Annotated in this window: 34 protein-coding genes and 2 tRNA genes (1 of these 36 cut by a window edge); 19 read left to right on the forward strand and 17 right to left on the reverse strand. The window is 72.4% G+C overall.

The window, feature by feature from the left end; translation table 11 throughout:
- Positions 1-296, reverse strand: the 5' portion of a protein-coding gene (gene groES / locus ABD652_RS07320; RefSeq protein WP_010524466.1) for a co-chaperone GroES. 1 nt of this gene lie to the left of the window's left edge; 296 of the gene's 297 nt are visible here — the first part of the coding sequence; it begins with the start codon at positions 294-296; only part of the stop codon is in view: it crosses the left edge, with 2 bases visible at positions 1-2.
- Positions 297-775: 479 nt separating this feature from the next.
- Here groES and guaB point away from each other — a divergent pair, with 479 nt between their 5' ends.
- The 3 genes from guaB (at position 776) to ABD652_RS07335 (ending at position 4,356) form a co-directional block, all read left to right on the forward strand.
- The gene (gene guaB / locus ABD652_RS07325; protein ID WP_153142970.1) at positions 776-2,293 is read left to right on the forward strand and encodes an IMP dehydrogenase; all 1,518 of its coding nucleotides are present in this window, start codon (positions 776-778) and stop codon (positions 2,291-2,293) included.
- Positions 2,294-2,367: 74 nt separating this feature from the next.
- Entirely contained in the window at positions 2,368-3,120 is a 753-nt protein-coding gene (locus ABD652_RS07330) for a TenA family protein (RefSeq protein WP_344719774.1), read from the forward strand.
- A gap of 90 nt (positions 3,121-3,210) precedes the next feature.
- Positions 3,211-4,356, forward strand: coding sequence for a GuaB3 family IMP dehydrogenase-related protein (locus ABD652_RS07335; RefSeq protein ID WP_153142972.1), 1,146 nt, complete (start codon positions 3,211-3,213; stop codon positions 4,354-4,356).
- Positions 4,357-4,462: 106 nt separating this feature from the next.
- On the opposite strand, the gene ABD652_RS07340 is transcribed toward ABD652_RS07335, so the two are convergent.
- Positions 4,463-7,411, reverse strand: coding sequence for an ExeM/NucH family extracellular endonuclease (locus ABD652_RS07340; RefSeq protein ID WP_344719777.1), 2,949 nt, complete (start codon positions 7,409-7,411; stop codon positions 4,463-4,465).
- A gap of 210 nt (positions 7,412-7,621) precedes the next feature.
- On the opposite strand from ABD652_RS07340, the gene ABD652_RS07345 reads away from it, so the two are divergent.
- Positions 7,622-8,371, forward strand: coding sequence for an SRPBCC domain-containing protein (locus ABD652_RS07345; protein WP_344719779.1), 750 nt, complete (start codon positions 7,622-7,624; stop codon positions 8,369-8,371).
- Positions 8,372-8,468: 97 nt separating this feature from the next.
- On the opposite strand, the gene ABD652_RS07350 is transcribed toward ABD652_RS07345, so the two are convergent.
- From ABD652_RS07350 to ABD652_RS07370, 4 genes are all read right to left on the reverse strand, one after another.
- The gene (locus tag ABD652_RS07350) at positions 8,469-8,684 is read right to left on the reverse strand and encodes a helix-turn-helix transcriptional regulator (RefSeq protein ID WP_344719781.1); all 216 of its coding nucleotides are present in this window, start codon (positions 8,682-8,684) and stop codon (positions 8,469-8,471) included.
- Between the two features lie 300 nt (positions 8,685-8,984).
- Positions 8,985-9,069 (reverse strand) — tRNA-Ser (locus ABD652_RS07360).
- Positions 9,070-9,135: 66 nt separating this feature from the next.
- The gene (locus ABD652_RS07365; protein ID WP_344719785.1) at positions 9,136-9,681 is read right to left on the reverse strand and encodes an adenine phosphoribosyltransferase; all 546 of its coding nucleotides are present in this window, start codon (positions 9,679-9,681) and stop codon (positions 9,136-9,138) included.
- Between the two features lie 79 nt (positions 9,682-9,760).
- Positions 9,761-10,264: a DoxX family protein gene (locus tag ABD652_RS07370; protein WP_344719787.1), complete on the reverse strand. Its 504-nt coding sequence runs from the start codon at positions 10,262-10,264 to the stop codon at positions 9,761-9,763.
- Positions 10,265-10,353: 89 nt separating this feature from the next.
- Here ABD652_RS07370 and ABD652_RS07375 point away from each other — a divergent pair, with 89 nt between their 5' ends.
- Positions 10,354-11,280: a sigma-70 family RNA polymerase sigma factor gene (locus ABD652_RS07375; protein WP_344719789.1), complete on the forward strand. Its 927-nt coding sequence runs from the start codon at positions 10,354-10,356 to the stop codon at positions 11,278-11,280.
- A 61-nt stretch (positions 11,281-11,341) separates the two neighbouring features.
- On the opposite strand, the gene tadA is transcribed toward ABD652_RS07375, so the two are convergent.
- Entirely contained in the window at positions 11,342-11,872 is a 531-nt protein-coding gene (gene tadA, locus ABD652_RS07380; protein WP_344719791.1) for a tRNA adenosine(34) deaminase TadA, read from the reverse strand.
- Positions 11,873-11,914: 42 nt separating this feature from the next.
- Between tadA and upp the strand changes: the two genes are divergently transcribed.
- The 3 genes from upp (at position 11,915) to ABD652_RS07395 (ending at position 14,408) form a co-directional block, all read left to right on the forward strand.
- Complete coding sequence (gene upp, locus ABD652_RS07385; protein ID WP_153142976.1) at positions 11,915-12,550, forward strand: uracil phosphoribosyltransferase; 636 nt, start codon at positions 11,915-11,917, stop codon at positions 12,548-12,550.
- Positions 12,551-12,994: 444 nt separating this feature from the next.
- Positions 12,995-13,849, forward strand: coding sequence for a winged helix-turn-helix domain-containing protein (locus ABD652_RS07390; RefSeq protein ID WP_344719795.1), 855 nt, complete (start codon positions 12,995-12,997; stop codon positions 13,847-13,849).
- Between the two features lie 52 nt (positions 13,850-13,901).
- Positions 13,902-14,408: a SixA phosphatase family protein gene (locus ABD652_RS07395; protein ID WP_344719797.1), complete on the forward strand. Its 507-nt coding sequence runs from the start codon at positions 13,902-13,904 to the stop codon at positions 14,406-14,408.
- A gap of 123 nt (positions 14,409-14,531) precedes the next feature.
- Here the strand turns inward: ABD652_RS07395 and ABD652_RS07400 are convergent, their stop codons facing one another.
- The 6 genes from ABD652_RS07400 to ABD652_RS07425 form a co-directional block, all read right to left on the reverse strand.
- Positions 14,532-14,804: an HPr family phosphocarrier protein gene (locus ABD652_RS07400; RefSeq protein ID WP_153142979.1), complete on the reverse strand. Its 273-nt coding sequence runs from the start codon at positions 14,802-14,804 to the stop codon at positions 14,532-14,534.
- Positions 14,805-14,917: 113 nt separating this feature from the next.
- Complete coding sequence (locus ABD652_RS07405; protein WP_344719800.1) at positions 14,918-17,002, reverse strand: PTS fructose transporter subunit IIABC; 2,085 nt, start codon at positions 17,000-17,002, stop codon at positions 14,918-14,920.
- Between the two features lie 79 nt (positions 17,003-17,081).
- Positions 17,082-18,104, reverse strand: coding sequence for a 1-phosphofructokinase family hexose kinase (locus ABD652_RS07410; protein WP_344719801.1), 1,023 nt, complete (start codon positions 18,102-18,104; stop codon positions 17,082-17,084).
- A complete protein-coding gene (locus ABD652_RS07415) occupies positions 18,101-18,904 on the reverse strand; it encodes a DeoR/GlpR family DNA-binding transcription regulator (protein ID WP_344719803.1) in 804 nt (267 codons plus the stop codon). The genes ABD652_RS07410 and ABD652_RS07415 overlap by 4 nt, the downstream gene beginning before the upstream one ends.
- Before the next feature lie 258 nt (positions 18,905-19,162).
- Positions 19,163-21,382 (reverse strand): DUF2207 domain-containing protein, encoded by a 2,220-nt coding sequence (locus tag ABD652_RS07420; RefSeq protein ID WP_344719804.1) that lies wholly within the window; start codon positions 21,380-21,382, stop codon positions 19,163-19,165.
- 1,003 nt (positions 21,383-22,385) lie between these two features.
- Positions 22,386-22,459: transfer RNA gene (locus tag ABD652_RS07425), tRNA-Arg, on the reverse strand.
- A 307-nt stretch (positions 22,460-22,766) separates the two neighbouring features.
- On the opposite strand from ABD652_RS07425, the gene ABD652_RS07430 reads away from it, so the two are divergent.
- The 8 genes from ABD652_RS07430 to ABD652_RS07465 all read left to right on the forward strand — a co-directional run bounded on the left by ABD652_RS07430 (position 22,767) and on the right by ABD652_RS07465 (position 33,339).
- On the forward strand, positions 22,767-23,804 hold the full coding sequence (locus ABD652_RS07430) for an iron-siderophore ABC transporter substrate-binding protein (RefSeq protein WP_344719806.1): 1,038 nt from the start codon (positions 22,767-22,769) through the stop codon (positions 23,802-23,804).
- A 145-nt stretch (positions 23,805-23,949) separates the two neighbouring features.
- Entirely contained in the window at positions 23,950-24,894 is a 945-nt protein-coding gene (locus ABD652_RS07435) for a FecCD family ABC transporter permease (protein WP_344719807.1), read from the forward strand.
- Positions 24,891-26,066 (forward strand): FecCD family ABC transporter permease, encoded by a 1,176-nt coding sequence (locus ABD652_RS07440; protein ID WP_344719809.1) that lies wholly within the window; start codon positions 24,891-24,893, stop codon positions 26,064-26,066. Before ABD652_RS07435 ends, ABD652_RS07440 begins: the two co-directional genes overlap by 4 nt.
- On the forward strand, positions 26,059-26,919 hold the full coding sequence (locus ABD652_RS07445; RefSeq protein WP_344719811.1) for an ABC transporter ATP-binding protein: 861 nt from the start codon (positions 26,059-26,061) through the stop codon (positions 26,917-26,919). Before ABD652_RS07440 ends, ABD652_RS07445 begins: the two co-directional genes overlap by 8 nt.
- 311 nt (positions 26,920-27,230) lie before the next feature.
- Entirely contained in the window at positions 27,231-29,060 is a 1,830-nt protein-coding gene (locus tag ABD652_RS07450; protein ID WP_344719813.1) for a phosphoenolpyruvate carboxykinase (GTP), read from the forward strand.
- Between the two features lie 134 nt (positions 29,061-29,194).
- Positions 29,195-30,073 carry an ABC transporter ATP-binding protein gene (locus ABD652_RS07455; RefSeq protein WP_344719815.1) on the forward strand — a complete coding sequence of 293 codons (879 nt, stop codon included), beginning with the start codon at positions 29,195-29,197 and terminating at the stop codon, positions 30,071-30,073.
- A gap of 69 nt (positions 30,074-30,142) precedes the next feature.
- A complete protein-coding gene (locus tag ABD652_RS07460; RefSeq protein WP_344719817.1) occupies positions 30,143-31,192 on the forward strand; it encodes an ABC transporter substrate-binding protein in 1,050 nt (349 codons plus the stop codon).
- On the forward strand, positions 31,189-33,339 hold the full coding sequence (locus ABD652_RS07465) for an iron ABC transporter permease (protein WP_344719819.1): 2,151 nt from the start codon (positions 31,189-31,191) through the stop codon (positions 33,337-33,339). The genes ABD652_RS07460 and ABD652_RS07465 overlap by 4 nt, the downstream gene beginning before the upstream one ends.
- Before the next feature lie 33 nt (positions 33,340-33,372).
- Here ABD652_RS07465 and ABD652_RS07470 read toward each other — a convergent pair whose 3' ends face one another.
- Positions 33,373-34,914 carry an OFA family MFS transporter gene (locus ABD652_RS07470; protein WP_344719821.1) on the reverse strand — a complete coding sequence of 514 codons (1,542 nt, stop codon included), beginning with the start codon at positions 34,912-34,914 and terminating at the stop codon, positions 33,373-33,375.
- A 220-nt stretch (positions 34,915-35,134) separates the two neighbouring features.
- On the opposite strand from ABD652_RS07470, the gene ABD652_RS07475 reads away from it, so the two are divergent.
- On the forward strand, positions 35,135-35,866 hold the full coding sequence (locus ABD652_RS07475) for an AIM24 family protein (RefSeq protein ID WP_344719823.1): 732 nt from the start codon (positions 35,135-35,137) through the stop codon (positions 35,864-35,866).
- Here the strand turns inward: ABD652_RS07475 and ABD652_RS07480 are convergent, their stop codons facing one another.
- Positions 35,867-37,282: a phosphomannomutase/phosphoglucomutase gene (locus tag ABD652_RS07480; protein ID WP_344719825.1), complete on the reverse strand. Its 1,416-nt coding sequence runs from the start codon at positions 37,280-37,282 to the stop codon at positions 35,867-35,869.
- A gap of 126 nt (positions 37,283-37,408) precedes the next feature.
- On the opposite strand from ABD652_RS07480, the gene ABD652_RS07485 reads away from it, so the two are divergent.
- Together ABD652_RS07485 and ABD652_RS07490 are read left to right on the forward strand one after the other, a co-directional pair.
- Complete coding sequence (locus tag ABD652_RS07485) at positions 37,409-38,623, forward strand: MFS transporter (protein ID WP_344719827.1); 1,215 nt, start codon at positions 37,409-37,411, stop codon at positions 38,621-38,623.
- An 89-nt stretch (positions 38,624-38,712) separates the two neighbouring features.
- Entirely contained in the window at positions 38,713-39,762 is a 1,050-nt protein-coding gene (locus tag ABD652_RS07490; RefSeq protein WP_344719829.1) for a hypothetical protein, read from the forward strand.
- Positions 39,763-39,843: 81 nt separating this feature from the next.
- On the opposite strand, the gene ABD652_RS07495 is transcribed toward ABD652_RS07490, so the two are convergent.
- Entirely contained in the window at positions 39,844-40,746 is a 903-nt protein-coding gene (locus tag ABD652_RS07495; protein WP_344719831.1) for a hypothetical protein, read from the reverse strand.
- Between the two features lie 94 nt (positions 40,747-40,840).
- Entirely contained in the window at positions 40,841-41,131 is a 291-nt protein-coding gene (locus tag ABD652_RS07500; RefSeq protein WP_344719833.1) for a YrhK family protein, read from the reverse strand.
- Positions 41,132-41,339: the final 208 nt, after the last annotated feature.

The following is a 41,339-nucleotide window of genomic DNA, read 5'->3' on the forward strand; positions in this document are numbered from 1 at the left end:
CACTTCTCGACGACGGCCAGGACGTCGCGCGAGTTCAGCACGAGGAACTCGTCGCCGCCGGTCTTGACCTCGGTGCCGCCGAACTTCGAGTAGATGACGACGTCGCCCTCGTTGACGTCGACGGGCACACGGTTGCCCTTGTCGTCGACGCGGCCCGGGCCGACGGCCACGACCTGGCCCTCCTGGGGCTTCTCCTGGGCGGTGTCCGGGATCACCAGGCCGGAAGCGGTGGTCTGCTCAGCTTCCAGGGGGCGGACAACAATGCGATCCTCGAGGGGCTTGATGGAGACTGACACGTCAGTACTCTCCTTTGCGTGAAGTCGATCTCGGTTGCGGTCGGGCCCTGCCCTCCCAGGTGACGCCGGGAAGTGACGGGCTCGGAGGTGTGTTGCGCGCCTTGGGAGTGACCAACCGTCGTCGCGGTGCCGGATGGTGCCCCGTCAGGCTCGTCGCCCCGGGTGACGGCCCGGCGCGACGGGCACCCCGCGGTGGTGGGTGCCACGATAGACTTTAGGACGGCTTTAGCACTCGGTCAAGCAGAGTGCTAAAGCCGGCGACGGCGGGCGGAGGCCGCTCCTCGCGCCGGTCCGTGCCGGGGCGGCCAGCTCGGCGCGGGGCTCCGTGCGTGGCCCGGCGTGCGACCCGGCGCGCAGCCCCGCCCGAGGCCGCACGGGCGGTCGACCGGCACCGACCGGCACAGTGTGCGGCGGGCGTCCCCGCGGCAGTAGAATCGGGGTCGGCCCGGATCCCGCCAGACTCCCTCTGAGAGGCACCAGTGACTGAGACTCCCGCTGACTCCCACGACCCCTTCGCCCTCGTGGGGCTGACCTACGACGACGTCCTCCTGCTCCCCGGCGAGACCGACGTCATCCCCTCCGAGGCGGACACCGCCACGCGGCTCTCCCGCGGCATCGAGATCAGCGCTCCGGTGGTCTCGGCGGCGATGGACACCGTCACCGAGGCGCCGATGGCCATCGCGATGGCCCGCCAGGGCGGCATCGGGATCCTGCACCGCAACCTCTCCATCGAGGACCAGGTCCGGCAGGTCGACAAGGTCAAGCGCTCCGAGTCGGGGATGATCTCCGACCCGGTGACCATCACCCCGGACGCGACGCTGAAGGACCTCGACGACCTCTGCGCCCACTACCGCGTCTCCGGACTGCCGGTGGTCGACGCGGAGAAGACGCTGCTGGGCATCATCACCAACCGCGACATCCGCTTCGTCCCGGCCGAGGACTACCTGACCACGAAGGTCTACGAGAAGATGACCGCCCAGCCGCTGATCACCGCGCGCGACGGCATCGCCTCCGAGGAGGTCATCCGACTCTTCTCCGAGCACCGCGTGGAGAAGCTGCCGCTGGTCGACGACGCCGGCCGGCTGACCGGGCTGATCACCGTCAAGGACTTCGACAAGGCCGACAAGTACCCGCAGGCCACCAAGGATGCCGAGGGCCGGCTGCGCGTGGGCGCGGCCGTGGGCTTCTTCGGCGAGGGCTTCGACCGCGCGATGAGCCTGGTCGAGGCCGGCGTGGACACGCTGGTCGTGGACACCGCCAACGGCCACACCCGCGGTGTGCTGGACATGATCGCCAAGCTCAAGGCCGAGCCGGCCGCCGCCGGCGTCGACGTCATCGGCGGCCAGGCCGCCACCCGTCGCGGCGCCCAGGCGCTGGTCGACGCCGGGGCGGACGCGATCAAGGTCGGCGTCGGGCCGGGCTCGATCTGCACCACCCGCGTGGTCGCCGGCGTCGGCGTCCCGCAGATCACCGCGATCCACGAGTCGGCCAAGGCGGCCCGCCCGGCCGGCGTGCCGCTGATCGCCGACGGCGGGCTGCAGCACCCCGGCGACATCGGCAAGGCGCTGGTCGCCGGCGCCGACTCGGTGATGCTCGGCTCGCTGCTGGCCGGCGCCGCGGAGTCCCCGGGCGACCTGGTCTTCTCCAACGGCAAGCAGTTCAAGGCTTACCGCGGCATGGGGTCGATGGGCGCGATGCAGACCCGCGGGAAGAACACCTCCTACTCCAAGGACCGCTACTTCCAGGCCGACGTCCCCGAGGACGAGGAGCTCATCCCCGAGGGCGTCGAGGGGCGCGTGCCCTACCGCGGCCCGCTCTCGGCGGTGCTGCACCAGCTGGTCGGCGGGCTCCGCCAGACGATGTTCTACGTCGGCGCGCACACCGTCGACGAGCTCAAGGCGCACAGCAGCTTCGTGCGGATCACCCCCGCCGGACTCAAGGAGTCCCACCCGCACGACATCTCCATGACGGTCGAGGCGCCGAACTACCAGCGCTGAGTCCGCCGGCGGCGCGCCAGCGGCGGTCGCGCCGCCGACGAGACGGGCCCGCGCAGGACGAGAGGAGGGTCGTGATGGCCGCATCCCAGCCGACGCCGGCGCCGGCGTCGTACGTGGACGCGCCCGCTCTGAGGGTGGGCGCGCACTGCCGCACCGCCTGGCGTCAGGCGCGCGAGGCGCTGGTCGACATCGCCGGCCTCGAGTTCCTCGCCGAGCTGGCCGACGGCACCCTGCCGACGGCGACCTTCGTGCACTACATCCAGCAGGACGCGGCGTATCTGGCCGGCTACGGCCGGGCGATGACGCTGCTGGCCGCCGGCGCCCGGGACCGCGACCAGATGCGCTTCTGGGCGCGGGCGACCTCGGAGACCATCGCCGAGGAGCAGGCCATGCAGGCCCAGCTGATGGAGTCGCGGCAGTTCGCCTCGATCGCCGCGGAGCTGGCCGGCGACGACGGCGAGGTCGTGCCCTCGCCGACGACGCTGGGCTACACCTCCTGGCTCGTGGCCACCGCCGCCGTCGACGAGCACGAGGTGGCCGTCGCCGCCGTGCTGCCCTGCTTCTGGGTCTACGCCGAGGTCGGCCGGCACCTGGTGGAGACGATCGGCGAGGGCATGGCCGAGCATCCCTACCGGCGCTGGGTGGAGACCTACTCCGACCCGGAGTACGACGCCGCCGTCGAAGAGGCCTGCGGCATCTTCGAGGCGCTCTACGAGGAGGCCGACGAGCCGCTGCGGGCGCGGATGCTGGCGGCCTTCCGCCGCGGATGCGTCTATGAGCACCACTTCTGGGACGCCGCCCGCCGGCGGGAGGACTGGAGCCGCTGAGGCGACGCGCGCCGTCGCCGGCGGGCCCGGCACGGGCCCGCGACGAGACCACGATGCCGCCCGTCCGGGTCGGCGAGGAGGAACAGAGACGTGACCAACGAGATCCCGATCGGCCTGGCGAAGTCGGGCGTCCGCGGCTGGGCGCTGGACGACGTCGCCGTGGTGCCCAACCGCCGCACGCGCAGCCCCCAGGAGGTGAGCCTCGACTGGCAGATCGACGCCTATGACTTCGACATGCCGGTCATCGGAGCGCCGATGGACTCGGTGATGTCGCCGGCGACCGCCATCGCGCTGGGGCGGCTCGGCGGCCTGGGCGTGCTGAACCTCGAGGGGCTGTGGACCCGCTACGAGGACCCGGAGCCGGTGCTGGCCGAGATCGCCGAGCTGGAGGCCCAGGAGGTCTCGCCGGCGAACACCGAGCGGCTGCAGCGGCTGTACTCCGAGCCGATCAAGGCCGAGCTGATCACCGCCCGACTGGCGGAGATCCGCGAGGCCGGGGTGGTGGTCTCCGGCTCGCTGACCCCGCAGCGGACCCAGGAGTTCTACCAGACGGTCGTCGAGGCCGGCGTGGACATGTTCGTCATCCGCGGCACCACGGTCTCGGCCGAGCACGTCTCGCAGAACGGCGACCCGCTGAACCTCAAGGAGTTCATCTACGAGCTCGACGTGCCGGTGATCGTCGGCGGCGCCGCCGGCTACACCCCGGCGCTGCACCTGATGCGCACCGGTGCGGCCGGCGTGCTGGTCGGCTTCGGCGGGGGATCGTCGACGACGACCCGCCGGGCGATGGGCATCCGCGTGCCGATGGCCACCGCCATCAGCGACATCGCCGCCGCCCGCCGCGACTACCTCGACGAGTCCGGCGGCCGCTATGTCCACGTCATCGCCGACGGCGGACTGGGCACCTCCGGTGACATCGTCAAGGCCCTGGGCATGGGCGCCGACGCGGTCATGCTCGGCACCACCCTGGCCCGGGCGGAGGAGGCCCCCGGCCGCGGCTGGCACTGGGGCCCGGAGGCGGTGCACCCGGACTTCCCGCGCGGGCACCGCACCCACGTGGGCACCGTCGGTCCGCTGGAGGAGGTCCTGTGGGGCCCGAGCCACCACACCGACGGCTCGTCGAATCTGATGGGCGGGCTGCGCCGGGCGATGGCCGCCACCGGCTACTCGGACCTGAAGTCCTTCCAGCGCGTCGACGCGATCGTCTCCCCGCCGAGCCAGCAGCAGAGCCGCTGAGCCGCTCCGGCATGAGAAGAGCCCGTCGGCTCCTCCGCAGCTGCCTGCGGGGGAGCCGACGGGCTCTTCTCATGAGACCGGGACGGTCGGCGGGCGGGAAGGCCCCTCAGCCACGAGCCTCGGGGTCAGTTCCCGCGGCCGTTGCCATCGTTCCCCGTGTGCCGTTCCCGTGGCCGTTGTTGCCGTTCCCGTTGCCGTTGTTCTGGCCCGGCCCGTTGCCCGGGTGGTCATCCCGGTTGTGGCCCTTGCCCTCGGGAGGACCCTGACCCGGGCCCGGGTTCCCGGAGTCGTCGCCGGAGCCGTCCTCGCCGGAACCGCCATCTGAGCCGCCGTCGGAGCCCAGGGCGATGTCGACGATGACCGGATCGTGGTCGGAGGCCCGCCACTGGCCCGGGGCGTAGAGATCGGTGGCGCTGCCGTTGTAGCGGCTGTACTCCGCCGCGATCGGCTCGACCGAGTTGATGTTCCAGATGTCGGTCTGCACCACCGAGTCCGCCGCGGCCTCCGTGCCGAGGACGTGGTCCAGTGAACCGACCTGGCCGTCGTAGGCGTAGGTGTCGCCGGCGTCGGCGGCGAGGTTGCTGAAGCCGCCGTCGGCGAGCACCTGCAGCGGGTCCTCCTGGGTGTAGGAGTTGAAGTCGCCCATCAGGAAGACCCGCTCGGTGCCGGTGTCGGCGGCCAGCGCGTCGGCGAAGGCGTCCAGAGCCCCGGCCTGCTCCTGGCGGGCGGCGTTCCACGCGCCCTGGCCGTCGCCGGTCTCGGCGTTCGGGCCGTCGTCGGGCGCCGAGCCCTTGGACTTGAGGTGGTTGACGATCGCGAAGAAGCGGTCGTCCTCGCCGCCGTCGACCGGCTGGAACTGCTGCGCCAGCGGCTCGCGGGCGTTGGAGAAGATCGACCCGACGTCGAGGGCCGACAGCTCGTCGGTCATGATGTCGTCGATGCCCTCGTCGAAGAGGATCCGCGAGTCGCCCACCGGCTCGACGGCGTCGACGCGGTGGATGAAGCCGTTGCGGATCACGTCCTCGTCCCCGACCGCCGGGGTCTCCTCAGGGCTGGCCACAGCGGCCCACTCCGCGGAGCCGGCGTCGGCGTTGAGCGCCTCGACCAGGTTCTGCATGGCCAGGTCGCGGTCGGCGTCGTCGGTGAAGTGCGCGGAGTTCTCGATCTCCTGCAGCGCGACGACGTCGGCGTCCAGCGCGTTGATCGCCGAGACGATCTTGGTCTGCTGCCGCTCGAAGGACTCCTGCGAGTAGGCGCCGCGGGCGGTGCACCAGTCCGTGGTGGTCGGCTCGCCGTCGCGGTCGCTGTAATAGTCGCAGCCCTGTTCGTCCTCACCGAGGTGGACGAAGTAGTTCAGCACGTTGAAGCTGGCCAGCCGCACGTCGCCTTCAGGCGCGGCGGGCTGCTGCTCCCCGGCGCGGGTGTCCTCGATCGACGCCGGCTGGACCTGCTCGGCGGTCTCGCCGGTGAGATGCCCGGTGGGCTGCAGCCGCCACTCGTCGTAGCGGTGGTCGACGATCACCGGCTGCTCCCACTGCACCTCGGCGCCGATGCGCACCGGGTCCTCGGCGGTGATGTAGGGCAGCTCCTGATCCCAGCCGGGGGAGCGGCTGAGATTCGTCGAGGAGCCGTCGTCCAGGTAGAAGAGCCGCTCGGCGTTCTCGGCGGCCAGTGCCTGGGCCTGTTCGCCGGGGGCGACGACGTCGGTCGGCGTGGACAGGGGCTCGGAGCCGGCGACGACGCCGAGCTCGCCGTACTGGTTCAGCGTGTAGTTGTCGGTGACCGTGTAGCTGCCCTGCGGGTCGATGAGCATCCCCGCCAGGCTCTGCCGCTCGGCCTCGGTCTCCGGGAACTCGACGACGGCGGGCTTGATCGCCTCGGCCGGCTCGTCGAGCTGGGCCAGCGCGTGCTCCGGGGTCTGGTCGGACCCGGCGTAGAGGGAGAGCTGGACCTGGCCGGAGTAGGTCGTCACGTCGGCGGTGAGCTCGACGTGGTCGCCGACGGAGACCTCGCCGACCTGCCACGGGGAGTAGACGAAGACCGCGTCCGAGGCGGTGTGCTCGTCGAGGTCGACGTCGCCGCCGGTGCCCGGGGTCTGGACGACGAAGCCGTCGAAGCCGCCGGTCGGGTAGGCGGCGGTGACCACGCCGCTGACGGTGACCGGCTGCTCGAGCAGCTCGTTCTCGCTCGCGTCCAGGCTGCGCGGGATCTCGTCGATCGCCAGCTCGACCGGCTCGTTCCGGTCGCCCTCGCCGGAGCCGCCGTCGCCGCCGTTCTCGCCGCCGCCCTCGTGGACGATCTGCTCGCCGGCGCTGTTGGTCGGGGTGATCGTCGACGACAGCGTGAAGTCCGCGGAGTTGTCGTCGGTGTCGACTCCGTCGGTGCGCACCATCGAGCGCACGTCCGAGCTGCCTGAGACCGAGTCGGCGGCCGCGGTCTCGACAGTGTTGGCGTCGCCGTAGCCGAGCAGGTCGACCACGCCCTCGACGTCCTGGACATCGCCCAGCGGCACGTCGATCGGCTGGTCGGAGTCGGAGAGCCAGATGACGCCGTCGCGCATGGCCGTCGCCCCGCCGAGGTGCTCGTCGGGCTGAGGCAGGGCCTGTCCGTCGCCGGCGGAGAGACCGGGGTTGGAGATCAGATAGTGGCCGCCGGGCTCGACGGTGCCGCTGAGGTCGGTGTGCCCCGACGGCGTGAGGCTGTCCTCGCCGCGCGAGGAGGGGCGGTAGTTGATCGACCAGCCGGAGAGGTCCACGGCCGTCTCGCCGGTGTTCTGCAGCTCGATGAAGCGCTGGTCGAAGGCGGCGTCGGTGCCGGCGCCGGTGGTGTAGACCTCGCTGATGACGACGTCGGCGCTCTCCTGCTGAGCGGCGAGCTCGGTCTGTGCGGCCTGCTCGGTCTGGGCGGGCTGCTGCGGGGCGGCCGACGCGGAGACGGGGGCCAGCAGCGCGGCGGTCAGGCCGGCGCCGGCGACGACGGCGGCCAGGCCGCGGCTGCGGGACCGTCGAGGGCCCGGGGCGCCGGCGGCGCCGGTCGGGTCGGAGGGGACATCCATAGGGTGGTTCCTCATCGTCGGTGGTGGAGTGTGTCGACGGTGCGTCGTGATCGGGCGGCGACGTCCGGCCGCGGGGCCGGGGCGCGCCGCCGCCCGATCTCACCATCGTGATGTGAATGACATGCGACGTCGAGGCGAACACGCTGTGCTCAGCCCCGACGTCGGCGCCGAGGCTGGCGTCGAAGGGCGCCGCGGTGCGTGAATGGAGCCATGCAGACGGATGCGCGGGGCGAGGCGATCATCGAGGCCGACGGGCAGCTCGAGGCGGTGACGCGCGAGCTGTCGAGCGAGCGGGGGCCTGGGGGAGCGGGACCCGGCGGGATCGGAGACCCCTCCGATGTCGCGGCGGACGACGGCGAGCTCGCCGTCACACTGCGTCTGGCCCAGGTCCATGCCGTCGGCGTCGAGCAGCTCTGGCAGGCGCTGACCTCGCCGGACCGTCTGGCGCAGTGGCTGCATCCGGTCTCCGGGGAGCTGCGCGAGGGTGGACGCTTCGAGGTCGAGGCTGCGGCGAGCGGCATCGTGGAGGCCTGCCGACCGCCGCGCTCGCCGCAGGACTCCGGGGAGCTGCAGGTGACCTGGGAATTCGGCGAGGACATCTCGCGAGTGACGGTGCGCTGCGAACCGGTCGAGCAGGCGGAGGCGACGGCGGCCGCGCGCCTGGTGCTCGAGCACCACGACCGGTGTCCCGAGACCTTCTGGCGAGAGTACGGCCCCGGCGCCGCCGGCGTCGGCTGGGACCTGACGCTGCTGGGGCTGGCGCATCATCTGCGGGCCGGCCGCAGTCGTCCCGTCGAAGAATCAGCCTGGGTGACCACGCCGGAGGCCCGCGAGTTCATCGCCGGGGCCAGCATCCGCTGGGCGGCGGCCTCCGTGGCCGCCGGCACCGAGGAGGGTCAGGCGCGTGCTGCTGAAGCACGGGCGACGGCCTTCTACACCGAACCGCAGCCGGGGGAGTGACCGGCCGGGCGCGACGAACATCGCAGAGAGGTGCGAGGGGAGCCTGCGACCTCGTGCGCTCGCAGGAGCTCACAGGAGGTGCGTCCGGCGACGACTCTCAGGTCAGGGTGAGCGGCTGGATGGCCTGGAGCTCGTCCTCGTGATCAGCGTGCTCCTTCGACAGGTCGTAGGTGCTCTGGAGGTTCATCCAGAACGCCTCTGAGGTGCCGAAGCAGCGCGCCGGACGAACCGCCGTGTCTGCGCTGATGTCCAGCGGCTCCAGGAACTCGTCGCGGAGGATGACGCCGGGGTGGATGAGGTGGGTGGTGCTCATCAGTCCTCTTGGCGGCAGTCGCAGATCTCACAGTCGATCGGGCCGTGGGCAGTCCACGTGAAGCAGATGCGCCATTGATCGTTGAGTCTGATGCTGTGCTGGCCCTTGCGGTCGCCTCTGAGGGGTTCCACTCGATGCGCGGATCGAGCGTGCCTTTCTTGTCCTTGCCGGTCTCCCAGAGTCGCCGCCATCAGCATCGACGAGTCGGCGGCGAGAAGTCGGCGACGGCACGACAGGGCATCTGCGCCGACAAAGAGAGCCCCTGACCGGAAAACTCCCGGTCAGGGGCTCTTCGCTCGGCGGTGACGGTGGGATTCGAACCCACGGTGCGTTTCCGCACACGACATTTCGAGTGTCGCACCTTCGGCCGCTCGGACACGTCACCTTGAGACCTGACAATGCTACCGGAGGTCCCCCGCGCGGACCAATTCGAGGTCCGCGCCCCGGCTCCTCAGGCGTGGAAGGGCGAATGCACCGGCCCGGCGACCCGCTCGCCGCCCAGTTCGTCGAGGGCCAGCACCACCGAGGCGCCGACGACCTCGCCGCCGAGCTCGGCGATCAGCTTCCGCGAGGCGCCCAGCGTGCCGCCGGTGGCCAGGATGTCGTCGACCAGCAGCACCCGAGCGCCGGAAGGCAGGACCCCGGGCGCCTCGATCGCCGCGCTGCCGTACTCCAGGTGGTATTCGATCGAGGCTGCCGGATTCGGCAGTTTGCCGGCCTTGCGGATCGGCAGCGTGCCCACGCCGGCGGTGGCAACGATGGTGCCGGCCAGCAGGAAGCCGCGCGCCTCGATGCCGGCGACGACGTCGAACGTTCCGGCGAACGGAGCGATCATCGCCTCAGTCACCGCCCCCAGGGCCGCGGCGTCGACCAGCACCGGCGAGATGTCGCGGAAGAGCACGCCGGGCTCGGGGTAGTCCGGGGTCTCGGCGATCAGCGACTCGGCGCGAGTCAGGGCGCGAGACAGGGTGTCGGGAAAGGCGTGGTCGGAGAGCACCGGCCGATGATAGCAAGCGTGGGAGGCGGCGCCCGCGGGTCGCGGGCCGCGGACCGTTCGGCGGCCACGATCCTCCTGGTCATTCCTCCGCCCTCCGCAGCGGGCTCTGCGGGCCGCGGAGGAGGAGGGCCAGGTTGACCACGAGGGCGGCGAACAGTCCGGCGACCACGACGACCGGCGTGAGGCGTGGGAGGCTCGTCGCGCCGGCGAGCAGATCTATCCGGCCGATGAAGACCGCACCGCACAGCAGTCCCCACAGCGCTGGTTCGAGGGCGTCCTCGCCGGCTCGCAGATGGTATCCGGCCGCCATGAAGCACTGTACGGCCAGCGCGAGCCCGGCCGTCGGAGTCAGCCACGGCAGGACGCCGAAGGATTGAGGCAGCACGAGACCGATGCCGCCTGCGATGTGGGCGATCCCCATGAAAGTGAGCATCGGGCGGGACAGGGCGGCGAACCCGGGAACCCGGTCGGCTCCCAGCCGGCCGCTCAGCACCAGGGGGAGGGCGACTGCGGTCGACACGACGAACCAGCACGAGAGGAACCACTGCAGGGTCCAGAGTGTGATGTCAGGGATGGTGTCCATACTCAGCAGGACGATTCCGGTCCGGCGAATGTGACCGGAATCGAGGACGCGCTGTCACACTGACGGTGATCCGATCGTCCTGGAGTGATATGGACATTCCTGCATCCGGCAGAGCGGACCATGTGGCGAGATCGGCCCGCATCTCGGCCTCCTGGCGCGAAGACCGTGCCTATCTCCTGGCCGCGGCCAGGCGCATCCTGGCGGATGCGGACGGGGCGGAGGACGTGGTCGCCGAGGCCTATGCACGCCTCTCCGCACAGGTCGAGGCGGTGCGGGATGCGCGTGGCTGGCTCGTGGTGGTCGTACGCCGCATCGCGCTGGACCGGCTGCGCTCGGCGCACCGTCGGCTGACGACGCCCGTCGATCCGGCCGAATCCGCTCTGGACCTCGCGCCTGCGTCGGCTGCCTCGTCCGACGATCCGGCCGACAGGATCTCCCTCGACGACGAGAACCGCCGTGCGCTCGCGGCGGTGCTGGACTGGCTCACCCCGGGCGAGCGCGCGGCCTTCCTGGTGCACGACGTCTTCGGGCTGCCGTTCGACGACATCGGGACGCTTCTCGGGCGAACGCCGGGCGCCTGCCGCCAGCTCGCATCGCGGGCGCGGCGCTCGATCCGCGACTCGCCGTCTGGGGTCACGGCCGCAGCCCCGCCGCCCGACCCGCAGCTCGACCTCCTGGTCGAGCGCTTCGTCGCGGCGTGCGCCGGCGGCGACGTCGGCGGGCTCGCGGCCCTCCTCCATGAGGATGTGTCGGGGTGGGCGGTGCGCGGCGGAGCTGTGCTCGGGGAGGCTCGCGGAGCCGGCCGCGTGAGCGCGCGGGCGGCCTCCCTCTTCGGCCGGCGATCGCCGTGGAGCATGGTCCCCTTCCCGCTGGAGGATGGCGCCGGGGTGCTCGTCACGCGGAGCGGTTCGCCGGCCGGCATGATCCGCCTGATCGTCGACGCCGGGGTGATCGAAGGGCTGCAGGCGACGCTGCTCGACGACTGGAGCGCCGGTCCCGTCGGCCGGCTCGACTGATGCTGGGTCAGGCAGGGCGGCTGTCCCGGGCCGATGGCCGGTGTATGCGGCGTGGGTGCGCTCAGCGCAGCCGGTCGGCGAAGAAGGAGCGCAGCTGCGCGGCGCACTCGGGCTCGCGCACGCCCGGATGGACCTCGACCCAGTGGTTCAGCCGCGGCTCGCGCAGGATGTCGAAGACCGAGCCGGAGGCGCCGGCCTTCTCGTCCCAGGCGCCGAAGATCACCGTGCGGATCCGCGAGAGCACGATGGCCCCGGCGCACATCGGGCACGGCTCCAGAGTGACCGCCAGGGTGCAGTCGGCCAGCTGCCAGCTGCCCCGGACCGCGGCGGCCTCGCGCAGCGCGTTGATCTCGGCATGGCCGGCCGGGTCGACGTCGCGCTCGCGGGTGTTCGATCCGGTGCCCAGCACGGTGCCGTCGCCGGCGACCACGACGGCTCCCACCGGCACGTCTCCGTCGTCTTCGGCGCGGGCGGCCAGCTCGAGGCACCGGCCGATCAGCGTGCGCTGCGTCGCGGCCGAGCGGGGGTCGAAGGCGTCGGAAGCGCCGGAGTCGGCGTCGTGCCGGGCCTCGGGCGTCTCGGGAGCGGGCATGCGGCCAGCCTACCGAGCTGTGCCTGCTGGTAGTTTGGAATCATGCGCGTACAGGTCGTCGAACACCCGCTGATCGCCCACAAGCTCACCCAGCTGCGTCGGGCGGAGACCAGCTCGAACCACTTCCGCCAGCTCACCCAGGAGCTGGTGATGCTGCTCTCCTACGAGGCCAGCGACTCGATCGCCGTCGAGCCGGTCACCATCACCACCCCGGTCACCGAGACCGAGGGCACGCAGCTGGCGGGTCCGACGCCGCTGGTGGTCCCTGTGCTGCGCGCCGGGCTGGGCATGCTCGAGGGGATGACCTCGATGATCCCGACGGCCGAGGTCGGCTTCCTGGGCATGGCGCGCAATGAAGAGACTCTGGACATCATCACCTATGCCGAGCGGCTGCCCGACGACCTCACCGGCCGCCACGTCTTCGTGCTGGATCCGATGCTGGCGACCGGCGGCACGCTGGCCGAGTCCATCCGCTTCCTGACCGAGCGCAACGCCAAGCAGGTGACCTGCATCTGTCTGCTGGCCGCCCCGGAGGGCATCGAGCGGCTGGAGAAGGAGATCGGCGACCTCGACGTCGAGCTGTACCTTGCCGCCATCGACGAGAAGCTCGACGAGAACGCCTACATCGTCCCCGGCCTCGGCGACGCCGGCGATCGGCTCTACGGCCTGGCCGAATAGCACCGGCCGGCGCCTCCGAGACTCTCCTGGACTCGCTGAGACTGCCCGAGAACGACCCGAGGCCGACTCGGGCTGTCCGGGAGGCGTCCAGCAGGTGTTCAGTCACAGGAGGTACGCCGGGCCTGCTCACCTCCGCGGCGGCCCCGCCCCCGCCGCGGATCCGGCGGGACCGGTGGTCGCGGCGGACCTCCCCATGGTGCTCCTCCGCTGATCTCACAGGGATCTGACCGTGGGGTGAGGTCGTCCGCGCTCCGCGGTCGGGCGTGCTGCGACGAGGGGTCGCATGCGGGGAGTCGTGCGGGACGCAGTGTGATCCTGCACACAGTCACCCCGTATTGTCTCACGATGTGAAAGATCTGCCTCTATATTACTTGCAAATTTCATGTGTGACGGAGAGTCTGGACTGACGAGACCAGCGGCACCAGCCAGGAGAGAGCAGGTCACATGTCCGCCGATTCCAGCCAGGCCCAGAACCCCGGCTACGTCCACGTCTCCGTGCGCAACGCGGCCCGTCGCGCCGAGCGCGCCCGTCGCGTGCGCGGAGGCCAGGACGACAGCGCGGGGCAGTCGACCGGGTCCTCGGCGGCCCGCGGCGGACGCTCGCGGCGTGCCGGTTCCGCCTCCTCGGCCGAGGCCCAGCCCCGCACTGCACCGGTCCCGGTGGTAGCGCAGAACGGCGGCGGCCCGCAGATGGTCCAGCCCGACGTCGTCGCCCGCGGCTTCGTCGTCTACGTCGGCCTCGACGAGGACGCCGCCTCCGCGGCCGGCACCTCGCTGCACCGCATCGCCACCGAGATGCGCGACTACGTCGAGTCCATCGCCGCCGACTCGCAGGTGCACATCGCCATGGCCATGGCCTCGGCGGCCGCCGAGGGCGGTGATCTGGAAGTGGTCCGCCAGGCCCTGGGAGACCCGACAGTGGCCCACCGCGCCGCGGACGCCCCGCTGGCGGCCCCGCAGACGCCGTCGTCGGCCGGAGTGCTCATCGATCTCTCGCGGCGCGAGGTCAAGCTCGACGGCGAGGACCTCAACCTGACCTACAAGGAGTTCGAGCTGCTGAACTACCTGGTCGAGAACGGGTCGCGGACCGTCGGGCGCGAGGAGCTGCTGCACGCGCTGTGGCGCCACGCCGACCCGGACCAGATGCCCAACGAGCGCACCATCGACGTCCACATCCGGCGGCTGCGCTCGAAGCTCGGCCGGCTGGCGAACACTGTGCGCACCGTCCGCGGCCAGGGGTACCGCTTCTACGAGCACCCCGAGGTCACCGTCTGGGCTGCGCCCGAATACTCCATCTGATCTGCCCTGCGACCTGATCTGCCCTGCGACCTCGACCCGAACTGAGGCTCTGATGTCGACTGCCGAGCTGCTGGTGCTCCGCCATGCCCAGGCCGGGCACTCCTTCAGCGAGGAGGACCATGCCCGCACGCTGACCGACCGCGGAGCCGACCAGGCCCGGGCGGTCGGGGCGCGCCTGCTGGATGCGGGCGCCCATCCCGACTGGATCATCTGCTCCGACGCCATGCGCACCCGGCAGACCTGCACCTGGGTCGGCCAGCAGCTGGGGGAGAAGGGGTCGACCGCGTACCACGAGCCGCGGCTGTATCTGGCCTCCTCGCGCGCGATGCTCTCGGTGATCAACGAGACGCCGGAGACGGTGCGCTCGCTGCTGGTGATCGCCCATATGCCCGGCGTGCAGGAGCTCAGCAGCGAGCTGGCCTCGGCAGGCTCCGAGGAGGAGCCGGTGCTGCGGATGGCCGGCAGCTGGCCGACGGCGGGGCTGGCCCGCTTCCGCGTCGACAAGCCCTGGGCCGAGCTCGACGGCCGCGACGCGCGGCTCGTCGAGTTCTGGGACTGAGCCGCAGCCTGCGCGGACCGAGCACAGTCTGAGCGCAGCCCGGCAGACGAAGGGGCCGCCGACCGGATCATCCGATCGGCGGCCCCTGCTGTCGCGCGGCGGGCGCGGGAGATGCGGCGGGACTCAGCCGTCCTGCTCGGTCTCCAGCACCTCGACGAGCGCGTCCAGCGCCTCCTCGGCGCCGTCGCCCTCAGCGGTGAGCACGACCTCGTGACCGTACTCGGCGCCGATGCCCATCAGGCCCAGGATGCTGCTGGCATCGAAGGTCTCCTCCGGGTTGTCGGCCTTGGCGATGGTCACCGGCACCGACTGCGAGCCGGCGGCCTCGGCGAACACGGCCGCGGGGCGGGCGTGCAGGCCGGCCTTCGAGCCGATGGTGGCGGTCCTCTGGGCCATGGGGTCGTCCTCCTGGATCGATGTGACTATGGGGGTCGGTGAGGGGATCCTCAGGGTCGCGACGACGGCGCCGTCGCGGGTCTGCGAACCATCCTATGCGGTTCGCGCCGGTGTCAGGCCGCCACCGGCTCGGCCGCCGTCGTCTCGGCGGGCTCGCTGCGGCGGACCCAGCGCTTCAGCGCCACCACGGTGAGCGCGGTGACCACCGCGCCGATCAGCACCGCGAGGACGAACAGCGGGAACGAGTCGATGGCGAAGAACACGAAGGCGCCGCCGTGGGGAGCCTGCGAGGTGATGCCGAAGCCCATGGTCAGCGCGCCGGTGACGGCGCCGCCGACCATCGACGAGGGCAGCACGCGCAGCGGGTCGGCCGCGGCGAAGGGGATCGCCCCCTCGGAGATGAACGCCGCGCCGAGCAGCACGGCGGTCTTGCCGTTCTCCTGCTCGGCGGCGGTGAAGCGCCGGCGGTCGATGAAGGTCGCCAGCGCCATGCCCAGCGGCGGGACCATGCCCGCGGCCATCACTGTGGCCATGATCATCAGCGGGGCGGGGTTGTCGGCCACCGAGCCGGCGGAGAGGCCGGCGACGGCGAAGGAGTAGGCCACCTTGTTCACCGGGCCGCCGAGGTCGACGCACATCATCAGGCCCAGCACCAGGCCGAGGAGGATGGCCGCGGTGCCGGTCATGCCCGACAGCCAGGACTCCAGACCCGACGTCAGCTGCGCGATCGGCCCGCCGAGGAAGAGGACCATCAGCCCGGAGGAGACGATGGAGGCCAGCAGCGGGATGATCACCACCGGCATCAGTCCGGCCAGCCAGCGCGGCACGGTCAGCGACCGCAGCCAGTGCGCGACGAGGCCGGCGAGCACGCCGCCGACGATGCCGCCGATGAATCCGGCGCCCATGATGCCGGCGACCGAGCCGGCGACGAAGCCGGGGGCGATGCCGGGCCGGTCGGCCATGCCGAAGGCGATGTAGCCGGCCAGCGCCGGCACCAGGAAGGCCATCGAGGCGTTGCCGATGGTGAAGGCCACCGCGCCGAGGTAGGCACCGAGCTGGCCCATGCCGACGAAGTCCTCGGGCAGCTCGTCGCCGGAGGGCAGGTTCCACAGCGCGTTGTTCAGCGCGACGTCCTCGGAGACGTCGGTGATGTTGTAGCCGCCGAGCAGGAAGCCCAGGGCCATCAGCAGACCGCCGGCGGCGACGAACGGGATCATGTAGCTCACGCCCGTCATCAGCACGCGCTGGATCTTCTTGCCGAAGTGCTCGTCCTCCTCGGTGCCGGAGTCCGAGGACTCGGCCTCGGCGGCGCTCACCCGGGCCGCCTGCGGGTCGTCGGCGGCGGCGAGCGCGGCCTCGACCAGCTCGCCGGCGCCGTCGACGGCGCGCTTGACCGGCACGGCCACCACCGGCTTGCCGGCGAAGCGGGCCTTGTCGCGGACGTCGACGTCAGTGGCGAAGATGACCGCCTCCGAACCGGAGACCGCCTCGGCGGGCAGCGCCTCGGCGCCGGCCGAGCCCTGCGTCTCGACCTGCAGCTCGACGCCGCGGTCGGCGGCGGCCTGCTTCAGCGCGTCGGCGGCCATGTAGGTGTGGGCGATGCCGGTCGGGCAGGCGGTGATCGCCACCAGCCGGCGGGTGCCGGAGGAGGCGGTCTCGGAGTCGTGCGCGGAGGAGGTCTCGGCGGCGGTCGGCGCGGCCGATCCCGCCGGCGTCGCCTCTGCGGAGGCCCCCTCGGCCGGAGCCTGGGGCTCGACGGCGGAGCGGACCAGCTCGACGACCTCCTCGGCCGAGGACGCCTCGCGCAGCGCGGTGACGAAGTCGGCCTTGACCAGCGAGCGGGCCAGCGCGGCGAGGATGGTCAGGTGGGCCTTGTCGGCGCCGTCGGGGGCGGCGATGAAGAAGGCCAGATCCGCCGGGCCGTCCTTGGCGCCGAAGTCCACCGGGGACGCCAGCCGCGCGAAGGCCAGTGTGGCCTCCTCGACGGCGGAGGTGCGGCAGTGCGGGATGGCGAAGCCGCCGGGCATGCCGGTCGGGGAGGTCTCCTCGCGGGCGGCCGCGTCGGCGGCCAGCTGCTCGGGGTCCTCGGTCCGGCCGGCGGCGGCGATCTGTGCCGCGAGCGCGTCGATGACCTCGCGCGGCGCAGTGTGGTCGAGAGCGTCGAGGCTCACCAGCTGCGGTGTGATGATGCTGCTCATGACAGGGTTCCTTCGATGGACGGGGGATATGGGGTGGCGAGTGATCGGAGGTGCGCCGCGGCGGGCGCGGGGACGGACCTCAGCGGGGTCGTCGCGGCAGCGGCTGCACGACGACGGCGTCGAGGTCGAGATCGTCCGGCGTCGGCATCACCGAGCCGGGGAGGGCGGCGGCGGCGCGTCCGTGGGCGGCCGCGCGACGCAGGGCGTCCTCGGCGGAGAGCCCCTCGGCCCGTCCGAGCAGCAGACCCGCCAGCGAGGCGTCGCCGGCGCCGACGGTGGACCGGGCGGTCAGCGGCGGGCCGTCGGCATGGAGCACCGCCGCCTGCGGATCGGCGGACACCAGGAGCGCGCCGCGGGAGCCGAGGGTCACCAGCGCGTCGCGCACGCCGTGCGACTGCAGGCGGCGCACCAGGGCGACGGCGGCGGCCGGGTCGGCCTCCAGCTCCTCCTCGGCGAGCCGAGCCTCGGGGCAGTCGGCCGGCGCGCCGTCGCCGTCGCGGTCCTCGGTCAGCACTGAGGCCAGCTCGAGCAGCTCCTCGGCGTTGGGCTTGATCAGCTCCGGGCCGACGGCGACGGCGGCTGCCAGCGCCGGTCCGGAGGAGTCCACCGCGACCTGCGGGGCGTCGTCGCCGAGCTGCTCGCGCAGCGCGGTGATCAGCCGGGCGTGCAGATCCGTCGGGGCGCCGGGCGGCAGCGAGCCGGCGGAGGCGACCTGCTGCGCACCGCGACAGCGGGCGACGGCGAGATCGAGCAGCGCGGCGACCTGGGCGTCGTCCAGGGCCGCTCCGGGCTCGTTGATCTTGGTGGTCACGCCCTGCGGATCGGTGACGGTGACGTTGGTGCGCACCGGGGCGCCGGTCGGCAGGCTCGCGTGGGGGACGTCGACGGCGGCCAGCGCGGCGATCATCGGGTCGGACTCGTCGCCGGGCAGCACTGCGAGGGTCTCGCGGCCGGCCGCGGCCAGCGCGCGCGAGATGTTCACGCCCTTGCCGCCGGGCTCGGAGGTCGCCCGCGCCGCACGCTGCACGGCGCCGGGCGCCAGCGGGGCGTCCAGCTCGACAGTGCGGTCGAGGCTCGGGTTCGGGGTCACGGTGACGATCATCGGGCGATCACCACCTCGACCTCGGCCTCGTCCAGGGCGGCGCGCAGCGCGGCGGGCGGTTCGGCGTCGGTGATCAGCGCATCGAGTGCGGAGAGCTCGGCGACGCGCACCAGGGAGGAGACCTCGTGCTTGGTGGCGTCGGCCAGCAGCACGCTGCGGCGGGCCGAGCGGATCATCGCCGCCTTCACCGCCGCCTCGGCGGCATCCGGGGTGGATAGGCCGAAGGCGGCGTCGAGGCCGTTGGTGCCCAGGAAGGCGACGTCGACCCGGCGGGCGGCCAGCGTGGCCAGCGCCTGGTCGCCGACCACGGCGCCGGTGATCCCGCGGACCTGGCCCCCGAGCACCTCCAGATCCAGATGCGGGCGGTCGGCCAGCGTCTGGGCGATGGGCACTGCATCGGTGATGACAGCTCGTGTCCCGCCCTCAGCGGCGGGCGGCACCGCGGCGTCGTCGGCGAGCAGGTCGGCCAGCGCCTCGGTGGTGGTGCCGGCGTCGAGGACGGCCGAGCCGCTGCTGGGCGGCAGGAAGTCCAGCGCGGCGGTCGCGATCATCCGCTTCTGCTCGGCCCGGCGGGACTGGCGCTCGCGCCAGGGCGTCTCGGCGCGGACGCCGGAGCCGGCCAGCACGGCCCCGCCGTGGATGCGCTCCAGAGAGCCTGCGCGCTCCAGGGCGTCGAGGTCGCGGCGGACGGTCTCCTTGGTGACCTCCAGCTCGTCGGAGATCTCCTGGACCGTCGCCGTCGTCCGGGTGCGCAGACGCGCGAGGATGCGGTCGTGGCGTTCGGGGGCGAGCAGAGCCATGAGTGATCCCTCCGGGCTCGGGGCCGCCGAGACGGCGGCAGATCGAGTGTGATGCGCGGCACGTGCATGCCGATGATGACCGACTGTATCTGTGTTCTTCTGTGTTTGCAACACGTATCAGTGGGTTTGTGTGGGCCTCGGTGGGAACAGGAGGGGCGACAGCCGGCGACACGGACGGTCTGCGGCCGGGCAGGGCGCGGTCGGGCAGGGCGGGGGTGTTGTCCCGACGTCGAAGGCAGACCCGCCCGTCGTGGCCGGTCAGCGGCCCGCGCCGCCTCCGCCGCCGAGACCGCCGCCGGGCATGCCCGCCCCGGCTCCTCCGTCGACGATGCCTCCTGCGGCGCCGGGGCCGGAGGGCACGACCGCCTGGTGGCCGAAGAACTCCGTGGAGCCGGCCAGGGCGACCATCGCCCCCGGATGCAGGGCGGCCGAGCCGGACGGACCGCCGGCCAGGCCCATGGCGCGCGCGGTCTCGGCGGAGGCGCCGTCGTCGAGCTCGTCGAGGGCGGCGGCCCACTGTTCGGCGACGCCCAGGGCCACGGCATAGGCCAGGTGGCGGGAGATGCGTCGGGCGTCGGGGGCGTCGCGCAGCTGCTGAGACGTCGTCTCGGCCAGGTGTCGGCGGAAGCCGCAGGCCTGCTCGGCGTGGGCCCGTCCCAGCGCGGTGCGTCCCACGCTGAGCTTCCGCCCGGCGAACTCCAGGACGAGCCAGAGCGCGATGAGTCCGGCGAGGACGGCGGCGAGTCCGGCCGTCGAGTCCGGGATGAGCGGTGCGTTGTCGGTGAAGCCGTTGGCGGCCACGATGGCGGCGAGGGCGCCGACGACGGTTCCGGCGATCGCGGCGGTGGTGCGTATCGTGCCCCAGCGGGGCCGCGCCCGGCGCGGGTCGACCGTCTCGCGGAAGAAGCGGCGCTCGGCGATCCGTCGGTGCAGCTGCTCGTCCATGCGGTCCACGGCCTCGCTCAGCCCCTCGGGAGAGTCGTCGAGACGCACGGCGGCGGGCTCCGCGGGGGCGTCGTCCTCTCCCGCGCCGTCGCCGAAGAGGCCGTCGAGCAGCGTGGCCTCGAAGTCGGCGAGTGAATCGGGACGGTCGGGCGCGGTGCGGCGCACCAGCCAGGTGCTCGGTTCGGCCCGGGCTTCCCGGGCTGTCGGTGCCGCGTCCTGGTCGTGTTCCCGGGCCTCGTCCGGGGCTTCGTCCGAGTCCTCGTCCGGGTCCCGATCCGGTTCGCCGGCCGATGCCGCGCTCGGTACTTCCTCGGAGGGTCCGGACGGAGTCAGCCCCACGTGGCCGCGCGCGGCCAGGTCCAGCAGCGTCGCCCCGACCGCCCGCGGCGGCAGACGACGCTCTGCCACCACGGCGGCCTCGGCCGGTGCGAGCCGCTCGGGCGGAGCAGGGCGGGCCGGGGAGCTCGGGCGGCGAGGCGCCGGCGTCGTCGCCGTGGTGTCCACGGCGTCCGGTGCGGGCAGGGCCCCCGGAGGCAGCCCCACGAAGGAGTCGTCCCGGTCGCGCCGGATGCGGCGCACCATCCAGATCCCGCCGATCACGGCGACGACGATGAGCAGCGGGGCGGCCGAGGCCCCGACCACCGTCCAGACCGGGTCGGTGATCGTCGCGATCGCGGGCCAGTAGCGGTGCGGATTGCTCCAGTGAGGCGTGATCAGCTGCGGGACGTCGTCCTCGACCGTGTCGGGCGGGTAGGTCGCCTGTACTGTCAGGCCCTGGCCGGGCTCGAGCTCCGCGGCGGTGACGGTGACGTTGTCCTCGCCCTCGACGACTCGGCAGGTGCGGATGGTCTCGACGTCGCCGGCCTGACAGCTGGTCCGCAGCGGAGCCTCAGAGGCGGTGATCGTGGTGTCGACATGCTCGATCGGCACCTGCCACTGCTGGCCGGTGACGTTCCAATGCAGCATCTGCCGCGCGGCGGCGGGGGCCGAGGACGGACGGCCCGGGTTGGCGGACCCTTCCGGGAGGTCGGGCGCGGTGGGGGAAGGGGAGGCGTCGGCCTCGTCGTCGGAGGTCTCGGAGGGCGTCGTGGCGGTCATCGCGCCGTCGACGGTGTAGCTTAGCTCGTACCCCTGGACGCCGGTCCGCGTCTCGCCGCGCTCCTCGGTGGAGCCGACGCCGACGCGGAGCATGTCTCCGTCCTCCTCGGTCCAGACATCGGCCGGCGCACCGCTGGAGCTGGAGACCTCGAAGTCGTCGTACTCGTAGACGCGCAGGCGATCCCCGTCCGATTCGGCGGGCTCGCGGCGGATCAGATCGCGCCGGAAGCCCAGCCCCTCGCGGGTGCCGAAATCCCAGGAATAGGTCTCGGTGACGTGCAGCGTGCCCTGTGCGTCGATGTCGACGGCGATGTCGAGGCTGCGCACGACGTCGTCCTCGGGATCCGGGCTGCAGCCGGCCAGGCCCAGCACCATCCCGAGCATCAGCGCTGCGCTGGCCACGGCGGCCGGCAGACCACGCCACAGCCTGCGCATCGGGCAACCCCCTCCTGGTCAGCTCGACGGCGACCGGTCGGACCGATCGCCCTGCCAGGGTACTGGGTGCGGTCGGGTCAGCGGGGTCGGCGGTTCCCGCCGCCGCGGCGGAGCTGACGGATGATCATTCGAGCGATGCGGCGCAGCAAGTAGGTCATGCCCGCATCCTAGAGGACGGCGCGTCATCGCGGGGAGGGGTGGGGCGGGGCGCCCCTCCCGACATCGAATGGCGACTCCCGGAGGCATCTCCCCGGCGACACGCCGTGTCGGGAGGGGAGATGCTGCGGGGAGCCGCCACTCGATGGAGGATTCGCGGCGGGGTGGCGGTGCAGGGTGCTCGTCGCCGGGACGTTGCGGCGGGGAGTACTCAGCGAGTCTGGAGACACCCAGAGCGAGGGCTGGACACGGTGGGCGCCGAGGCCAGCCGGTCAGGTCGGCGGGGAAGGGGTGGACCCACGTGCGGAGAGCTTTGGTCGGGGGAGGCCTCCGAGATGGCCCGCGTATCCACGTCACAGAAGGGCCGCTCAGAGGCCGTGCACCCGACACACAGGATGCGCCTCGCTTCCCCCGAGTGCAAGGTGAAGCACACCATAGAGCCGCATCCTGAGGGCATCCCGGGAGTCAGCTGGGATCATGCCGTGAGAATCGGACAGAGAAGACCCCCGGATCGACCAGCGCTGAGGGGGCGCACTGACGGCCGATCCGGGGGTCGGATCACTCGCACCTTGATGAGGTAAGTACCACGCTACACAGGAGGCATGACTGCGGGCCTGGTAGCCGCTGGGAATCCGCTGGACGCTATGATGCCGGCAGGTGCGCGGGGGTATGCGCACGACGGGCGCGGGATCCAGAGCGCCTCCAGGCTCGGACGGATGCGCGTGCGCGAACCTGCGGAACGGTTGCACGCCTGGCTGCACCAGTCGTCTGTCAGCCCGCCCGTCCTGCGACATGAAGAAGCCCCCGCATCCCTGTGCTGACCAGGATGCGGGGGCTTCTCTCGCGGTGCGCCCATAGGGATTCGAACCCCAGACCTTCGGTTCCGTAGACCGACGCTCTATCCAGCTGAGCTATAGGCGCATCTTCACTTGTCTCCGTGACCGCTCCCCGCGATCACGACTTGTACGACTATACATCCACCGTTCGGGGTCGACAAATTCGAGCCGCCTGGTGTGCGGGACGCCACACAGTGCAGTGCTGAGCAAGCTCAGCGGCGGCAGGTCTCAGCGTCGAGCGTGTCATCCAGCGACCTACGTTCACGATCGCCAGAGAGTTAGGTTAGGCTCACTCGCATTGAGTCATCCGCCGCTGATCTAATCACGTCGGTGGATCCTTCACGGCCCGACCGGGCCGCCGTCACGAGCACCGACACCGGAGGTCTTCCCCGATGCCCACGAGCACACGCCCGACTCCTCACCCGACTCTGCGGCGGGCGACGCCGGCTGTCGCGGCCCTGGCCGCCCTGACGCTCTCCGCCTGCGGCGGGGGCAGCTCCGCCGACGACGGCTCCGGAGAGATCACCATCGAGCACGCGCTCGGCACCGCGCAGATCGAGGAGGACCCCGAGCGCGTGGTGGCCCTCGGTCAGGGATCCGCCGAGACCGCCATCGCCCTCGGCGTGACTCCGGTCGGAATGCAGGAGTACCCCTGGGGCGCCGACGATTCCGGGTATCTGCCCTGGATCCACGAGGCGGTCCAGGAGAACGGCGACGAGCCGCCGGAGCTGTTCACCGGCGGTGATGAGATGGACGTCGAAGCCATCGTCGACCTCGAGCCCGACGTCATCCTGGCCCCCTGGACGGGCATCGACCAGGAGCAGTACGACGTGCTCTCCGACATCGCCCCGACTGTCGCCTACAAGGAGGAACCCTGGACGGTCACCTGGGACGGACAGATCAAGACGGTGGCCAAGGCGCTGGGCAAGGAGGACCAGGCCGAAGGTCTCATCGAGGACATCGAGGCGCAGTTCGAGGAGGCCAGCCGTCCGGAGTGGGAGGACATCACCTACTCCTACACTTACACTGATGGCCCGGGGACCCTCGGCGTCTTCTATCCGAGTGAGCAGCGGGCGGCGATGGTCGACAAGCTCGGCCTCACCCCGGATCCGGTCACCGAGAGCGAGCAGCTGAAGGAGTACGACGTCGAAGGCACCGACTCGGCGATGATCGGTCTGGAGAACGCCGACATGCTCTCCGATTCGGACCTGATCTTCACCTTCTACTCGGACGCGGAGACGCGGAAGGAGATCGAGTCGCAGGACCTCTACCAGTCCATCCCCGCCGTCGAGCGCGGGGCGTTGGTCGCCCCGGAGGACCCGGCGCTGGTCACCGCCTCGTCGATGATCAACCCGCTGACGGTGCCGTGGGTCCTGGAGCGCTACGTCCCGATGATCGAGGAGGCTGTCGCTGAGCACGAGCAGGACTGATCCGGAGACCCGTCCGGCGTCTGCCGCGACCCCGCCGACGGCGGCGCCCGGACGCTCCGCCTCCGACGTCGACCCGCCGCCCGCACCCCGGGCGGCGGGCCGTCGTCGTGTCCCGACGGCGACGGCGCTGGGCCTCGCCGCCGCAGTGCTGCTGGTCGCCGCCGCGGCGAGCCTCGTCGTCGGAGGAGGGTCGGTCGACGTCGGCCCGGTCTGGCGCGTGCTGACCGGCGACGGCGACCCCTACATGGAGATGGTCCTCGCCGGCCGGGTGCCGCGTCTGCTCACCGGCGCCGTGGTCGGCGCCGCCCTGGCGGTCTCCGGCGTGCTCATCCAAGGCGTGACGCGCAACCCGCTGGGCGAGCCCGGGCTGCTGGGCGTGACGATGGGCGCCTCCGCCTCGGTCGTCACCGTCACCGCGCTGCTGGGGGCGGCCACCGGCCAGATGCTCGTGCTCGCCGCGCTGCCCGGAGCCGTGGTCGCGGTGCTGATCTCCTATCTGCTCGGCCGCCGCGCCGGCGGCTCCTCCGTGGTGCCGCTGGTGCTCGCCGGCGCGGTGGTCTCCGCCGTGCTCGGCGCCTATGTGCAGTCGATGACGCTGTTGCGGCCCGCGGTCTTCGACTCCTACCGGCACTGGGTGGTCGGCTCGCTCATCGGGGCCTCGCCCGAGACGCTGGTCACCGTGCTGCCGGCGATCGTGCTGGGGCTGCTGTTGGCGCTGGCCTGCGGATCGGGGCTGAACTCGCTGACTCTGGGCGAGGAGGTCGCCGTCTCGCTGGGTGCTCCGGTGGCGCGCGTGCGGCTCGGTGCCATCGCCGCGGCCACGCTGCTGGCCGCCGCGGCCACCGCCGCCGTCGGCCCGATCGCCTTCGTCGGACTGGCGGTGCCGCATGTCGTCCGCGCACTGGTCGGCGCCGACCACCGGGTGCAGATCCCGGTCGCGGTGCTGCTCGGCGCGGCGCTGCTCGTGGCCGCCGACGTCGTCGCCCGGCTCGTCGCCTGGCCGCAGGAGGTGATGGTCGGCACGGTCACCGCCTTCGTCGGCGCGCCGTTCCTGCTGGCCGCCGTCCGTCGCGGGAGGGTCACGGCATGAGCACGACGACCCAGCGCGCGGAGGAGCAGGCGCCGCCGGCCTCCGCGGCCCCGCCGGGCACCGCGATGCCGACCACGGCGCGGCAGGATCCTCCGGCGACGACGCCGGCAGCGGCCGCGGCCCGTCCCGGAACCCGCCGTGCCGCCCCGCGCCTGCTGCGCCTCGGCTCCCGCGTCGCGCTGCCCGTCTCTCCGCGGAATCTGACCGTGGCCGCAGTGCTGGGCGCGCTGATCCTGATCTGCGGGCTGGTCACCCTCTCGGCCGGGAGTCTCGGCGTGGCGCCCGCGGAGGCGGTCGCCGCGCTCGCCGGCGAGGCCGACGGGAAGGTGGAGTTCGTCCTCGAGCGGCTGCGCGGACCGCGGCTGCTGGTCGCCGTCGGCGTCGGGCTGGCCCTGGGCCTGTCCGGGTCGCTGTTCCAGACCGTCACCCGCAACCCGCTGGGCAGTCCGGACGTCCTCGGCCTCGGCGCCGGAGCCGGGGCGGGCGTCGCGATGACCACGCTGCTCGGCAGCGGCATGGTCCCGGCCCCGATCGGTGCAGTGGTCGGCGCCGGGATCGCGATCCTGCTCGTCTGGTGGTCCAGCGGGGTGGGCTTCGCCTCGCCGGCGCGGGTCATCGTCACCGGCATCGGCGTGGCCTCGATGGCCACGGCGCTGACCCACTACGTCGTCGCCGTCGCCCTGCACGACGCCGCCCACGACCTCGCCGCCTACACGATGGGCTCGCTGGGCACCCGCAGCATGGAGCATGCCGCGCTGATCGGCGTCGCGCTGGCGGTGCTGCTGCCCGCGCTGGTGCTGCTCGCCCACCGGCTGCGGCCCATGGATCTGGGCGACGAGCTCGCCGACACACTCGGCTCGGGCGCCGCGAGCACCCGGACGGCGGCCATCGTGCTGGCCGTGCTGCTGGCCGCCGCGGCGGTCGCCGTCGCCGGGCCGATCTCCTTCGTCGCGCTGACCGCCCCGCACATCGCCCGGCGACTGACCCGCGCACCGGGGCCGAACCTCGCCGTCTCCGCGCTGGTGGGGGCGATGATCCTGGTCTCGGCCGATCTGGCCGCCCAGCAGCTGCCGTTCCTCGACGGCCTGCCGGTCGGCATCGTCACCGCCGGCGTCGGCGGCGTCTATCTGGGCCATCTGCTGATCGTGGAATGGAGGAGGGCCAGTGCCTGAGTTCATCGAGAGCACGCCCCGGCGCCTCGACGGCGACGACGACGTGCGCCCGGCGGAGCCCGCCGGACGGCCGCCGGCGTCGTTGCGCGCGGCGTCGCTGACCGTCGGCTACGGCGCGCGCCCGGTCCTGGAGGATCTCAGCCTCGAGGTCCCGGACGGGCGGGTGACCGCCGTCGTCGGACCCAACGGCTGCGGCAAGTCGACGCTGCTGAAGACGTTGGCGCGGACGCTGACTCCGCGCGCCGGCGAGGTGCTGCTCGACGGCACGCCGCTGACCCGCTGGAAGTCTCGGCGCATCGCCCGCCGGGTGGCGATGCTGCCGCAGTCGCCGGTGGTGCCCGACGGCGTGACGGTGCGCGGGCTCGTCGCGCGCGGTCGCCATCCGTACCACTCGCCGCTGCGCCAGTGGGTCGTCGGCGACGACGAGGCGATCGCCGACGCCATGGAGGCCACCGGCATCGCCGAGTTCGCCGAGGCGCCAGTGGTCGAGCTCTCCGGCGGACAGCGCCAGCGCGCCTGGATCGCGATGGTCCTGGCCCAGGACACCGAGCATGTGCTGCTCGACGAGCCGACGTCGTTCCTGGACCTCGCCCACCAGGTGGAGGTGCTGCGGCTCTGTCGGGCCATCCGCGAGCAGGGCAGGACTGTGGTCGCCGTGCTGCACGACCTCGACCAGGCCGCCCGCTGGGCGGACCACGTGGTGGTCGTCGACGGCGGTCGGATCGCCGCCGCCGGACCGCCCGAGGAGATCATCACCGCCGAGCTGGTCGCCGAGGTCTTCGGGCTGTCCTGCCAGATCACCCGCGACCCGCAGTCGGGCACGCCGAAGGTGATCCCGCTGGCCGAGGCGTGATGTCTCCGAGTCTCGGTGCGCGAGACGGGGCGGTCTTGGTCGGTGCTTTCCTGGAGCGCAGTGCGTGATCTTCATCACACAAATCGATTGATGTGCCGTCATGCGGCCTCACGCTCTGAAGTGGAGGGGTGCGGACCACTACAGTATGAGCACCTGCTGGATCACAGATGTGGGCTTCGGCGGACACGACGGCGTGTCCGACGATCGGCTCCGGCTCACCGGCGAGACGGAGAGGGTCCGCCCTGCATCGCGGATGGCCCAGCAGCGCCCGCAGGACCCGACGGAGGGAAACAATGGTCGCCACCGTTGCAATGACGCCCGGTGCTGACATCGTCGCGGAGTCGCCGACGACGCACACAGCCCTGAACGAATTCGTCAGCCAGATCGCGGAGCTGACGACCCCCGACCGCATCCACTGGGTGGACGGCGGGGAGGCCGAGAACCGACGGCTCACCGACGAGCTCGTCGCCGCCGGCACCCTGACCCGGCTCACCAGCCCGGAGTTCCCGAACTCCTACGCCGCCTTCTCCGACCCCTCCGACGTCGCGCGCGTGGAGGAGAGCACCTTCATCTGCTCCGAGCGCGAGGAGGACGCCGGCTTCACCAACAACTGGCGTGACCCTGAGGAGATGCGCCGGACGCTGAGCGGCCTGTTCTCCGGTTCCATGGCCGGGCGGACGATGTACGTCATCCCCTTCGTCATGGGTCCGCTGGACGCCGCGGATCCGAAGTTCGGCGTCGAGATCACCGACTCGGCCTACGTGGTGGCCTCGATGCGCATCATGACGCGCATCGGCGCGCGGCCGCTGGCGCGGATGGAGGAGCTCGACGCCGAGTTCGTCCCCGCGGTGCACTCGGTCGGGGCGCCGCTGGCCCCGGGCGAGCAGGACGTCCCGTGGCCGTGCCACGACGACAAGCACATCGTCCACTTCCCGGAGACCCGCGAGATCTGGTCCTTCGGCTCCGGCTACGGCGGCAACGCGCTGCTGGGCAAGAAGTGCTTCGCGCTGCGCATCGCCTCGGTGATGGGGCGCGACGAGGGCTGGCTGGCCGAGCACATGCTCATCCTCAAGCTCACCAGCCCCCAGGGACGCACGCACTACATCTCCGGGGCCTTCCCCTCCGCCTGCGGCAAGACCAATCTGGCGCTGATCGACCCGACGCTGGAGGGCTGGACGGCCGAGACCCTCGGCGACGACATCACCTGGATCCGCCCCGGCGACGACGGCGAGCTGCGCGCGATCAATCCCGAGACCGGATACTTCGGCGTCGCCCCGGGCACCGGCTGGAGCACCAACGCCAACGCCATGCGGGCGATCGCGAAGGGCAACTCCATCTTCACCAACTGTGCGCTGACCGACGACGGCGGCGTCTGGTGGGAGGGCCTGACCGAGGAGCCGCCGGCGCATCTGATCGACTGGAAGGGCGAGGACTGGACGCCCGACGCCGATCGGCCGGCCGCCCATCCGAACGCGCGGTTCTGCACTCCGATCGAGCAGACCGACATGCTCGCCGAGGAGTTCCACGCCCCGGAGGGGGTCACGCTGGACGCGATCCTCTTCGGCGGCCGGCGGAAGACCACGATCCCGCTGGTCACCGAGGCTCGCGACTGGACCCACGGCATCTTCTTCGGCGCGACGCTGTCCTCGGAGACCACCGCCGCCGCGGCCGGCGAGGTCGGCCGGGTGCGGCGCGACCCGATGGCGATGCTGCCGTTCATCGGCTACGACGCCGGCGACTACCTCAAGCACTGGATCGAGGTCTCCGGCGCCGCCGATCCGGAGAAGCTGCCCGGCATCTTCCTGGTCAACTGGTTCCGCCGCGGCCGGGACGGCAAGATCGCCTGGCCCGGCTTCGCGGAGAACACCCGCGTGCTGACCTGGATCATCGCGCGGCTCGAGGGCCGTGCGGAGGCGCGTGAGACGCCGATCGGGCTCACTCCGACTCCGGAGTCGCTGGAGCTCGAGGGCCTGGACATCTCCGACGAGGCGCTCGAGGACTCGCTGCGCGTCGACCCCGCGGAGTGGAGGGCCGAGCTCGACGACATCGAGGTCTGGTTCGACCGCTTCGGCGACTCGATGCCGCAGCCGATCCTCGACGAGCTGCAGCAGCTGCGCGAGCGGGTGGACGCGGCCGGCTGATCCGGGAGCTCGTCCGCTGAACGACTCCGTCCATGCGGGAGAAGAGGTCGGCCCCCGCCGCCTGTGCGGCGGGGGCCGACCTCTGTCCGGAAAAAGGTGAGGCGCGCCTGCCTGTTATTAGGTAAGATGCCCGTGTGCGAAATTCAACGGACCAGGCTCGCAGCACTCCGCTCGACGGCCGCGGCGTCTCCGTGGCCTACGGCGCCCGCCGTGTGGTGCACGACGTCGACGTCGCGCTGCGCCCCGGCGGCGTCACCGCGCTGATCGGCCCCAACGGCAGCGGCAAGACCACGCTGCTGCGCGGGCTCTGTCGGCTGTCCGACGCCGAGGGGGAGATCAGCCTCGACGACGTCGACGCCGCCTCGTACTCGCCGCGCGCCTTCGCCCGGCGGCTCACCGTGCTGGCCCAGCAGCGCCCGACGCCGACCGGGCTGACCGTCGTCGACGTCGTCGGCTTCGGCCGCCATCCGCACCGTCGCCGCCTCTCCCGCGTCGACCCCGGCGGGGCCGAGGCCGTCGAGCGCGCCATGGCGCTGGCCGGCCTGGAGGAGCTCGCGCACCAGCCGGTCGCCGAGCTCTCCGGCGGCCAGCTGCAGCGCGTCTGGCTGGCGGCCTGTCTGGCCCAGCAGACCGACGTGCTGCTGCTGGACGAGCCGACCACCTTCCTGGACCTGAAGCACCAGATGAGCCTGCTGGACCTCATCCGCGACCTCGTCGACGACCACGGGCTGACCATCGGGGTGGTGCTCCACGACCTCGAGCAGGCCGCCGACATCGCCGACCACGTCGTGCTCCTCTCCGAGGGCGAAGTCGTCGCCGCCGGGGCGCCGACGGAGGTGATGACCTCCGATCGGCTCAGCCGCGTCTACGACGTGCCCGTCGACGTCGTCGAGATGCCCGACGGGCGGCTGACCGTGCGCGCTCGGCGCACCGGCCGTCGCGCCGCCGCCTCGGCGGCCCGCGCCGAGATCGCCGGTGCCGCCGGCGAGGAGGCCCTCGCCGTGCCGGCCTGACCTGTTCGACATACCCTCCGCGGGCCCGCACCAGGCCCGTCCGTCCATCCCGACCGAAGGAACCCCTCGATGTCCTCCACCGTCCTCCGCTCCGCCCAGCCGGTGCGCCTGCTCTCGCTCGCCGCCGTCGCCGCCCTCTCGCTGACCGCCTGCGGCACCACCGACGTCGGCGGCTCCGAGGAGGAGTCCTCCGGCGACGCCGGCCCGATCACCGTCACCGACCACTCGGGCGAGGAGGTCACCCTCGAGGAGCCCGCCGATCGCGTGGTCACGCTCGAGTGGGCGCAGACCGAGGACGTCGCGACGCTCGGCGGCGAGCAGGTCGGCATCGCCGACGCCGAGACCTTCGCGCAGTGGAACTCCGCCGTGGAGCTGCCCGAGGACGCCGTCGACGTCGGCCAGCGTCAGGAGCCCAGCCTGGAGGCGATCGGCCAGGCGAATCCGGACCTGATCCTGGGGTCGGCGAACTCGGTGCCGCAGGACCAGATCGAGGATCTCGAGGAGATCGCCCCGGTGGTCCTGCTGACCTCCGCGGACACCGAAGACCCGCTGGGCACGATGGAGGAGAACTTCCGCACCACCGCCGAGCTGCTGGGGTCCGAGGAGAAGGCCGACGAGGTCTGGAGCGAGTACGAGCAGACGCTCGACGACGCTCGGTCCACGCTGTCCGAGGCCGGCGCCGAGGGAACCCCGTTCACCGTCTCCTACGCCAGCGTGGAGGGCAACACCGCCACCTTCCGCATGCACGGCTCGGGCGCGCAGGTCCAGGCACTCGGTGAGGAGATCGGACTGACCACCGCCTGGGAGAAGTCCGGCGACGAGATCTGGGGCATCAGCGAGTCCGACGTCGAGGGGCTCAGCGCACTGCCGGAGGACACGCTGTTCTACCGCTGGCTCGGCACCGAGGAGTCGGACGACGCGCTGGAGCCGCTGGAGAACAACAGCGCCTGGACCTCGCTGGGCTTCGTCGAGAACGACGCCGTCGAGCAGCTGCGCGGCCAGTGGATCTACGGCGGACCGGCCTCCTCGCAGCAGGTCGTGGAGCACCTGGCCGAGACGGCCGCTGAGCACGCCGAGGAGGACACCGGGGAGGACACCGGGGAGAACGCCGGCGCATGAGCCTGCCCGGCACCCGCACGGCGTCGTCGCCGGTCCTCGACGACAGCGGCGCTGACGCCCCGCCGCGCCGCGACGCCCCGGCGCGGGCCCGGGCGGCGGCGACGGCCGCATTGGTCCTCGGCGCCGCCGTGCTGGTCGTGCTGGCCGCCGTGCACCTGACCCAGGGGACCTCCACGGCGACGCCGGCCCAGCTGCTCTCCGCGGTCTTCTCCGACCCGGCGGCCGCCGAGGACCCCACCAGGCAGCTGCTGCGCGGCATCGCGCTGGACTCGCGGCTGCCCCGACTGGTCGGCGGGCTCGTCGTCGGCGCCGCGCTGGGCGCGGCCGGCTGCGCGCTGCAGGCGATGACCCGCAACCCGCTGGCCTCGCCGGATACGCTGGCCGTCAACGCCGGCGCCCACCTGGCGCTCACCGCCGCGGCCGCCTTCGGGCTCTCGCTGCCGATGCTCAGCTCCGCGGCATTGGCCTTCCTCGGCGGGCTGGCCGCCGCCGGGGCGGTGCTGCTGCTCGCCGGCTTCTCCGAGCAGGCCCCGATCCGCCTGGTGCTGGCCGGCACCGTGGTCGCCCTGGGGATGAGCTCGGTGACCGCGGCGCTGATGATGCTCTACTCCCAGTCCACCCAGGGACTCTTCCTCTGGGGCGCGGGGACGTTGAACCTGGCCGGCATGGACGGGCTGCTGCCGCTGCTGCCGGTCATCGGCGTCGCGACGCTGGGCCTGCTGCTCCTGGCGCGCAGCACCGACATGCTCGGCCTCGGCTCCGACGCCGCGCAGAGTCTGGGGGTGCGGGTCGCGCGGCTGCGGGCGCTGCTGCTGGTGCTCTCCGTGGTGCTGGCCGCCGCGGCGGTGACCATGGTCGGGCCGCTGGGCTTCGTCGGCCTCTGCGCCCCGGCCATCGTCCGGCTGCTCGCCGGCCGACTCACCCGTTTCGGCCGCTTCACCTGGGCCGTGGCCGGCTCGGCGCTGCTCGGCGCGCTCATCGTGATCGCCGCCGACGTCGGCGTCCGGGCGCTGGCGGACTGGGCGGGGGAGAGCACCCTCGGCGTCTCCATCCCTACCGGCGTGGTGACCTCGCTGCTCGGCGCGGTCTTCCTCATCGTGCTCGCCCTGCGCATGCCGGCGACCGGCGGCGGCCAGGAGATCAGCGCCGTCGCGCTCCCCACCGGCGTGGGGCTGCGACGTCGGGTGCTGATGCTCGTCGCCGCCGCGGCGCTGGTGGCCGTGCTCGCCGGCGCCGGGATGCTGCTGGGGGACTGGTGGCTGCGGCTCGGCGATCTGCAGCTGTGGCTCTCCGGAGAGGCCGCCCGGGCCATCGAGCTCTCGCTGGACTTCCGGGCGCCCCGCGTCGGGGCGGCGCTGCTGGCCGGCGGGGCGCTGGCCCTGGCCGGCGCCCTGGTCCAGACCGTCACCCGGAATCCGCTGGCCGAGCCGGGGATCCTCGGCGTGGCCGCCTCCGGCGGCGCCGGGGCGGTGCTGGCGCTGATCGTCCTCGGCACCGGGACCTGGTCGATGTCGGCCGGGGCGACAGTCGGCTCGCTGGTCGCCGGGGCTGTGGTCTTCCTGCTCGCCGGCGGGAGGCGCAGCTCTCCGCAGCAGGTCGTGCTCGTCGGCATCGGGCTGATGACCGCCGCGCAGGCGCTCACCCAGCTGATGATCTCCTCGGCCATGCCGCATCAGCAGGCGATTGCCATCGCCTTCCTGGGCGGCTCGACCTTCGGCGCCGGCGGCGAGGACCTGGTGCCGATCCTGGTGATGCTGCTGGCCGCGATCCCGGTGGTCTGGCTGCTGCGCCGGGACCTGGACCTGATCTCGCTGGACGACCACACCCCGCAGGTGCTCGGCGTGCGCACCGCCCGAGTGCGTTCGACGGTGCTGCTGCTGGCGGTGCTGCTCTCGGCGACGGCGGTGATCGGCGTCGGGGTGATCAGCTTCGTCGGGCTGGCCGCCCCGCATATGGCCCGGATGCTCGTCGGCCGCGACCACCGGTGGTTCGTCCCGCTGGCCGTGCTGCTGGGCGCGGCGCTGGTCTCGGTCTCGGACACCTTCGGGCGCACGGCCATCGCGCCCGACCAGCTGCCGGCCGGACTGGTGGTCGCCGTCCTCGGCCCGCCGTATCTGCTCTGGCTGCTGCGCCGCCGCACGCCGTGAGCCCCGGCCGGCGGCGAGGCTCGCCGCGCGTGCTCAGCTGAAGAGCTTCAGAGCGCTGCCGGCGGTCTGCAGCACGCCGTAGACCAGCGGCAGCCCGACGATCGCCCAGGGCAGCCACACCGGCACCGGCGGGGCCCCGGCGGGTGTGACGGCCGGCGCCGTCGGCCCGCCCGCGTCCCCGGCCGGCGCCGTCGACGTCGGCTGCTCCGCCGAGTCGACGTGGTGGCGGGTGTGCACGGCGCGGACCAGCAGATTCGCCAGCAGCCCGACGACGAGCAGGACGACCATGGTGAACAGCGCCGGCCGGTAGTCGGCGGCGACGAGGTCCCCCGGCTCGCCGCGGGCGTCGAGGAAGCCGTTGATGATCAGCGGGCCGACGACGCCGGCGGCGGACCAGGCGGTGAGCAGCCGGCCGTGGATCGCCCCGACCTCCAGCGTGCCGAAGAGGTCGCGCAGGTAGGCGGGGATCGTGGCGAAGCCGCCGCCGTAGAAGCTGATGATGACTCCGGCCAGCACCACGAACAGGATCACTGAGACCTGCCCCTGGGCGGCCAGGAGCGTGTAGAGCAGCACGCCGCCGCCCAGGTAGATCAGGTAGGTGACCTTGCGCCCGACGACGTCGGAGGTCGAGGACCAGACGAAGCGCCCGAGCATGTTCATCAGGCTCAGCAGGCCCACGAATCCGGCCGCGGCGGCCGCGGAGATCGCGGTGGAGCCGTCGGTCCGGAAGAAGTCCCGGATCATCGGCGAGGCCTGTTCGAGGATGCCGATGCCGGCGGTGACGTTGCAGAAGAGCAGGATCCACAGCAGCCAGAACTGCGGGGTGCGGATCGCGGTGTTCGCCCGGACGTCGCCGTCGGTGACCAGGGAGCGCGTCGTGGCCTGCGACGGGTCGTAGCCGGCCGGCGCCCAGCCCGGCGCCGGCACGCGCACCAGCCAGGCGCCGAAGAGCATGACGGCCAGATACACCGCACCGAGCGTCAGGAAGAGGCCGCCGACGGCCGAGCCCGAGGCCGTGGCGGAGCCGGCCGGGGCGGTGTCATAGAGATTCAGCAGCGCCGAGGAGAGCGGGCCGGCGATCATCGCGCCGCCGCCGAAGCCCATGATCGCCATCCCGGTGGCCAGCCCGGGGCGGTCGGGGAACCACTTCATCAGCGTGGAGACCGGCGAGATGTAGCCGATGCCCAGGCCGACGCCGCCGATCACCCCGTAGCCCAAGTAGACCAGCCACAGCTGCGAGGTGTAGATCCCGGCCGCGCCGACGAAGAAGCCGGTCGCCCAGCAGACGGCGGCGACCAGCATCGCCCGGCGCGGGCCGTTGCGGTCGACCCAGGTGCCGAACAGCGCCGCGGAGAGACCGAGCACGACGATCGCGATCGAGAAGATCACGCCGACGGCGGTCAGGCTGGTGTCGAAGTGTGACACCAGGGCGGTCTTGTAGACGCTGGTCGCGTAGACCTGGCCGATGCACAGATGGATGGCCAGCGCCGCCGGCGGGATCAGCCAGCGGTTGAACCCCGGTTCGGCGGTGATGCGCTGCAGCGGGGCGGACCGTTCGGCCAGATCCACGGACATGGAACCCTCCTGGCGAGGTGTGATGGAGCACACGAGCTGGGGCGATATTACGCCGACGCAGGACGGGCTGTCGATCAGTCGCTGAGGTGGGCGGAGGCTCGCGCGGGCCAGGTGCGGCCGACAGCCGTTGCTCCGGTGCACACGCGCCGCCGAGACTGTCGCTGACTGCCGCGCCGCGGGCCGCGGCATGCTCGCACCGCCGCAGAGAGGGAGGGGAACGATGCGCAGCGAACTCTTCGCCGAATCCAACTACGAGGTCGAGGCCGCCGGGACGTTCGTCCGGCAGAACTCGAAGATGATGAAGATCGAGCTCTCCCAAGGCAACGTCAAGGCGCTGGCCGGGTCGATGGTCGCCTACCAGGGGGACGTGCAGTTCGAGCACCAGGGCACCGGCGGCTTCGGCAAGTGGCTGAAGCAGAAGGTGACCGGTGAAGGACTGCCGCTGATGCGCATCGGCGGCACCGGCGAGATCTTCCTGGCGAACAACGGCGCCGACGTGCACATCATCGACCTGGAGGGCGAGTCGATCTCCATCAACGGCCAGAACATCCTGGCCTTCAGCGACACTCTGCAGGACGACATCCAGATGGTCCGCGGCGCCGGCATGGCCTCCGGCGGGCTGTTCAACACCACGCTGACCGGCACGGGGCAGGTCGCCCTCTGCACCGACGGCCCGCCGCTGCTGCTGACCACCGGCGAAGCGGCGACCTACGTCGACCCCGACGCCGCAGTGTGCTGGTCGGCCGGGCTGAACATCCAGGTCAAGGCCGACATCGGGATGAAGGCGCTGATCGGCCGCACCTCCGGCGAGGAGTTCCAGCTGGGCTTCGGCGGCCAGGGCTTCGTGATCGTCCAGCCCAGCGAGAACATGCGCTTCGGCGGCCCGCAGGACGGCGGTCAGGAGCCCGGTCAGGAGGGCCCGCTGGGCGGGCTGGGCAACATCTTCCGCTGATCAGCCCTGCCGGACCAGCTCCAGGACCTCGTCGCGGACCTGCTCCATCACCCGGGCGGTGTGGCCCTCGCCGTTGAACCGCAGGAACGGCTCAGTGTTCGACGGCCGCAGGTTGAACCACCAGGTCCCGTCGGCCGCGCGGACGGTGAGACCGTCGAGTCGGGAGATCTCGACGTCGCGGTCGGCGAAGGCGGCCTCGACGCGTGCGGCGGCGGCCTGCTTGTCCTGCACCTGGGAGTTGATCTCTCCCGAGGCGGCGTAGGGGCTGTATTCGGCGGCCAGCTCGGACAGCGGCCGGGACTGTCCGCCGAGCGCGGCGAGGACGTGCATCGCCGCCAGCATGCCGGTGTCGGCGTTGAAGAACTCACGGAAGTAGTAGTGCGCCGAGTGCTCTCCGCCGAAGATCGCCTGCTCGGCGGCCATCACGGCCTTGATGTAGGAGTGGCCCACGCGGGTCTCCACTGCTCGGCCGCCCTCGCGCTCGACCAGCTCGGGCACCGCGCGGGAGGTGATCAGATTGTGGATGATCGTCGGGGACTCCTCGCCCTCGGCGCGGGCCCGGGCGATCTCCCGGCGGGCGACCAGCGCGGTCACCGCCGACGGCGGGACCGGCTCGCCCCGCTCGTCGACGACGAAGCACCGGTCGGCGTCGCCGTCGAAGGCCAGCCCGAGGTCGGCGTCGTGGGCGCGGACGGCGGCCTGCAGATCGCGCAGGTTCTCCGGCTCCAGCGGGTTCGCCGGGTGGTTGGGAAAGGTGCCGTCGAGCTCGAAGAACAGCGGCACGATGCGCAGCGGCAGCGCCTCGAGGTGCTCGTCGCCGAGCACCGCCGGGGTGGTCAGGCCCGACATCCCGTTGGCGGCGTCGACGACGACGGTCAGCTCCCGCGCTCCGGAGAGGTCGACCAGGCTGCGCAGATAGCGGGCATAGTCGGCCAGCAGCTCGGCCTGCTCGACCGGGCCGGGGCGGTCGACCTCCGGGATCTCCGCGCCGGCGTCGAGGGCGTGGAGATAGGTCTGGGCGGCGTCGCGGATCTCGGTCAGCCCGGTCTCGGCGGAGAGCGGCACGGCCCCGGCCTTCGACATCTTCATCCCGTTGTACTCGGCCGGGTTGTGGCTGGCGGTGAAGACCACCCCGGCGGCGTCGCGCTGGCCGGAGGCGAAGTAGAGCATGTCCGTCGAGATCCGGCCCAGCTGGGTGACATGCGCGCCGCGGGCCGCCGCCCCGGCGGTGAAGGCCTCGGCGAACTCCGCCGAGGAGGGCCGCATGTCGCCGCCGACCAGCACCTCGCGGCCGGCGAGGTCGAGGACGTCGACGAAGGCGGCGCCGACGGCGCGCACCGACTCGGCGGTGATGGTCTCGCCCACGAGCCCGCGGACGTCGTAGGCCTTGAAGGAGGAGGACAGATCGATGCTCACGCCTTCATCGTAAGTCAGTCCGCGGCCCGCGCCGGGTCGGACACCCGCGGCGCCGCCGGGACCGTGCCCGGGATCGTGCTCGGAGCGTGCCCCGTACCGGCGTCCGGTCGGCGTAGGCTGAGCGGAGTGAACGACGACGCCGCCCGCCCCGCCGACGCCCTCCGCCCGGGTCACGAACCGGGCACTGCAGGGTACCGCCGCCTGCTGGCGGGGTTGTTCTGCATCGGCGTCGCCACCTTCGCCCAGCTGTACTCGCCGCAGGGGCTGCTGCCGCTCATCGCCGTCGACCAGGGCGTCACCGCCGACCGGGCCGCGCTGACGATCTCCACGGCCACGCTGGGGCTGGCCCTCGGCGTCATTCCGTGGTCCTATCTCGGCGACGGGGCGGGCAGACGGCGCACGATGCTCTGGTCGGTGAGCCTGGCCTGCGTGTGTGCGCTGGTCGCCGCCGTCGTCGACGCCTTCCCGGCGGTGCTCCTCGCGCGCGGTCTGGAGGGGCTGATGCTCGGCGGGGTGCCGGCGCTCGCCGTCGCGCATCTGAACGCCGAGGTCAGCCCGCGGGCCGCAGCGGTCGCCGCCGGGACCTACGTCTCCGGGACGACTCTCGGAGGGCTGAGCGGCAGGCTGCTGGCCGCGCCGGTCGGCGAGGCGCTGGGCTGGCGGGCCGGCGTGCACGCGGTGACGCTGCTGGCCGGGATCTGCGTGCTGCTGGCGGTGTGGCTGCTGCCGCGCGCCCGGTGCGAGGTCCGCCGGGCCCGGGGGATCGGTGCGGCGTCCGCGGCGCTGACGGCGAACCTGCGCTCGCCGCGGCTGTGGGTCATCTACCTGCAGGCGATGCTGACGATGGGCGGCTTCGTCGCGATGTACAACTATCTCGGCTTCCACCTGACCGGACCGCCCTTCGGACTGCCGGTGTGGCTGACGGCCTTCGTCTTCCTGGCCTATCTGGCCGGCACCTGGTCCTCGCCCTGGGCGGGCCGGACGGCCGCCCGGCACGCGCGGCGACCGGTGCTGCTGGCCGGCAACGGGCTGATGATCGTCGGGGCGCTGCTCACGCTGGTGCCGCACACGGCGGCCGTCATCGTCGGGGCGGTGGTGCTGACCGGCGGGTTCTTCGCCGCCCATGCAGTGGCCGCCGGATGGGCCGGCGCGGCGGCGGTCGGCGGAGCCGCCCAGTCGGCCTCGCTCTACACGCTGGGGTATTACGCCGGGTCGTCGATCTTCGGCTATCTCGGCGGGACGTTCCTGCACCTGGGCGGATGGCCGGCCACGGTGGGGATGGTCGTCGGGCTGGCGGCCACGGCCACTGTGCTCGCCGCCGTCGTGCTGCCGCGGGACTGAGAGCGCCGGCCCGGGGCGCCGTCGGACCCCTGACCGGGGCGGCTGTGACGCCGCAGACACCGTCGGGATGCGTGCCCTAGACTGGCGGCGTGGAAATCATCGGAGTGATCGTTCTGGCCGTCCTGCTCGTGCTCGGCGTGCGCGTGCTCCTGGCTCGTCAGGGACGGCGGCTCAACCGGCGGATCGAGGACGCCGTGACGCCGGAGAACGCCCGCACCGCCGCGCTCGCGCTGACCGACGAGCAGCACCGCGAGGTCTACCGGGCCATCGCCGCCGAGGACGGGCGCCGTGCGCTCGCGACCTTCAAGCAGGCGACCGGCGCCGGCGTGCGGGACTGCATCATCGCGGTGCAGGCGCTGCACCAGTATCCGCAGCGCACGCCCTCCGAGCTGCGGCTGGAGGACGAGCTCTCCGGCGTCTCCGAGGGTCCCGAGGTCCGCGAGGAGCTCGTCGAGGACGCCATCGACGAGGTGCGCGACCAGCCCGACGACCAGTCCGACGACCAGGCGTCCGGCGGGACCGGAGACCAGGACGACGACGCCGGAGCGGATGCCGGGACGGATGCCGGGGCCGACGAGTCCCGGGACCGGCGCCGCGACCAGGACGACGACGGCGGCCCGGTGGCCGAGGCCGATCCCTACACCGGGCGCATCCTCGGCCCCAACGAGGCCGGAATCCCCGACATCCCCGGCGGGGAGCGGCAGGATGACCGCGCCGCGCGGGACGAGGACCAGACGGACGCGACTCCGGAGGACGACGAGTCGGCCGATCGCCCGGAGTCCGAGACCAGCCCCGGCGCCGCCGACGGCGAGCCCGCCGAGGACCCCGAGGTCGAGGAGAAGGCCCGTCGGCTGCTGGCCGAGTCGGAGTTCTCCCTGGACGAGGAGCTGACCGTCCCGGAGGAGTGGACCCGGCAGGACGCCCAGGAGGAGCCGGCCGGCTTCCACCTGGAGGTCCAGCGGGAGGGCGAGAAGATCACCCTCTCCCACGAGGATCTCGAGCCGTGGGTCCATGATCAGCTCTACGCGCTGCTGCGCGACGACCACGTCACCGAGGCGGCCCAGCTGCTCTCCGAGCACTCGCCGCTGACCGAGGACGAGGCGCATAAGTTCCTGGTGGTCTTCAAGAACCAGGGCTGACCGGGCCGGGGCTGGCCCCGGGCCGCGACCGTCGACTGGGCCAGGCCGCACGGGGCGGCCCGGCCGCCGTCGGACCGTCGATCACTGCTGCGGGAGCTGCTCCTGCAGATCCTCGACCTGCTGCCAGTCCTCGGGCAGGTCCTCAGGCAGCTGGTCCAGCTCCTCGCGGAGCTGATCGAGCTGCTCCTGGTCGAGCTCGCCGTCCTCGAGCCGCTGCTCCAGCTCCTCGGGCAGCTCGCTCGGGAACTGGCTGGGCAGCTCCGAGGGCAGATCGCTGGGGAGCTCGCTCGGCAGATCCCCGGTGTCGCCCGGCTCGGCGTCCTGCTGATCCTGTGCGCCGTCGCCTTCCTCGAGGCCGAACTCCTCCTCGAACTGCTCATAGTCGTCGAAGAACGTCATCACCGATGAGGCGATCATGATCGTCATGACCAGCGCGATGATCGTGCCCAGTGCGCCGGTGATGGCGCCGCCGATGCCCAGGCCGCGGCCGCGACGCTTCACCGCGGCGATGATGCCGACGATGACCGCCGCCGGGCCGAGCAGCAGACTGAGGAGCCCGACGAACGGGATGAACGAGAGCACCAGAGCGATGATGCCCAGCACCAGGGCGGTGACGCCCATGCCGGTGCGCTGCGGAGGTTCGCCGCCCCAGGTCGACGGGCCCGGCTGGCCGGCGCCGGGCGGATAGCTGCCGGGCGGCTGGGCGCCGCCGTAGCCGCCGCCGTACGTGCCCGCCGCCTCCTGCGGGGGATGGCCGGTCTGGCTGGTCGCGCCCCAGCCGGCCTGCGGGTCGTGCGGGACCGGGTAGGCCGGCTCGGGCCGGGCGGCGTCGGCGGAGCCCTGCGGTTCATCGACCGGCGGCTGCGGCGTGGCGGGGGCCTCGGCGTCGCGGTCCGGCCGGGCGCTGGCGCCGAAGGCCTCCTCGCCGTCGTTCCGGTCCTCGGGGTGCTCCGGGTGCTGGCGTCCCTGCGGGGTGTCGGTCATCGGATCCTCCTGCGGTGGGGCTCGTGCCGGGTTCTCGAGCGCTGACTCCAGTCTGCCAGCACCCTCGGCCGCGGACCGGCGCTCCCCGCCCTGATCAGAAGTCGCGGGCGGTCTCCGCACTGCGGGCGCCGACGCGGACCAGGTGGATGCGGCGGGTCAGGCGGATCACCGGCCGGATGAGCAGCTGGATGCTGCCGATGAGGAACAGCCAGGTCCCGACGACCGTGGTGCTGGTGAAGAAGAACAGCACGCTGCCGATGGTGAACCAGACGGCGATGAGGATGTCGTTGATGATGCTCAGGACCTCGTAGCGTCCGCGGATCACCAGTTCCTCGTGGCCGATGTGCAGCGTCAGCGGTCGAGATGATGTCGAGCGATCGGTCATGCGGCCAGGCTAGCCGGGGGAGGACGTCCGGGGGAGGGGCCGGGCGGCTGAGTCGACAGTGCTGCACACGTGGTGTGTCACGCCGAGGGCGCCTTCGCCCCATCCACCGCACATCAGGTGTGCATCTCGCGAGGTCGGAGCAGGCGCATACGGCGGTGTGCTGACACAGAAGACGTGCCGGGACATCGGATGAACGATGTCCCGGCAC

The organism is Nesterenkonia halobia, assembly GCF_039536005.1.
Taxonomy (GTDB): domain Bacteria; phylum Actinomycetota; class Actinomycetes; order Actinomycetales; family Micrococcaceae; genus Nesterenkonia; species Nesterenkonia halobia.

Excerpts from the sequence above, each read along its gene's own strand:
- ABD652_RS07390 (WP_344719795.1), top strand. The coding sequence starts at position 12,995 with ATGTCCGCCGATTCCAGCCAGGCCCAGAACCCCGGCTACGTCCACGTC.
- ABD652_RS07405 (WP_344719800.1), bottom strand. The coding sequence starts at position 17,002 with ATGAGCAGCATCATCACACCGCAGCTGGTGAGCCTCGACGCTCTCGAC.
- ABD652_RS07465 (WP_344719819.1), top strand. The coding sequence starts at position 31,189 with ATGAGCCTGCCCGGCACCCGCACGGCGTCGTCGCCGGTCCTCGACGAC.
- ABD652_RS07450 (WP_344719813.1), top strand. The coding sequence starts at position 27,231 with ATGACGCCCGGTGCTGACATCGTCGCGGAGTCGCCGACGACGCACACA.
- ABD652_RS07430 (WP_344719806.1), top strand. The coding sequence starts at position 22,767 with ATGCCCACGAGCACACGCCCGACTCCTCACCCGACTCTGCGGCGGGCG.
- ABD652_RS07460 (WP_344719817.1), top strand. The coding sequence starts at position 30,143 with ATGTCCTCCACCGTCCTCCGCTCCGCCCAGCCGGTGCGCCTGCTCTCG.
- ABD652_RS07370 (WP_344719787.1), bottom strand. The coding sequence starts at position 10,264 with ATGGACACCATCCCTGACATCACACTCTGGACCCTGCAGTGGTTCCTC.
- ABD652_RS07475 (WP_344719823.1), top strand. The coding sequence starts at position 35,135 with ATGCGCAGCGAACTCTTCGCCGAATCCAACTACGAGGTCGAGGCCGCC.
- ABD652_RS07345 (WP_344719779.1), top strand. The coding sequence starts at position 7,622 with ATGCAGACGGATGCGCGGGGCGAGGCGATCATCGAGGCCGACGGGCAG.
- ABD652_RS07350 (WP_344719781.1), bottom strand. The coding sequence starts at position 8,684 with ATGAGCACCACCCACCTCATCCACCCCGGCGTCATCCTCCGCGACGAG.
- tadA (WP_344719791.1), bottom strand. The coding sequence starts at position 11,872 with ATGCCCGCTCCCGAGACGCCCGAGGCCCGGCACGACGCCGACTCCGGC.
- ABD652_RS07330 (WP_344719774.1), top strand. The coding sequence starts at position 2,368 with ATGGCCGCATCCCAGCCGACGCCGGCGCCGGCGTCGTACGTGGACGCG.
- upp (WP_153142976.1), top strand. The coding sequence starts at position 11,915 with ATGCGCGTACAGGTCGTCGAACACCCGCTGATCGCCCACAAGCTCACC.
- ABD652_RS07410 (WP_344719801.1), bottom strand. The coding sequence starts at position 18,104 with ATGATCGTCACCGTGACCCCGAACCCGAGCCTCGACCGCACTGTCGAG.
- ABD652_RS07495 (WP_344719831.1), bottom strand. The coding sequence starts at position 40,746 with ATGACCGACACCCCGCAGGGACGCCAGCACCCGGAGCACCCCGAGGAC.
- ABD652_RS07440 (WP_344719809.1), top strand. The coding sequence starts at position 24,891 with ATGAGCACGACGACCCAGCGCGCGGAGGAGCAGGCGCCGCCGGCCTCC.
- ABD652_RS07375 (WP_344719789.1), top strand. The coding sequence starts at position 10,354 with ATGGACATTCCTGCATCCGGCAGAGCGGACCATGTGGCGAGATCGGCC.
- ABD652_RS07415 (WP_344719803.1), bottom strand. The coding sequence starts at position 18,904 with ATGGCTCTGCTCGCCCCCGAACGCCACGACCGCATCCTCGCGCGTCTG.
- ABD652_RS07395 (WP_344719797.1), top strand. The coding sequence starts at position 13,902 with ATGTCGACTGCCGAGCTGCTGGTGCTCCGCCATGCCCAGGCCGGGCAC.
- ABD652_RS07500 (WP_344719833.1), bottom strand. The coding sequence starts at position 41,131 with ATGACCGATCGCTCGACATCATCTCGACCGCTGACGCTGCACATCGGC.
- ABD652_RS07400 (WP_153142979.1), bottom strand. The coding sequence starts at position 14,804 with ATGGCCCAGAGGACCGCCACCATCGGCTCGAAGGCCGGCCTGCACGCC.
- ABD652_RS07420 (WP_344719804.1), bottom strand. The coding sequence starts at position 21,382 with ATGCGCAGGCTGTGGCGTGGTCTGCCGGCCGCCGTGGCCAGCGCAGCG.
- ABD652_RS07340 (WP_344719777.1), bottom strand. The coding sequence starts at position 7,411 with ATGGATGTCCCCTCCGACCCGACCGGCGCCGCCGGCGCCCCGGGCCCT.
- ABD652_RS07470 (WP_344719821.1), bottom strand. The coding sequence starts at position 34,914 with ATGTCCGTGGATCTGGCCGAACGGTCCGCCCCGCTGCAGCGCATCACC.